The sequence below is a fragment of the Anabaena sp. 54 genome (assembly GCF_017355725.1).
Taxonomy (GTDB): domain Bacteria; phylum Cyanobacteriota; class Cyanobacteriia; order Cyanobacteriales; family Nostocaceae; genus Dolichospermum; species Dolichospermum heterosporum.
The window spans coordinates 230,686-288,356 of record NZ_JAAVWA010000004.1 but is presented as its reverse complement, the minus strand read 5'-3'; the positions used below and the strand labels follow the sequence as shown (position 1 = coordinate 288,356).

Annotated in this window: 49 protein-coding genes, 1 tRNA gene, 3 pseudogenes and 1 CRISPR repeat array (2 of these 54 only partly in view); of the genes and pseudogenes, 28 read left to right on the top strand and 25 right to left on the bottom strand. The window is 37.6% G+C overall.

The features are described from left to right. The 4 genes from HEQ36_RS07510 to HEQ36_RS07495 all read right to left on the bottom strand — a co-directional run. Nucleotides 1-1,522, bottom strand: partial view of a pentapeptide repeat-containing protein gene (locus HEQ36_RS07510; RefSeq protein ID WP_168634757.1) — the 5' portion only. Its footprint begins 767 nt before the window's first position; 1,522 of the gene's 2,289 nt are visible here — the first part of the coding sequence; the start codon lies at nucleotides 1,520-1,522; its stop codon lies beyond the left edge, outside the window. A gap of 16 nt (nucleotides 1,523-1,538) precedes the next feature. Beyond that, entirely contained in the window at nucleotides 1,539-2,531 is a 993-nt protein-coding gene (locus HEQ36_RS07505; protein WP_168634758.1) for a zinc-dependent alcohol dehydrogenase family protein, read from the bottom strand. A gap of 112 nt (nucleotides 2,532-2,643) precedes the next feature. Then, nucleotides 2,644-3,276, bottom strand: a complete 633-nt coding sequence (locus HEQ36_RS07500; RefSeq protein ID WP_168634759.1) for a biopolymer transporter ExbD — start codon at nucleotides 3,274-3,276, stop codon at nucleotides 2,644-2,646. Next, nucleotides 3,266-4,108 carry a MotA/TolQ/ExbB proton channel family protein gene (locus tag HEQ36_RS07495; RefSeq protein WP_053540508.1) on the bottom strand — a complete coding sequence of 281 codons (843 nt, stop codon included), beginning with the start codon at nucleotides 4,106-4,108 and terminating at the stop codon, nucleotides 3,266-3,268. Before HEQ36_RS07495 ends, HEQ36_RS07500 begins: the two co-directional genes overlap by 11 nt. 186 nt (nucleotides 4,109-4,294) lie before the next feature. On the opposite strand from HEQ36_RS07495, the gene HEQ36_RS07490 reads away from it, so the two are divergent. Both HEQ36_RS07490 and HEQ36_RS07485 read left to right on the top strand, forming a co-directional pair. Continuing rightward, the gene (locus HEQ36_RS07490; protein ID WP_039204729.1) at nucleotides 4,295-4,609 is read left to right on the top strand and encodes a YkvA family protein; all 315 of its coding nucleotides are present in this window, start codon (nucleotides 4,295-4,297) and stop codon (nucleotides 4,607-4,609) included. A gap of 666 nt (nucleotides 4,610-5,275) precedes the next feature. After that, nucleotides 5,276-5,941 carry an N-acetylmannosamine-6-phosphate 2-epimerase gene (locus tag HEQ36_RS07485; RefSeq protein ID WP_168634760.1) on the top strand — a complete coding sequence of 222 codons (666 nt, stop codon included), beginning with the start codon at nucleotides 5,276-5,278 and terminating at the stop codon, nucleotides 5,939-5,941. Nucleotides 5,942-6,359: 418 nt separating this feature from the next. Here HEQ36_RS07485 and modB read toward each other — a convergent pair whose 3' ends face one another. From modB to HEQ36_RS07465, 4 genes are all read right to left on the bottom strand, one after another. Continuing rightward, entirely contained in the window at nucleotides 6,360-8,156 is a 1,797-nt protein-coding gene (modB, locus tag HEQ36_RS07480) for a molybdate ABC transporter permease subunit (protein ID WP_168635621.1), read from the bottom strand. A gap of 43 nt (nucleotides 8,157-8,199) precedes the next feature. Next, on the bottom strand, nucleotides 8,200-8,994 hold the full coding sequence (gene modA / locus HEQ36_RS07475) for a molybdate ABC transporter substrate-binding protein (protein ID WP_168635620.1): 795 nt from the start codon (nucleotides 8,992-8,994) through the stop codon (nucleotides 8,200-8,202). A gap of 272 nt (nucleotides 8,995-9,266) precedes the next feature. Continuing rightward, complete coding sequence (locus tag HEQ36_RS07470; RefSeq protein WP_205748473.1) at nucleotides 9,267-10,100, bottom strand: M56 family metallopeptidase; 834 nt, start codon at nucleotides 10,098-10,100, stop codon at nucleotides 9,267-9,269. 4 nt (nucleotides 10,101-10,104) lie between these two features. Continuing rightward, nucleotides 10,105-10,524, bottom strand: coding sequence for a BlaI/MecI/CopY family transcriptional regulator (locus HEQ36_RS07465; protein ID WP_168635720.1), 420 nt, complete (start codon nucleotides 10,522-10,524; stop codon nucleotides 10,105-10,107). Nucleotides 10,525-10,870: 346 nt separating this feature from the next. Here HEQ36_RS07465 and HEQ36_RS07460 point away from each other — a divergent pair, with 346 nt between their 5' ends. The 10 genes and pseudogenes from HEQ36_RS07460 to HEQ36_RS07415 all read left to right on the top strand — a co-directional run. Further along, entirely contained in the window at nucleotides 10,871-11,992 is a 1,122-nt protein-coding gene (locus tag HEQ36_RS07460; RefSeq protein WP_168635619.1) for a sensor histidine kinase KdpD, read from the top strand. A gap of 283 nt (nucleotides 11,993-12,275) precedes the next feature. Continuing rightward, nucleotides 12,276-12,806, top strand: coding sequence for a universal stress protein (locus HEQ36_RS07455; RefSeq protein ID WP_168635618.1), 531 nt, complete (start codon nucleotides 12,276-12,278; stop codon nucleotides 12,804-12,806). A gap of 184 nt (nucleotides 12,807-12,990) precedes the next feature. Next, entirely contained in the window at nucleotides 12,991-13,503 is a 513-nt protein-coding gene (gene hoxE, locus HEQ36_RS07450; protein WP_168635617.1) for a bidirectional hydrogenase complex protein HoxE, read from the top strand. Beyond that, nucleotides 13,490-15,100, top strand: a complete 1,611-nt coding sequence (locus tag HEQ36_RS07445) for a NuoF family protein (RefSeq protein ID WP_168635616.1) — start codon at nucleotides 13,490-13,492, stop codon at nucleotides 15,098-15,100. Before hoxE ends, HEQ36_RS07445 begins: the two co-directional genes overlap by 14 nt. Nucleotides 15,101-15,174: 74 nt before the next feature. Continuing rightward, entirely contained in the window at nucleotides 15,175-15,891 is a 717-nt protein-coding gene (gene hoxU, locus HEQ36_RS07440; RefSeq protein ID WP_053540499.1) for a bidirectional hydrogenase complex protein HoxU, read from the top strand. Nucleotides 15,892-15,919: 28 nt separating this feature from the next. Further along, nucleotides 15,920-16,441 (top strand): DUF3122 domain-containing protein, encoded by a 522-nt coding sequence (locus tag HEQ36_RS07435; protein WP_053540498.1) that lies wholly within the window; start codon nucleotides 15,920-15,922, stop codon nucleotides 16,439-16,441. A gap of 12 nt (nucleotides 16,442-16,453) precedes the next feature. After that, complete coding sequence (locus HEQ36_RS07430; protein ID WP_168635615.1) at nucleotides 16,454-16,999, top strand: oxidoreductase; 546 nt, start codon at nucleotides 16,454-16,456, stop codon at nucleotides 16,997-16,999. Nucleotides 17,000-17,152: 153 nt separating this feature from the next. Continuing rightward, nucleotides 17,153-17,767, top strand: coding sequence for a CP12 domain-containing protein (locus tag HEQ36_RS07425; RefSeq protein ID WP_168635614.1), 615 nt, complete (start codon nucleotides 17,153-17,155; stop codon nucleotides 17,765-17,767). Nucleotides 17,768-17,918: 151 nt separating this feature from the next. Beyond that, nucleotides 17,919-19,367: a Ni/Fe hydrogenase subunit alpha gene (locus tag HEQ36_RS07420; RefSeq protein WP_168635613.1), complete on the top strand. Its 1,449-nt coding sequence runs from the start codon at nucleotides 17,919-17,921 to the stop codon at nucleotides 19,365-19,367. A 112-nt stretch (nucleotides 19,368-19,479) separates the two neighbouring features. Continuing rightward, a pseudogene (locus HEQ36_RS07415) lies at nucleotides 19,480-19,608 on the top strand (Uma2 family endonuclease); the annotation flags it as partial. Nucleotides 19,609-19,861: 253 nt separating this feature from the next. Here the strand turns inward: HEQ36_RS07415 and HEQ36_RS07410 are convergent. Further along, complete coding sequence (locus HEQ36_RS07410) at nucleotides 19,862-20,251, bottom strand: pentapeptide repeat-containing protein (RefSeq protein ID WP_053540495.1); 390 nt, start codon at nucleotides 20,249-20,251, stop codon at nucleotides 19,862-19,864. Nucleotides 20,252-20,627: 376 nt separating this feature from the next. Here HEQ36_RS07410 and HEQ36_RS07405 point away from each other — a divergent pair, with 376 nt between their 5' ends. From HEQ36_RS07405 to HEQ36_RS07395, 3 genes are all read left to right on the top strand, one after another. Then, nucleotides 20,628-21,068 carry a hydrogenase maturation protease gene (locus tag HEQ36_RS07405; protein ID WP_053540494.1) on the top strand — a complete coding sequence of 147 codons (441 nt, stop codon included), beginning with the start codon at nucleotides 20,628-20,630 and terminating at the stop codon, nucleotides 21,066-21,068. Between the two features lie 98 nt (nucleotides 21,069-21,166). After that, nucleotides 21,167-23,920 carry a bifunctional acetate--CoA ligase family protein/GNAT family N-acetyltransferase gene (locus HEQ36_RS07400; protein ID WP_168635612.1) on the top strand — a complete coding sequence of 918 codons (2,754 nt, stop codon included), beginning with the start codon at nucleotides 21,167-21,169 and terminating at the stop codon, nucleotides 23,918-23,920. A 117-nt stretch (nucleotides 23,921-24,037) separates the two neighbouring features. Continuing rightward, nucleotides 24,038-25,450, top strand: a complete 1,413-nt coding sequence (locus tag HEQ36_RS07395; RefSeq protein WP_168635611.1) for a glycosyltransferase family 2 protein — start codon at nucleotides 24,038-24,040, stop codon at nucleotides 25,448-25,450. 43 nt (nucleotides 25,451-25,493) lie between these two features. Here HEQ36_RS07395 and HEQ36_RS07390 read toward each other — a convergent pair whose 3' ends face one another. Then, nucleotides 25,494-25,970 carry a DUF29 domain-containing protein gene (locus HEQ36_RS07390; protein WP_168635610.1) on the bottom strand — a complete coding sequence of 159 codons (477 nt, stop codon included), beginning with the start codon at nucleotides 25,968-25,970 and terminating at the stop codon, nucleotides 25,494-25,496. A gap of 125 nt (nucleotides 25,971-26,095) precedes the next feature. On the opposite strand from HEQ36_RS07390, the gene HEQ36_RS07385 reads away from it, so the two are divergent. From HEQ36_RS07385 to HEQ36_RS07370, 4 genes are all read left to right on the top strand, one after another. Further along, on the top strand, nucleotides 26,096-26,782 hold the full coding sequence (locus HEQ36_RS07385) for a DUF4145 domain-containing protein (protein ID WP_168635609.1): 687 nt from the start codon (nucleotides 26,096-26,098) through the stop codon (nucleotides 26,780-26,782). A gap of 543 nt (nucleotides 26,783-27,325) precedes the next feature. Further along, complete coding sequence (locus HEQ36_RS07380; protein ID WP_096668460.1) at nucleotides 27,326-27,913, top strand: hypothetical protein; 588 nt, start codon at nucleotides 27,326-27,328, stop codon at nucleotides 27,911-27,913. A 123-nt stretch (nucleotides 27,914-28,036) separates the two neighbouring features. Further along, nucleotides 28,037-28,261, top strand: a complete 225-nt coding sequence (locus HEQ36_RS07375; RefSeq protein ID WP_096668462.1) for an addiction module protein — start codon at nucleotides 28,037-28,039, stop codon at nucleotides 28,259-28,261. Next, nucleotides 28,258-28,554 (top strand): type II toxin-antitoxin system RelE/ParE family toxin, encoded by a 297-nt coding sequence (locus HEQ36_RS07370; RefSeq protein WP_168635608.1) that lies wholly within the window; start codon nucleotides 28,258-28,260, stop codon nucleotides 28,552-28,554. Before HEQ36_RS07375 ends, HEQ36_RS07370 begins: the two co-directional genes overlap by 4 nt. A gap of 188 nt (nucleotides 28,555-28,742) precedes the next feature. Here the strand turns inward: HEQ36_RS07370 and HEQ36_RS07365 are convergent, their stop codons facing one another. The 7 genes from HEQ36_RS07365 to HEQ36_RS07335 form a co-directional block, all read right to left on the bottom strand. Then, nucleotides 28,743-29,627 (bottom strand): Rpn family recombination-promoting nuclease/putative transposase, encoded by an 885-nt coding sequence (locus tag HEQ36_RS07365; RefSeq protein ID WP_290707187.1) that lies wholly within the window; start codon nucleotides 29,625-29,627, stop codon nucleotides 28,743-28,745. A 125-nt stretch (nucleotides 29,628-29,752) separates the two neighbouring features. After that, nucleotides 29,753-29,989, bottom strand: a complete 237-nt coding sequence (locus HEQ36_RS07360; protein ID WP_290707185.1) for a hypothetical protein — start codon at nucleotides 29,987-29,989, stop codon at nucleotides 29,753-29,755. 125 nt (nucleotides 29,990-30,114) lie between these two features. Next, on the bottom strand, nucleotides 30,115-30,963 hold the full coding sequence (locus tag HEQ36_RS07355; RefSeq protein ID WP_290707183.1) for an Rpn family recombination-promoting nuclease/putative transposase: 849 nt from the start codon (nucleotides 30,961-30,963) through the stop codon (nucleotides 30,115-30,117). Between the two features lie 125 nt (nucleotides 30,964-31,088). After that, nucleotides 31,089-31,961, bottom strand: coding sequence for an Rpn family recombination-promoting nuclease/putative transposase (locus tag HEQ36_RS07350; protein WP_290707182.1), 873 nt, complete (start codon nucleotides 31,959-31,961; stop codon nucleotides 31,089-31,091). A gap of 119 nt (nucleotides 31,962-32,080) precedes the next feature. Beyond that, complete coding sequence (locus HEQ36_RS07345; RefSeq protein ID WP_290707181.1) at nucleotides 32,081-32,965, bottom strand: Rpn family recombination-promoting nuclease/putative transposase; 885 nt, start codon at nucleotides 32,963-32,965, stop codon at nucleotides 32,081-32,083. Nucleotides 32,966-33,090: 125 nt separating this feature from the next. Beyond that, nucleotides 33,091-33,927, bottom strand: a complete 837-nt coding sequence (locus HEQ36_RS07340; protein WP_015079796.1) for an Rpn family recombination-promoting nuclease/putative transposase — start codon at nucleotides 33,925-33,927, stop codon at nucleotides 33,091-33,093. A gap of 125 nt (nucleotides 33,928-34,052) precedes the next feature. Then, complete coding sequence (locus HEQ36_RS07335; protein ID WP_290707180.1) at nucleotides 34,053-34,898, bottom strand: Rpn family recombination-promoting nuclease/putative transposase; 846 nt, start codon at nucleotides 34,896-34,898, stop codon at nucleotides 34,053-34,055. A 347-nt stretch (nucleotides 34,899-35,245) separates the two neighbouring features. Here HEQ36_RS07335 and HEQ36_RS07330 point away from each other — a divergent pair, with 347 nt between their 5' ends. After that, nucleotides 35,246-36,340: a phosphotransacetylase family protein gene (locus HEQ36_RS07330; protein WP_168635607.1), complete on the top strand. Its 1,095-nt coding sequence runs from the start codon at nucleotides 35,246-35,248 to the stop codon at nucleotides 36,338-36,340. A gap of 630 nt (nucleotides 36,341-36,970) precedes the next feature. Here the strand turns inward: HEQ36_RS07330 and HEQ36_RS07325 are convergent. Then, a pseudogene (locus HEQ36_RS07325) lies at nucleotides 36,971-37,387 on the bottom strand (Ycf66 family protein); the annotation flags it as partial. A gap of 352 nt (nucleotides 37,388-37,739) precedes the next feature. Here HEQ36_RS07325 and gndA point away from each other — a divergent pair. The 4 genes from gndA (at nucleotide 37,740) to HEQ36_RS07305 (ending at nucleotide 42,466) form a co-directional block, all read left to right on the top strand. Continuing rightward, nucleotides 37,740-39,170: an NADP-dependent phosphogluconate dehydrogenase gene (gene gndA / locus HEQ36_RS07320; protein ID WP_053540483.1), complete on the top strand. Its 1,431-nt coding sequence runs from the start codon at nucleotides 37,740-37,742 to the stop codon at nucleotides 39,168-39,170. 212 nt (nucleotides 39,171-39,382) lie between these two features. Next, entirely contained in the window at nucleotides 39,383-40,813 is a 1,431-nt protein-coding gene (locus HEQ36_RS07315; protein WP_168635606.1) for an AAA family ATPase, read from the top strand. 3 nt (nucleotides 40,814-40,816) lie between these two features. Then, nucleotides 40,817-41,818: a DUF4435 domain-containing protein gene (locus HEQ36_RS07310; protein ID WP_168635605.1), complete on the top strand. Its 1,002-nt coding sequence runs from the start codon at nucleotides 40,817-40,819 to the stop codon at nucleotides 41,816-41,818. 102 nt (nucleotides 41,819-41,920) lie between these two features. Then, complete coding sequence (locus HEQ36_RS07305; protein ID WP_325064593.1) at nucleotides 41,921-42,466, top strand: Uma2 family endonuclease; 546 nt, start codon at nucleotides 41,921-41,923, stop codon at nucleotides 42,464-42,466. A gap of 96 nt (nucleotides 42,467-42,562) precedes the next feature. Here the strand turns inward: HEQ36_RS07305 and HEQ36_RS07300 are convergent. Beyond that, nucleotides 42,563-42,688, bottom strand: a pseudogene (locus HEQ36_RS07300) (transposase); the annotation flags it as partial. A 475-nt stretch (nucleotides 42,689-43,163) separates the two neighbouring features. On the opposite strand from HEQ36_RS07300, the gene cobN reads away from it, so the two are divergent. Together cobN and HEQ36_RS07290 are read left to right on the top strand one after the other, a co-directional pair. Next, nucleotides 43,164-46,898 (top strand): cobaltochelatase subunit CobN, encoded by a 3,735-nt coding sequence (gene cobN, locus HEQ36_RS07295; RefSeq protein WP_168635604.1) that lies wholly within the window; start codon nucleotides 43,164-43,166, stop codon nucleotides 46,896-46,898. 19 nt (nucleotides 46,899-46,917) lie between these two features. After that, nucleotides 46,918-47,895 (top strand): peptidoglycan-binding protein, encoded by a 978-nt coding sequence (locus HEQ36_RS07290; RefSeq protein ID WP_168635603.1) that lies wholly within the window; start codon nucleotides 46,918-46,920, stop codon nucleotides 47,893-47,895. A gap of 207 nt (nucleotides 47,896-48,102) precedes the next feature. On the opposite strand, the gene HEQ36_RS07285 is transcribed toward HEQ36_RS07290, so the two are convergent. From HEQ36_RS07285 to lipA, 4 genes are all read right to left on the bottom strand, one after another. Beyond that, nucleotides 48,103-48,558 carry a Fur family transcriptional regulator gene (locus HEQ36_RS07285; RefSeq protein WP_027404555.1) on the bottom strand — a complete coding sequence of 152 codons (456 nt, stop codon included), beginning with the start codon at nucleotides 48,556-48,558 and terminating at the stop codon, nucleotides 48,103-48,105. 170 nt (nucleotides 48,559-48,728) lie between these two features. Beyond that, nucleotides 48,729-49,961 carry an RNA polymerase sigma factor SigC gene (gene sigC / locus HEQ36_RS07280; protein WP_039203605.1) on the bottom strand — a complete coding sequence of 411 codons (1,233 nt, stop codon included), beginning with the start codon at nucleotides 49,959-49,961 and terminating at the stop codon, nucleotides 48,729-48,731. Nucleotides 49,962-50,509: 548 nt separating this feature from the next. Next, nucleotides 50,510-51,481, bottom strand: a complete 972-nt coding sequence (locus HEQ36_RS07275; RefSeq protein WP_053540475.1) for an NAD(P)H-dependent glycerol-3-phosphate dehydrogenase — start codon at nucleotides 51,479-51,481, stop codon at nucleotides 50,510-50,512. A 27-nt stretch (nucleotides 51,482-51,508) separates the two neighbouring features. After that, nucleotides 51,509-52,378, bottom strand: a complete 870-nt coding sequence (gene lipA / locus HEQ36_RS07270) for a lipoyl synthase (RefSeq protein WP_168635602.1) — start codon at nucleotides 52,376-52,378, stop codon at nucleotides 51,509-51,511. Between the two features lie 176 nt (nucleotides 52,379-52,554). Here lipA and HEQ36_RS07265 point away from each other — a divergent pair. Continuing rightward, nucleotides 52,555-52,628 (top strand) — tRNA-Pro (locus tag HEQ36_RS07265). Between the two features lie 337 nt (nucleotides 52,629-52,965). After that, nucleotides 52,966-53,148: a CRISPR direct-repeat array (repeat unit 37 nt; unit sequence CTTTCAACCCGCCCCACTCCGGGAGGGGTGTTGAAAC). Between the two features lie 462 nt (nucleotides 53,149-53,610). Here the strand turns inward: HEQ36_RS07265 and cas12k are convergent. Beyond that, nucleotides 53,611-55,509, bottom strand: coding sequence for a type V CRISPR-associated protein Cas12k (gene cas12k / locus HEQ36_RS07260; RefSeq protein ID WP_168635601.1), 1,899 nt, complete (start codon nucleotides 55,507-55,509; stop codon nucleotides 53,611-53,613). A 68-nt stretch (nucleotides 55,510-55,577) separates the two neighbouring features. Here cas12k and HEQ36_RS07255 point away from each other — a divergent pair, with 68 nt between their 5' ends. Then, nucleotides 55,578-56,003 (top strand): MerR family transcriptional regulator, encoded by a 426-nt coding sequence (locus HEQ36_RS07255; protein WP_168635600.1) that lies wholly within the window; start codon nucleotides 55,578-55,580, stop codon nucleotides 56,001-56,003. Between the two features lie 147 nt (nucleotides 56,004-56,150). On the opposite strand, the gene HEQ36_RS07250 is transcribed toward HEQ36_RS07255, so the two are convergent. Beyond that, nucleotides 56,151-57,671, bottom strand: the 3' portion of a protein-coding gene (locus HEQ36_RS07250) for a hypothetical protein (RefSeq protein WP_205748472.1). The gene runs 141 nt beyond the window's last position; 1,521 of the gene's 1,662 nt are visible here — the last part of the coding sequence; its start codon lies beyond the right edge, outside the window — the gene reads right to left on this strand; its stop codon occupies nucleotides 56,151-56,153.

The window sequence follows — 57,671 nt, the reverse complement described above, 5'->3', positions numbered from 1 at the left end:
CAGGTAAAACTAGTAACTCGCTAATATTCCGAAAATGTTTAATTTGACGATATTGATTAATTTCAGCCGATTGAGTTGCAGAAAAACCTAAATTTATTAACCTATTCACAGCAGCAGTATTAATATTGATAGCTACCAACTGATGACTTAATTCAATTAATCTTAACCGTTGTTTCGTATATTCCAACTGATTTGCATCACTAACCTGCTGTTGTAACCGGAAATTTTGACTTAAATTCCGCAAAATATTTTGATTACCTCGTAATCTTAGCACAATCAACTTTTTACCAATTTCGCCAACATTACCTAAAATTTTTGCTTGATTAGAATTAAAAACCAATCCAGAAACATTTAAAAATGCGGTTTCTGCAAACTTGACATCACTAAAATCAGCTTGATTGAGAATACTTGCACTCTGCAAATCTACAGATTCATTAAACTCAGATTCTCTAAAAATTAGAGCTTGTTTAAAAATAGCATCTTTCATTAATAAAGATTGATGAAAATTCACCTGATTAAAATTAACTTGATTATTAAAAATAGCACTAGAAAAATCAGCTTTTTCTTGCCAATAACTACTATTAAACCTAACTACTTGTTGAAATTTTCCTTGATTAAATTTTACATCATCACAAAATACATCACCTTGAAAATTAGCAGCATCTAGAAATTTAATATTTTGAAAGTTGGCTTTCTCAAAGAAAATGCTACCTTCAAAACTACTCAGGGCGTGAAAAATAGCCCCACTAAAACTCACAGTTCTACCAAATCTGGATTCGTCCCAATTAGTAGGTTTTAAAAAATTTGCCCCTTGAGCATTTACAGGTTGGAGAAAGAACGTATTCGGGAATTTTACTTCCCCATTAAAACGACTTCCTACCATGATTAAAGCCCCACGAAATACAGCAATACTACTAGAGTTATTGGACTGATTGTTCAACAAAGATTTACAATCTTTAGCATTAGGAAAAGCTCTTGCTAAAGATTGCAAACATATTGAACGTAAACTTTCTAACTGTTGCTGTTCTGTATGTGTGAAAATTTGGGCTATTCCTTGAGCATAAAGAGGAGTTCGTAAACCCAAATCACTGCCATAAAAATCACCTTCAATTACAGAATTACTCAAATCTAAACCCAAAGCTGTCGCCCCAGTTTTTTGTAATTCTTTTCTGAGTAATTGATAAAAATTATCCCGAAAAATAGCATTTTCTGGACGTAAATCAATCACCATTTTTTTTAAATCTACAGTTAAATTACCATCTCGTAAAATTGGTGTTTTAACTCGTTCTTGTAATAATTCCCAAGTTAAAGTGATAGGTTCATTAGGAACTGCAAAAGTAGGAATAGGAAGTAAAAATATAGCAAATATACAAACAAAACTTATGATTGCGGACTTAGATATGATGATTTTTCCTAATTCCGCAGATAATAAGTTGATTTTTTTAATCGTGTTTTTTATTTGCCAAATGTGAGAAAAATCCCATTTTTGTAAATAGCTAAAGTGACAAAATAATCTCAACAAATTCTCTACTTAATGATTAATTCAATAAAACAACCTTACCCAGGACAGAACCAGTTTCCACTAAAGCGTGTGCTTTTGCTGCTGAGGCTAAAGGGAAGGTCTGACTAACTTCGATTTTTAACTTACCTTCATCTATCCAATTAGCACATTCTTGTAAAATATCCCCATGATGTGTTAACGATTCCATATTTTCTAACAACAACGGTGTTAGCATTAGTTCTAAACCAATGCGGAGATTTCTGTTTCTAGCAACTTTCCAAACAGTGTTAGCTTTTGGTTCTAGAATAGTCACAATATCGCCATAAAGTCGCACTGCGGGAAAAGATTTTTCCAAGGTATCACCACCCACAGTATCAAAAACTAAATCTGCGCCTTCACCATTAGTCCAATCTAATACAGATGCGACAAAATCAGTTTCTTTGTAAAAAATCACCTTATCAGCACCAAGTTGAGTGACAAAATTAGCCTTTTCTCGTGAACTCACCGTAGTCGCTACTTCAGCACCTTTGAGTTTAGCCAACTGAATAGCCACATGACCAACACCACCCGCACCAGCATGAACTAATACCTTTTCTCCTGGTTCAAGTCTTCCCCGTTCATATAAAGCTTCCCAAGCAGTAATTAAAACCAGAGGTGCTGCTGCTGCTTCTGCAAAAGAAACAGATTTGGGTTTCAATGCCACACATCTTTCATCAACAATGATATATTCAGCATAATTTCCTGGACTTGCACCCAAACCACCATAGCAAAAATATACTTCATCACCAACGCCAAATTTTTGGACATCATTACCCACAGCTTCTACTATACCTGCACCATCACATCCTAAAATAGTTGGCATTTGTTCCGGGAAAAATGTCCCCCGCTGACGTAATTTAGTATCAATGGGATTAACACCGGCAGCGAAAATTTTTACTAGAATTTCTTTATTTGTTGGTATAGGTTGAGGAACTTCTTGTAGTTCTAAAACTTCTGGTTTACCTACTGCGGTCATTAATATTGCTTTCATGATTTTTCTCCTAGATACACTTATTTAAGTTTACCTAAAAATATCCCCATAACTTCCTAATTTTTCAGGAAAATATGGGGAGAAAATATCCGAAATCTCTCACAAAATGGTTTTAATTTTGAGGAGAAGAATTATTTGTTCCTGGTGTTAGAGGTGTTTGAGGTAAAGTACCAGAATTAATTCCGTTTCCAGGCGTGGGTAAGGGATTAGGGTTAATCGGTGGTAAAGACCTCAAATTTTCCGGTGAGTTAATTTCTGGGTTGGTGGGATTATTCGGTATGGGAGGAGTAGGGAAATTGGGTAAATTTGTCAATGGTTGAGATGAACCGGGGATAATTCCCAAAGATACACGATTCCCTCCTACTCTTCTCAGCAAGTCTAAGGTTTGAATTACGTCGTTATAAGTAGCTGTCCGTGACGCATTCAATACTAAAATCCCGTCTGGATTTGTTTGGATGTATTGTTTTAAACGTGATTCTAATTCCTCCTGTTTCACAGGTTCTTTTTCGATGTAAGTTAATCCAATAGCATCAATTGTTACAGGTAATATTTTACTTTTAATCTGGGAATTAGCAGCAGAATTTTCGCCTGTACTAGCTTTGGGTAAGTCAACATTAATTGCTTGTTGACGGGTAAATTGTAAAGCTGCCAATAGAAAGAATGTCAGAATACAAAAAACAACATCAATTAGGGGGATAATTTGAATCTGAAGGTCTTCACCGGGGGTCTCTAGCTTAACTTTCATCTTCTGGTTTTTCTCCAAAGTTCAAATTGGCATCATCAACCTTGTTATCGGGCAAATTTGCTGAATTGACAAGGTTTAAATCGTAATTATCAATTGGCTCATTTGGTCTATTTTCTGGGTCTTGAATAAATGTTTTTGATTCTAGCTGAGAAGATGAATCGAAATTTGTAGAGGTGCGTTTTGATAATCTGCCCGTGTTAATTATTTTAGGTTCGGGAGGATATTGACGGTAAAGCAGTTCCAATTCATTGCCGGCTTTGTTGAAAATCTTAACTTGGTTAACAACAAAACTTTGAAATAAGCGGTAGAATACTAAACTGGCGATCGCTACTATTAATCCGGCTGCTGTACTAATTAACGATTCCCCAATCCCTGTGGTGACACCGGCTGTAGATTCAGTTCCCAAATCACCAATACGAATTGCACCTAAAGAACGAATCAAACCTAAAACTGTCCCCAATAATCCTAACAGTGGTGAAAGGGCAATCACAGCTTCTAAAAGTTTTTCACCCCGACGCATTCCCGCTATTTCGTCGGCTGCTGTGGATTCTAGGGCTAATCTAAAGGTTTCTGGATCGTTTTTTTGCAAGCTTAAGGGTGCGTATAAAAACCTGCCAACGGGCTGTTTTATAGCTTGTTCAGCCATTGCTTCAGCGATTCCCCAATCCTCACCAGCAGCATCTATAACCCGATTGACTATTTCTTTTTCCTGGGCAAGAATCCGTAACCAGAACCATAGACGTTCAAAAATCACACTTAGTGATAGGACTGACAAAACTAGCAAAGGCCACATAGCAGGCCCGCCCTTCTTAAACAAATCTAAAATATCCACTGTGTAGGTTTCCTCTCTCCATTCCGAGTAGTCAAGGCATTTTCATTTTAAAGAGTTTTGCATTACTCACAAACTTTTCTGATTAATTACTAAGGAGTAACATCTTCTATACACAATATGGCGGTTATTCCCACCGGGAGTTTAGATGATTATTTGCCAAAATAAAAAAATCACTGGAGGTTAAGAATGAACTTCTCAATTCAATCCCTGTATACATGGTATCGGAACACACTACGCAATCCTAAATACCGTTGGTGGATAATTATCGGCACAGTAGCCTATTTAATTAGCCCTTTAGATATTTCTCCAGATTTTATTCCCATTATTGGTCAAATTGACGATGTTTTACTGTTGAGTTTATTCGTTTCCGAAGTTTCTTCCTTAGTTCTTGACGGTTGGAAGGCAAAAAAAGGGACTGTAGAAAATAGTACCACCAATCCGGCTAATCATGCCGCTGCCGCTGGCGAAACTGTGGATGTTGATTCTATCCCTGTTAAGTAGGGTTTGCTGAATAAGTTGTCTGTGAGGGCAGGGAACAGGGAACTCTTAACTGGGAATAGGGAACAGTTTTATACTAAACACGGGTGAGATTTAAACTTTTGCTAGATGACAAAGAACCCAGATGTGTAGGGGTAAAGCAAGAGCTTCATTGGTGTCAACTTAAGCTCAAATCCCTACCACATCTTGTTCCTAGTCTCTGACTAGGAATGCAGTTGATGAGGCTCTGCCTCTAATATTATTGAAGGCAGAGCCTTCTAGAATTCATTCCCAGTCTCTGACTGGGAATGAGATGAAACAGGATCATTTATTTTGTGGCTTACTCTAACAATTATTAACATATCTAAGTAGGTGAACACAATAAAACCAAACTGTGTAAAGAAACGTAAAATCGCCCAAACTCTCTTCACTCTTGCCTCTTGCCTCTTGCCTTTTGCCTTGCCATAACGACAATTTTCAACGCCAACCTACTTAAAAACAATGAGATAGATACCTAAATTGGGTTAAAAAATGGGATCTGGCGTTACTTTCTGTGGTACTTGAGCTTTTCTCAACTAAAACAACTCTCTATCTTGTTTTTCCGTCAGGAATATCCTTAATTTTGCCCCCATATTAACATAATCTTTAGATAGGTTTTTCCGTATTTACCCTTACAATTAAAAATAAAACATGACTAATTTACCCAAAGGATTAATTGTTTCCTGTCAAGCGCCTATAAGTTCTCCATTACATGATCCTTATATAATTTCTGCAATGGCACAAGCAGCAGTGAATAATGGGGCTGTAGCTGTAAGAATTGACACGCCCAGTCACATTCAATCCGTGCGGGAAAAAGTCCAAGTTCCGATTATTGGACTTTGGAAACAAGTAATAACTGGTTCTGATGTTTATATTACACCACAATTTCATCATGCTGTGGCTGTATCTGAAGCAGGTGCAGATATTATTGCCATAGATGCTACTACTAGATATCGCCCCGGTAATGAAAAGTTGGCAGATATTATTACTCTAATTCATCAGCAGTTAAATAAGCCAGTTATGGCAGATGTAGATACTTACGAGGCTGCACAATTAGCTGTTAATGCCGGTGCGGATATTGTGGGAACTACTCTTTTTGGCTACACAACAGCAACTCAAAACTTTTCTCCTCCTGGTTGGGAATTACTCACCCAAATCGTAGAAAATCTGGATACTTTTGTGATTTGTGAAGGTGGTGTTTCTTCCCCAGAAATGGCTAGAAAAGCTTTGGATTTAGGCGCTAATGCTGTTGTTGTTGGTGGGGCAATTACTGGAATTGATTTGTTAGTTAAAGCTTATATAGCGGTTCTTGGCTGAGTGAAAGACAATAACCCCACCCCCAACCCCTCCCCGCAAGCAAGGAGGGGGCTTATGATGTATCTTATTCAAGTGCATACCGCTAAGTAGTGAGACAGAATTAATTACACAATGTCATTGGGAATGGAACGAAGTGAAATGAAGCAATCGCAAGGGTTGTGATTGCTTCCCTTCGCTCGCAATGACTGTAAATTATTTTTGTCCAATTACTTATATCAGGGGAGTCTTGATTAAAGAATCTCAGTGTCTTTAGACCTGAGAGGTTGTTTGAAAACTTTTTCGTGTGGGATCTGACACCCGCAGATCCCCCTAAATCCCCCTTAAAAAGGGGGACTTTAAGGAATTTAGCCCCCCTTTGTAAGGGGGGTTGGGGGGATCTCGATTAATTCTGATACTTTTCAAACATCCTCTGAGAGTGTCAATCCATTAAGAGTAATTGCGAAGGTTCTAATTGCACATACCAGGGAAAAGGTTGATTTTGAATATTTTCCCATTTTTCTTTATATATTTCTCCTTGTAAGTGATAATCATGGGGATGATTACCAAAAGAATGTAGTTTGAGAAATACTGTCATGCGGTGAGGTGTTTCACTGGTACGCACTAAATAACAGGGAAAGGTGTTTACTTTTTGCGGATCTTTAGTGAAAATTAAATGATGAGCGCGAATACCAACATGAGATAATCCTGAAGGCATTTTTTCTCTGACTTGGAGAGTACAATCCCAATCAATTGCTTCTATTTGTTGAGGAGATAAAATACTAGCACGGGAAAAGTTTTTACAACCTGTAAGTTGGGCGACATTTATACTCGCAGGATGTTGAAAAATCTCATATTTAGAACCATGATGTGCTTCTTTTCCCTGTTCTAATACTAATAGATTGGGACATAGGCGATAGGCTTCTTCCATATTATGAGTAACAAATAAAGTTACTCCAGAATAATCATCCAGAATTTCTGTAACTTGTTGTTCTAATTGACTGCGAAGATGGGTATCTAAAGCGGAAAATGGTTCATCTAAAAGTAGTGCTTCTGGTTTGCTTGCTAAAGCCCTAGCTAATGCTACCCGTTGCTGTTGTCCCCCGGAAAGTTGGTGCGGATAGCGATCGCCAAATCCTTGTAATTGCATGGTTATTAACTGCTTTTCTACCTCTTTCTTAATATTTACAGATTTGGGTATGCCAAAAGCGATATTTTCCGCCACAGTAATATGTGGAAATAGGGCATAGTTTTGGAATAAAAAACCAATTCGGCGTTGATGAATGGGTAGATCAATTTTCTTTTCTGAGTCAAATAATACCCGATTATTTAAAACTATTTGTCCTTTATTTGGTGTTTCTATGCCGGCAATACAACGCAAAATCATACTTTTTCCTGCCCCAGAACCTCCCAATAATCCCAATGGTTGATTATCAGTATTTAAGGTAACTTGAAGATGAAAATTAGCTAGTCTTTTTTCAATATCTAAAAATAAGCTGTTTGAAGAATAATCTTTTAATAGAAAGGAAGATTTATTTGCTAATTCTATTTTATTTCCAGATGGTTTGGTTAATCTTGATTGATATGAAAGTTCTTGCCAAAAATTAGCTAAAATAATCCCTGAGAGGGAAATGATCATCATGGTAATTGACCAAAACCAAGCTTCATTCATTGCCCCAGCTTCCACTGCGAAATATATCGCCATTGGGATAGTTTGCGTTTGTCCAGGAATATTTCCTGCTAACATCAAAGTTGCCCCAAATTCACCTAAAGCCCGCGCAAATGCTAAGGTGGTGGCAGCAATAATCCCCGGAAATGCTAGGGGTAAACTAATGCGCCAAAAAATTGTCAATTCCTTCGCACCTAATGTTCTGGCTACGCGCAGTAAATTGGTATCAATTTGACTGAAAGCTGCTAATGCAGTTTTATACATCAATGGGAATGAAACTACTATAGCAGCGATCGCCCCACCATACCAAGTAAATATAACTGTCGTATTGAAGGGTTCTAGTAGTTTACCCACTGGACCATTTTTCCCAAAGAATATCAGCAGTAAAAACCCAACCACAGTGGGGGGTAAAATCAACGGTGCGACAAATATCCCCTCAATTAAGGATTTACCTTTACCACGATATCCCAACATCCAATAAGCAGCAAATATACCCAAAAAGAAAGTGATAAATGTTGCTAATAAAGCCGTTTTTAACGATATCCAAAGCGGTGATAAATCCTGTGGCATAGTTTTAATAAAGATGTTTGTTACTTAATTAACTCAATTATGACTAAGGCAGAATAAATCCATATTTTTTGAATACAGCTTTAGCTTGATTGCTAGATAAAAATTGGGAAAATTCTTTAGCAGTATCAACATTTTTGCTACGTTTAACAACTGCTAAGGGATAAATAATGGGAGAGTGGTATTTTTCATCGGCTGTAACTACAACTTTGACTTTATCAGAGATTTTGGCATCAGTTATATAAACTAACCCTGCATCAACATTACCAGTTTCTACAGATGCTAAAACCTGACGCACGTTATTTGCAAAAACCAATTTTGATTTAATTTCTGACCAAATTTTTAACTTTTCTAATACTTGTTGTCCATATTGTCCTGCGGGTACAGTTCTGGGTTCACCAATAGCAATTTTTTTGACTTTGGCATCTTTAAGATTGTAGAAACTAGTGATACCAACGGCATTTTTAGGGACTACCAAAACTAATTTATTTTTAGCAATGATATTCCGAGTTCCTGCCACTAAAAGTCCTTTTTGTTCTAAAGCATCTATTTGTTTTTTTGCCGCAGATATAAAAATATCCGCTGGCGCACCTTGTTCTATTTGCTGCTGTAATGCACCGGAACTACCAAAGTTATAATTTATTTTGACGTTTGTTTTACTTTGTTGGTAAAGGGGTTTAATTTCTTCTAGTGCCTCTTTTAAACTAGCAGCGGCGGATATAATTAAATTTGTATTAGGTTGTGCGAAAATCGGCGATGAAATTAGGTTGGGTAAGCCAATTGTCAGCAGCAAAGTGACTAAGGCTGTAGTAATAAAGACTAATAATTTTCTGCTTTTCATTGGTAAACAGGATGGGGGAAATTTTTAGTGCTGGTGTTAATTTGGTATACTTTCACCAAGATTACTATATTAATTACCAATTATCTTGGTAAAACTTCATTGAGAAAATAAACCTATTCCAGATGATTTATCTTAAAAATTGGACAAAAACTGTATTTAAGATTACTTTTTACAAGATTGTATGAATAAGTATCTATAATATTTACCAACTTAATTGGTAGTTGTAGCACTTGAGTTTTTTCCTCCTCTCTAGAAAATAGAGAGGAAATTATTCAAGTGTGAAATACGACTGTAATGAGAGGGAGAAAGGCGAGGAGAAAAATCCGCCAGGAGGGTAATTGTGCTGCTGATATTGGTTCAGGTGGTGTTAATAAGGCTTCAATTCTTTGTTCCAAGCGATCGCCTGTCCCCAAAGCCGCACAACAAATATCTGAGGTAATGGAGTTGTTGCTAACAACTAATAACAAGGACTCTGCTAGTATTAGAGGATCTACTTGGGATGCAGCGTAACTATCAGCCCGTAATTCTCGCAAAACTAATAATTCTTGCCATAAAGGCTCTGTATTCGGCAACCAAGCGGTACAAGAACGCATCCAGCCCAGCCAAAAGAACCAAAACGTATCCCTATACTGATAATGCCCTTGCTCGTGGGCTAAAACACTTTCTAGATGGGCTGGAGAGAGAATTTGTAGTAGTCCTTGACTAACGACTAATTCAGGTTGCCAAAAACCCATTTGTCCCGCAAATAAAGCTTGAGTTTCTAGGAGTCGGGCAGATTTACCATTTAGGGTAATTTGGGGACATTCACGGGCAGATTGAATGGCTTTCCAGCCCTGAAAAGCTAGTTTGATACCAAAGATATTAAAAAATCCCAGAAAAATTAAGGCGAGGAGATAGCTAAAAGAGTCGGTATACATTCCCCCCATTTTTCCCTGGGTCCCCATGCAGACTACAGAGGTGACTGTCATGAAGATGAGTAAGGGGGGAAAAAGGAATAAAAATAGGGTTTTCTGCCAGCGTAAATGCCAATTTCCCTGGGGAATTTCGCCAAAGAATCGCAACCACCAAGCAATGGTAACAGCGGTGACAATCATGAGTAAGTGCATAATGTTACTTTTCTCCTCTAGCTTCCCGTGCTGCTTGGATGCGTTTAGCGATCGCTTCGATTTGGTCACTAGCAGCTTGATCTAAACTATCAGCAAATGCCGCAATCACATCAGGATTTCCCACTGCTAAAAATCGCTGTAATTGATCATGTGCCTTAATTACCTCTGCTTGTTTTTTAGTCAGTAAAGGCTGCCAATAAAAGGCTTTTCCTTGTTTATTGCAAACTAACCAGCCTTTTTCCGTCAACCGACGTAGAACTGTAGTTACGGAAGTATAAGCCAATTCGCGGTTAGGATCAGCTAAAATGCGATCGTGTACATCTTTGACAGTAACAGAACTCAGTTCCCAGACGATATTGAGAATTTCTGCTTCCAATGGACCAAGAGACATTTGTTTGGGACGATAATCGGGTAAAGGAGCCATATTGATAATTGAAGATGTCATCTGGATTTTATCGCTTCCAGGTTTATTTATCGGTCACTTTTTCAGATTTAATATTATTCTTGCCTCCCTCCAATTCTTCCTCCTGACTCCTGATTGGGCGCAGGCCCTGCGCCCCTACCTCCTGACTCCTAGTAGTTCGTCAAATTTATTTTGACGGGTAATAATCGGAAAAAACTTCTGTTCTTCCCTCCCCTACCCCCCTACCTCCCCTACCCCCCTACCTCCCCTACCTCCCCTACCTCCCCCTGCTTGCCTTCACCCGTCATTTTCGGGTTGACAGACTACTAGCCCGAATGAAAAGACTTTTCCGCAAACCCTAGTTATTATGTCTTATCCCCATACGCCCTCCCCTGACAGTTCTTATATTCGTCCTGCTCGACGCGGAAAGCATAAAATATTCATTGGTATGGCTCCTGGTGTGGGAAAAACTTACAGAATGCTAGAAGAAGCACATCAACTGCAACAAGAAGGTATTGATGTTGTTATTGGCATTATCGAAACTCATGGACGCAAAGATACTGCTGTCAAAGCTATAGGATTAGAAGTAGTTCCGCAAAAAGCCAATATTCATAAAAATATCAACCTCCAAGAAATGGACACAGAGGCAATTTTAAACCGCTCTCCCCAATTGGTATTAGTTGATGAATTAGCACATACAAATATTCCTGGTTCACCTAGAGAAAAACGCTATCAAGATGTAGAATTGATTTTAGCAGCCGGCATAGATGTTTACTCTACTGTGAATATTCAACATTTAGAAAGTTTGAATGATTTAGTAGCCGGAATTACGGGTGTTGTCGTCCGAGAACGCATTCCAGATCGGTTGCTGGATGAAGCTGATGCTGTGGTTGTCATTGATGTAACTCCAGAAACTTTAGAAGAACGGTTACGGGAGGGTAAAATTTATGCTGCTAATAAAATTGAGCAATCTTTAGAAAACTTTTTTCAGCGTCGTAACCTCATTGCTTTGCGAGAATTAGCATTAAGAGAAGTTGCAGATACAGTTGAGGAAGAGGCAAATACTTCCATCTCTCCTGGGCAAATTCGCACTGTTCATGAACGGGTTTTGATATGTGTATCTACCTATCCAAATTCGATTCAATTATTACGGCGGGGGGCGCGAATTGCTAATTATATGAATGCCAAGTTATATACTGTATTCATTGCCGATCCTGAACGGTTTTTGACTAAAGAAGAAAGTTTACATATTCATACTTGTGAGAAACTATGCCGAGAATTTGGTGGTGAATTTCTTCATGTTAAAAGTAACAATGTTGCTCAAGCGATCGCCCAAGTTGCCGCAACTAATCATATCACCCAAATAGTCATCGGCGAAAGTCAACAACCCCGATGGAAAATATTTTTTAAACGCTCTTTTACACAACGCTTGCTGGAGTTAATTAGAGATCAGCACATAGATTTACATATTATCGCTACAGAGAAATAAATTTTAACATCTGTTAATCTATCTTAGATAAGATGCAATTTTTTTCTGGTTTGTATAGTGTAAATATGAAACCTTAATTGCCAAATTTTTGACCGATAAATCCAGGATATTCCAGTTAGACAAAGTGTAAAATTTAATTACGAAACTATGCCATATAAAGCTGCTACTCCCGACTTCTGCTGTACAATCGTTAGTGAATATTAAGGATACTTTTACCAAACATTAACCTAAAAAGCCGAATATACTCATTATCATTAGTTAGCAAACTAACATCGAGGTATATATGTTTAAGAAAATTTTAGTCGCAGTAGATCGCTCGGATATGAGTATAAAAGTTTTTGAACAAGCTTTATCTTTAGCCAAGATCACATCTGCGAATTTAATGTTACTGCACGTTTTATCACAGGAAGAGGAAGGTAGTCCAGAGGCACTGGTGTTCCCCAATATTGACTACTATCCTGGCTGGAATGAGCAAAGTTTTAAATTATACCAAGAGCAGTGGGAAAAATTTAAAAACGAAGGCTGGCAAATGTTACAGTCATGGAGCGCCCAAGCTAATACATCTGGTGTTAATACAGAATTTACCCAAAATACTGGTAGTCCAGGACGAATGATTTGTGAATTAGCCACTGACTGGAATGCTGACTTAATTATCATGGGAAGACGGGGACGTTCTGGACTGGCGGAATTTTTTCTCGGTAGTGTGAGTAATTATGTTTTACATCATGCACCTTGTTCAGTGCAGATTGTCCATATTCCTATGAGTTCCCAAGCGGCAAATGTTTCTTCAGCAGCTACTACAGTTAGTAAGTAATGCTAGGTGAGGCTGCATAGAATCAGATTTCCAGAATTATTAACCGCAGATGAACGCAGATAAAGACGGATAAGTTAATATACATCTCCAGAAAAGTAGAGACGTTCCATGGAACGTCTCTACAAGGGTTCTAGGATAGGCATATTTAATTTTTGGAGATGTCTAATGGATTTTGTGAAAAAATATGAAAACATCAGTTCCACCTTCTTTAACTCATCCCAGTGGAGACAAGCGTTTAAAGATGTTAGACGCAACTATTAAGCGTCATCAATATCAACAAGATGCACTTATTGAAATTCTGCATCGGGCTTCTGAATTATTTGGTTATTTAGAACTGGATTTATTGCTGTACATTTCCCATAGTCTGAAGTTGCCACGTAGTCGCGTTTATGGAGTGGCTACTTTCTATCATTTGTTTTCCCTAGCACCGAAAGGGGTTCATAATTGTGTGGTTTGTACGGGTACAGCTTGTTATGTCAAAGGCTCAACGGTGATCTTAACCCAGTTGGAAAAAGTTACGCAGATTCACGCAGGAGAAACTACCGCAAATGGTCAAATTTCTGTGATGACGGCTAGATGTTTGGGGGCTTGTGGAATTGCCCCTGCGGTAGTGTTTGATGGTGCTATTTTAGGTAATCAAACCCCGGAATCGGTTTGCGAAAAAGTGGGAGAATGGTGGCAAAATGGAACTAAATGAATTATTAGAAATTGCCCAAAAGGAGCTTTCTCAACGGAAATCTCTGCAAATTCGCTGTTGTACGGCTGCGGGTTGTCTCTCTTCTGATTCTCAAGCTGTGAAGGACAATCTGGAAGCATCTGTGAAAGCTGCGGGTTTAGAAGATACTGTGCAGGTTTCTGGTGTGGGTTGTATGCGTCTATGTTGTCAAGGACCATTGGTACAGGTGGAAAACTGGGAAAATCCGCCCGCATCAAAATTGTATCAAAAAGTTACCCCAGAAAATGCAGCAGCAATTATGGCGGGGGTAAATGGAGAAGTCACAAATTTACAGGAGGGTGATTTAAATCAGCCATTTTTTAGCCGTCAATTACCGATTGTCCTAGAAAACAGTGGTAAAATTGACCCGGAACGGATTCAAGCTTACATTGCATCTGATGGTTATCAAGCCCTTTACCAAGTGCTGCGGGAAATGAAACCCAGTCAGGTAGTGGAAACTATTACTAAAAGCGGTTTAAGGGGGCGCGGTGGTGCTGGTTATCCCACAGGTTTAAAATGGGGAACGGTAGCAAAATCAAAGGCTGAGAAGAAGTTTGTAATTTGCAATGCTGATGAAGGTGATCCCGGTGCATTCATGGATAGAAGTGTATTAGAAAGTGATCCCCATCGGGTTTTGGAAGGGATGGCGATCGCTGCCTACTCCATTGGTGCAAATCAAGGCTATATTTATGTTAGGGCAGAATATCCCATTGCTATCAAACGCCTGGAAACGGCAATTCATCAAGCCCAACACTTAGGGCTTTTGGGTTCACAAATCTTTGATTCTCCCTTTGATTTTAAAGTAGAAATTCGCATTGGTGCGGGCGCTTATGTCTGCGGTGAAGAAACGGCGTTAATGGCTTCAATTGAAGGTAAACGTGGTGTCCCCCATCCCCGTCCCCCATACCCGGCTGAGTCGGGTTTATGGGGCTATCCGACGTTAATTAATAATGTGGAAACCTTTGCCAATATTGCGCCGATTATTCGTAAAGGTGCTGATTGGTTTGCTAATATCGGCATTGGTAAAAGCAAAGGCACAAAAGTATTTGCATTAGCTGGAAAAATCCGCAATACGGGTTTAATTGAAGTCCCAATGGGAACATCTTTACAAGAAATTGTCGAGGAAATGGGAGGAGGTGTTCCCGACAATGGTATAGCTAAAGCAGTACAAACCGGCGGACCTTCAGGGGGATGTATTCCTGCGTCGGCTTTTGCTACACCTGTGGATTATGAATCTTTAACCGCCTTGGGTTCAATGATGGGTTCGGGGGGAATGATTGTCATGGATAAAACTACAAATATGGTAGATGTCGCCCGCTTTTTCATGGAATTCTGCATGGATGAATCTTGCGGTAAGTGCATTCCTTGTCGTGTGGGAACTGTGCAATTACACGGTTTATTAACAAAGATTAGTCAAGGAAAAGGTTCGCTCGCTGATTTAGATTTATTGGAGGAACTTTGCGACATGGTAAAACACACCAGTTTATGTGGTTTAGGACAGTCTGCACCAAATCCAGTTTTTAGCACTTTGCGATATTTTCGAGATGAATATTTGGAATTAGTCAGGGAAACTGTCTGAATCAGGATTTCCAGGATTAAAGGATTTTCAGGATTAAGAATTACCAATTACCCATTACCCATTACCAAATTACTATGACTGTAAAAACTTTAACAATAAATGGGGAATTGATTAGCGCTCGTGAGGATGAAACCTTACTAGAAGCAGCGCAGGAAGCTAGTATTCATATTCCTACATTATGTCATTTAGAAGGTGTGGGTGATATTGGTGCTTGTCGTTTATGTTTAGTGGAAATTGCAGGAAGTAATAAATTACAACCTGCTTGCGTGACTAAAGTTACAGAAGGAATGGAGGTGAATACAAATAGCGATCGCTTACAAAAATACCGGCGGACAATTGTAGAAATGTTATTTGCTGAAGGTAATCACATTTGTTCCATTTGTGTTGCTAATGGTAACTGTGAATTACAAGATTTAGCCATAGAAATGGGCATGGATCATCTCCGCTTAGAATATCAAAATCCTCAGCGAACTGTTGACACTTCCCATCATCTTTTTGGCATAGATCATAATCGTTGTGTGCTTTGCACTCGCTGTATTCGTGTCTGTGATGAAATTGAAGGCGCACATACTTGGGATATGGCAGGAAGAGGCTCAAAATCTCATGTAATTACTGATTTAAATCAACCTTGGGGAACTTCCCAGACCTGTACTTCCTGTGGTAAATGTGTGAATGCCTGTCCCACAGGAGCATTATTTGATAAAGGTTCAAGTGTCGGTGAAATGAAACATGATCGGGGCAAAATTGAATTTTTAGTAACTGCAAGAAATAAAAAGCAGTGGAATTTTTAGTCATTAGCATAATTTAAAATGAAATCTCATGTTACCGCATATTCAACAAATATTTAAGCGAATTCTATTAGTAGGGATATTGACAACATTTATATTCCTTGGTTTAGCAAATCTATCATCTGGAAAAGTAATTGCTGCTGTTACTCAGATAGGAAATCCTCCCGAAGAAATTATTTACCGTTCACAAGTGAAATTAGATGATCAATCAGGAAAAGTCTGGCAAGTTGTATTATTTAAACAAGTGTATTCGGATCAACCATCGAATATAAATCTTCGCCTAGTTGGTTTTCCTAGTGTTGGTGAGTTAATTCATCCCCAACCTTTAAAAATCACCTCAACAACAGGTAAAGTTTGGAATGCTGCTGATGTATTTTTAGAGGAAGCCCCAGCACCAACTGTTGGTCAATATGATTTGACAGAAATCTTACCTCAATTACCTCCAGAATCTTTAACTTTATCTATACCCCTTCCCAGTACAAACTTCATTAATATCGCAGTTCCCATTCATGTTGTCAAAGAATGGCAATCATTAATTTCCACTGAAAACTGAAAAGGTGAAAAAATGACTAAAATCAAATTAGCAACGGTGTGGTTAGGTGGATGTTCTGGTTGTCATATGTCCTTTCTCGATTTGGACGAATGGTTAATAGATTTAGCCGCACAATTAGATATAGTTTATAGTCCCTTAGCTGATATTAAAGAATATCCCGAAGGTGTAGATATCGTATTAGTTGAAGGTGCGATCGCCAATGAAGAACATTTAGAATTAATTCACAAAATTAGAAACCGGACTAAAACAATAATTTCCTTTGGTGATTGTGCTGTTACTGGTAATGTTACCGCTTTACGTAATCTTGCAGGTGGTGCTGAACCAGCCCTACAATTAGCTTATATTCAAGAAGCAGATATTAATCAACAAATTCCCAATTCCCCAGGAATTGTTCCCCCTTTACTAGATACAGTTGTCCCTGTGCATAAGGTAGTACCAGTTGATATTTATTTACCCGGTTGTCCCCCTTCAGCACATCGGATTCGTGCCGCACTTGAACCACTATTAAAAGGAGAAAAACCGGAAATTGTCGGCAGAGAAATGATTAAATTTGGTTAATTAGTAATTATAACCAAATAAATACATCCATTATAGCCCCCTCCTTGCTTGCGGGGAGGGGGTTGGGGGCGGGGTTCTTATATTTAACTCAACAGATAACCCCTATATCTTCTTTCTCCTTTCTTTCTGACTCCTATTTTTTCGAGGTGAATTATGTTAACAGCAGCAGATGTAATGACTAAAGATGTGGCAATGATTCGCAGTTCAGCAACAGTCAAAGAAGCAGTTGATTTAATGAAAGCAAGAGATTGGAGAGCATTAATTGTAGATCGTCGTCATGAACAAGATGCTTATGGAATTATCACAGAAAGCGACATTGTTTATAAGGTAATTTCCTATAGCAAAGATCCAAATAAAATCCGTGTTTATGAAATTATGACTAAACCTTGTATTGTCGTTAATCCAGAATTGGGTTTAGAATATGTAGCCAGATTATTTGCTAATCATCATCTCCGCCGTGCGCCTGTAATTAGTGGTAAATTATTAGGAATAATCTCACTTACTGATATCTTAGCCAGAAGTACTTGTTTAGAACAACCGCGCTCATTTTTATTAGAACAAGAATTACAAGATGAAATTAAAAAAGCTCGAATTGTTTGTGCAGAAAAAGGCATCAATTCCGCAGAATGTGCAGCCGCTTGGGATGTAGTAGAAGAAATTCAAGCCGAAATTGCCCACCAACTCGCTGAAAAACCTCTGAAAACTGCCTTTGAAGATTACTGTGATGAATATCCAGAATTCACAGAATCTAGGTTTTATGATTTGTAATTAATATCCGTAGGTTGGGTAGAACAAAATGTATCCCTTACGGGAGCCGTAGCATAACCCAACAAAATCTTTGATAATGTTGCGGAAATGTTGGGTTTCCTTACGTCAACCCAACCTACAATTTTATCTAATTACCAATCACCGATTAATTATGAAAACAATTGTTATTGACCCCGTTACTCGCATTGAAGGACACGCGAAAATTAGCATTTATTTAGATGATGAAGGTCAAGTAAATGATGCTAGATTTCATGTTACAGAATTTCGTGGGTTTGAAAAATTTTGTGTCGGTCGTCCGTTTCCAGAAATGCCAGGAATTACGGCGAGAATTTGCGGTATTTGTCCAGTCAGTCACTTATTAGCATCAGCCAAAACAGGGGATAAAATATTAGCCGTTACAATCCCCAAAACAGCCTCTCAATTACGCCGTTTGATGAATTTAGGGCAAATCATCCAATCTCATGCCCTCAGCTTCTTTCACCTCAGCGCACCAGACCTATTATTGGGCATGGATAGCGAACCCGAAAACCGCAATATCTTTGGTTTAATTGCCGCTGAACCGGAATTAGCCAGAGGTGGAATCCGTTTACGCCAATTTGGACAAGAAATCATTGAATTATTAGGAGGAAAAAAAATTCATCCTTCCTGGGCTGTTCCTGGTGGAGTTCGTGACCCTTTAACAACAGAAAATCGCACCCACATTCAGCAAAAAATTCCTGAAGCCAAAGCCACTGTAATTAGTGCCATAGCTTTATTTAAAACCCTATTAAAAACTTATGAAAAAGAAGCAAAAACTTTTGGTAATTTTCCTAGTTTATTTATGGGTTTAGTCAGTCCTGAAGGTTTATGGGAAACTTATGATGGACATATCCGATTTGTTGATAGTGGAGGAAACATTGTTGCTGATAATCTTGATGCTGCTAACTATCATGAATTTATTGGTGAAGCAGTCCAAGCAGATTCTTATTTAAAATCACCTTATTATCTTCCTTTAGGTTATCCTGATACCACAGATCATTGTCGTTTAGATAGTGGAATGTATCGCGTCGGACCATTAGCTAGATTAAATATCTGTAGTCAGATTGGCACACCTTTAGCAGACACAGAATTAAAAGAATTTCGTAGTTATGGAACCGGAACTGTTAAATCATCATTTTTCTATCATTATGCGCGGTTGATTGAAATTTTAGCATCAATTGAACATATAGAGATTATCCTTGATGACCCAGATATTTTATCAAATCGTCTCTGTGCTGAAGCTGGTATTAATTGCCTAGAGGCAGTTGGTGTTAGTGAAGCCCCAAGAGGGACATTATTTCATCATTATCAAGTTGATGAAAATGGTTTAATGTTAAAAGTAAATTTAATTATTGCTACTGGTCAAAATAACTTAGCCATGAATCGGACAGTTGCCCAAATTGCCCGTCATTTTATCCAAGGTGATAACATAAAAGAAGGAATGTTAAACCGAGTTGAAGCCGGAATTAGGACTTTTGATCCTTGTTTGAGTTGTTCAACTCATGCAATGGGACAAATGCCTTTATTAATAGAAGTAGTGGACACAAATGGCACTATAGTTAATCAAATTTATCATAATTAAGTATTTAGATCCCCGACTTCTCTAAGAAGTCGGGAATCTGGGGATCTGGTATTTTTATGATATAATTTAAGCTAAACTCATATTACCTAAATTTTATGACTCTTGCTACTGATATCAAGATTTACAAGGTAAATTTGGCTATCGTTACAAATCAATTATCCTCCCTAATGAGTCTGTAAAATTGCCATCTCTCCCGGAATTAATCTTAGATTTAACTAAAGTATTCCCAGGAAAAAATTAAGTTATAAAATTAAAATTTACAAAAATTGAGAAAATGTGCTATTTTAATTGTCAAGTGATAAAGTGGGGTAAATATAACAATTCAAAAGAATACTAAGTAGGTGAACATAATAAAACCAAACTGTGTAAAGAAATGTAAAATCGCCCAAACCCTCTTCACTCTTGCCTCTTGCCTTTTGCCTTGCCATAACGACAATTTTCAACGCCAACCTACTTAGTATAAGAATTAGCGGCTGATATAGCCGCACCAGTATCTATAGTTCACTCATACTTACACCTGCTGCAATAGGGTCAAAATTCTTGGGAAAATGGGTGTTATGATCACAGTCTGCCTTTTTTAAATGCGTCCCTTCTAAATTAGCTTGACGCAAATTCGCGGAAAATAACATTGCTCCGCGTAAATCTGCATTTTGTAAATTAGCTTCACTTAAATCAGCAAAACTCAAATCACATCCTCGCAGATTTGCACCCCCAAGGTTGGCTCTACTCAAATCAGCATAGCTGAAATCAGAGCCTTTTAAATCCAAACTTTGTAAATTAGCATCATCTAATTCTGCTCTTTCAAAGTCTCTTTTTCCCATCGTATATTCTTCTACAATCCTAGCAGCACTATTAATTGGTTGTTGAAAATTCACTTCAGGCATAAAACAGCCTCACAATTTATCTAAAAAGTTTAATGGTTTAATGGAAACCATCCAGATTCATAATATTATAACAAATAAGTCAGAAAATAAATGTCCTGTTCACATAAGTTTGTTTTGAGAATTTTTGTGTTTTCTCATAATGTACTCAAATTTTGCTCTTAAGTAGGTGAACACAATAAAACCAATCTATGTAAAGAAAAGTAAAATCGCCCAAACCCTCTTCACTCTTGCCTCTTGCCTTTTGCCTCTTGCCTTGCCATAACGACGATTTTCAATGCTAACCTACTTAGTCTCATATTCAAAATTAAGCTGAAACTGTATGGAGCAAAATTTCCAGAATAGTTAACCGCAGATAAACACAGATAAATTAAAAATAATGAAAGCTACAATAGTGATTGGTTATGGAAATGAATTACTCAGTGATGATGCTATTGGTCCTAGAGTAGCAAATCTCATCAATCTCTGGCATCTATCTCATGTCCAATCTTTAGCAGTTCACCAACTCACTCCAGAATTAGCAGCAAATTTGGCAAATGTCAATTTAGCAATTTTTGTAGATGCTAGTTTGAATTCAGAATTGCAAAATGTGCAAGTAGAATCTATACTACCTACTGAATCTAGGATGATCATAGGACATAGCATTAAGCCTACATATCTTTTAGCCTTAACAAAATCCCTCTATGGTTATAGTCCACCAGCTTGGTTAATAACAGTACCAGGGGTTAACTTTGAATTAGGAGATAGTCTTTCACCAATAGCAGAACAAGGAATTAGTATAGCTTTAACAAAAATCATTAACATTATTAATAAAGGATAAAAAATTCCATTTCTCTTCCTCTCTGCGACTCTGCGTGAAACAAATTCATACCTTCATTCAGCAAAATCCAAAATAATCACAAATTCATAGGAGTATGTATGGAAACATCTAACCAAAGAATTAGCAATAAAGTTTATGATATCGTTAATCCCCTAGATGCGATATTTATTCCCAAAACTGTAGCCGTAATTGGTGCTACTGAAAAACCCGGAAGTGTAGGACGAACTTTGCTTTGGAACTTAATCACTAATCCCTTTGGAGGAACAGTTTTTCCGATTAATCCTCACCGTCATAGCGTATTAGGAATTAAAGCTTATCCGACTATTTTTGATGTTCCCGAAAAAATAGATTTAGCCGTTATCGTTACACCAGCACAAACTGTACCCCAAATTATATCTGATTGCGTTAATGCTGAAATCAAAGGAGCAATCATTATTTCCGCTGGTTTTAAAGAATCTGGAGAAAAAGGTATCGCTTTAGAACAGGAAATTATCCAACAAGCACAAAGAGGAAAAATTAGAATTATCGGTCCTAATTGTTTAGGAGTAATGAATCCAATTTCTGGTTTAAATGCTACCTTTGCCAGTAAAATGGCGCGTCCAGGAAATGTTGGTTTTATTAGTCAAAGTGGAGCTTTATGTACAGCAATTCTAGACTGGAGTTTTCAAGAAAATGTGGGTTTTAGTGCCTTTATTTCCATTGGTTCAATGTTAGATATTAGTTGGGGAGATTTAATTTATTATCTTGGTGATGACCCCCAGACTAAAAGTATTGTAATTTATATGGAATCCATTGGGAATGCGCGTTCCTTCCTATCAGCAGCGCGAGAAGTGGCTTTAACAAAACCGATAATTGTGATTAAAGCTGGTCGGACACCAGCCGCAGCTAAAGCAGCCGCTTCTCACACAGGATCATTAGCAGGAAGTGATGCTGTTTTAGATGCAGCTTTTCGCCGTTGTGGGGTGTTACGAGTCAATAGTATTTCTGATTTATTTGATATGTCGGAAGTATTAGCAAAACAACCCCGTCCCCAAGGTCCCCGGCTAACAATTTTAACTAATGCTGGCGGTCCGGGAGTATTAGCAACAGATACATTAATTGAAAGTGGAGGAGAATTAGCAGCAATTTCTCCAGAAATAATGACTTCCTTAAATGACATTTTACCACCGCAATGGAGTCATAATAATCCTATTGATATTTTAGGGGATGCTGACCCCCAACGTTATACAAAAGCCTTAGAAATTGCGGCACAAGATCCCAATAGTGATGGTTTATTAGTGATTTTAACACCCCAATCAATGACAGATCCTACCCAAACAGCGGCACAACTAAAACCCTACGCACAAATGTCAAATAAACCAATTTTAGCTAGTTGGATGGGTGGTGCAGATATAGCCGAGGGAGAACAAATTCTTAACAATCAAGGTATTCCCACTTATGCTTATCCTGATACAGCAGCGCGAGTATTTAGTTATATGTGGAAGTCGAGTTATAACCTGCGCGGTATTTATGAAACTCCAGTTTTACCGACATTAACTTGTGATGTGAATACTCGCAATTGTGCTAAAGTGGAAAATATTATTCAAGCTGCAAAAACAGCAGGAAGAACAATTCTCACGGAATTTGAATCTAAGGAAATTTTAGCCGCTTACGGTATCCCTGTGGTGGCTGGTTGCATTGCGGAAACTGTGGATAAAGCGGTTGAATGTGCAGAAAATCTGGGTTATCCGGTAGTTTTAAAACTTTATTCTCAGACAATTACCCATAAAACTGATGTGGGTGGTGTGCAATTAAATTTGCAAAATGCAGAATCGGTAAAATGTGCTTTTCAAAATATTCAAAAATCCGTAAAAGAGAAAGCCAAAGCGGAAGATTTTTTGGGTGTAACTGTACAACCAATGATCAAAACTGATGGCTATGAATTGATTATTGGTAGTAGTTTAGATCCCCAATTTGGACCAGTATTATTATTTGGTGCTGGGGGACAATTGGTGGAAGTGTTTCAAGATAGTTCTATTGCCCTGCCGCCTCTTAATACTACCCTAGCACGACGGATGATGGAACAAACCAAAATTTATAAAGCTTTGCAAGGAGTCAGAGGAAGGAAAAGTATTGATATTGCTGCTCTTGAACAATTAATGGTAGAATTTAGTCAATTAGTTGTGGAACAACCTGGGATTAAAGAAATTGATATTAATCCGTTGTTGGCTATTCCTCCCACTCCTATACATCCTGGAGGATTAATTGCCTTAGATGCGCGGATAGTTTTACATTCTGCTGATGTGGAAAAACATCAATTACCAAAATTAGCTATTCGTCCCTATCCTAGTCAATATATTAGTAATTGGAAATTGAACAATGGTACACCAATTACTATTCGTCCTATTCGTCCCGAAGACGAACCATTAATGGTAGAATTTCACAAAACCCTATCAGAAGAGAGTGTTTATTTTCGCTATTTCCACATGATTAAATTGAGTCAACGCATTACCCATGAACGACTCACCCGAATATGCTTTATTGACTATGATCGAGAAATGGCTTTAGTTGCAGAATACCAAAATCCCGAAACAGAAAAGCGGGAAATATTAGCAGTAGGAAGATTAAGTAAATTACATGGTAGTAATGCGGCAGAATTTGCGATGCTAGTTAGCGACAAATTTCAATATCAAGGCTTAGGGACAGAATTACTCCGCAGATTGCTAGAAGTTGGTAAAAACGAGAAAAGTTGCTGTATCTATGCTGATATTTTAGCTGACAATTCAGGTATGCAGCGAGTATGTGAAAAACTTGGGTTCCAAATCACAAATACAAGTGATACAACAGTATTAAGGGCAGAAATTAAACTTTAAATGGGGGTTGCTGAAAAAATTTTTCAGCAAGTTATAATTAGGTGGACAGGAATCTGTTACAGTATTAATCTGTAAATAAAAGCTACATAGCATAGATGTTTTTGAATTATGTAACCTATGCCGGCGAATTCCTGTCCTGAAAATGATGCTTATAACGGAAACTCTGATCCCCTTGACTCTATCTTTACTGACCTATCAGTAGATGAGGAATCAGAAGTAAGGACGGATTCCGCGTCTCTACCACCAGGCCGATTTAAAGGACGTAGAGGCAAAGCTGCTCTAGTTTTAACTATAGTCTGGAGTGGTACTATTACCTTGCATTTAGTTTCCTGGGGTTCGATATTTGTCCTCGGACTGACAACAATGCTAGGTATTCATGCTTTGGGGATTATTTTTGCCAAACCCCGTCACCATTCCCAAGAGATAGAGGGGGATTTGCCTTTTGTCTCTGTGTTAGTGGCTGCTAAAAATGAGGAAGCGGTAATTGGCAGATTAGTTAAAAATCTGTGTAATCTGGAATACGGTAATGGTCAATATGAAGTCTGGATTATTGATGATAATAGTACAGACAATACACCCCAATTACTCGCCCAACTCAAGCAGGAATATCAACAACTCAATGTATTTAGGCGTGATTCTGACGCTATTGGCGGCAAATCGGGGGCATTAAATCAAGTATTACCACTGACAAAGGGAGACATTATTGCTGTATTTGATGCTGATGCCCAAGTTACACCGGATTTGCTATTACAAATAGTTCCTTTATTTCAAAAAGAACAGGTAGGGGCGGTACAAATGCGTAAAGCGATCGCCAATGCTAAGGAAAATTTTTGGACTCAGGGACAAATGGCGGAAATGTTGTTGGATATTTGGTTTCAACAACAGCGCACTGCTATTGGTGGGATTGGTGAACTCCGCGGAAATGGTCAATTTGTCCGTCGTCAAGCTTTGGCTAGTTGCGGTGGTTGGAATGAGGAAACTATCACTGATGATCTGGATTTAACTATCCGGTTACATCTAGACAAATGGGATATTGAATGCGTTTTTTATCCTCCGGTGCAAGAAGAAGCGGTCACCAATGCTACAGCCCTTTGGCATCAACGTAACCGATGGGCAGAAGGTGGTTATCAACGTTATTTAGACTACTGGGATCTGATTCTCAAAAACCGCATGGGGACAAGGAAAACCTGGGATTTGTTGATCTTTATGGTGACAATGTATATCTTACCGACAGCAGCAATACCAGATATTTTCATGGCGATCGCTCGTCATCGTCCCCCCGTATTAAGTCCTGTAACTGGCTTATCTTTGGGAATGTCAGTAGTAGGAATGTTTGCTGGTTTAAAGCACGTCCGTTCCGATCAACAATTTAAACCATCTACCTATTTAATGGTACTTTTCCAAACCCTTCGCGGCAGTTTATATATGTTGCATTGGTTAGTAGTTATGGGTAGCACGACGGCGCGAATGTCTTTCCGACCAAAACGCCTCAAATGGGTAAAAACTGTCCACACAGGTGTTGAGAAATAAGGAAATAAAAACCATAAAGTTTGAAGGGTGAAGGATGAATTTTTTATCCTTCATTTTTTTGTATTGGCAACCAATCATCTAAAATTTGTTCTAATGAACCAATGGGGATAATGGGGAATATATCAATAGGAAGTTGAGAACGATCTGATGCTTCTAATCTAGCATCTTGATAACATTCATCAAATATTTCTAAAATGTAAGGTTTTAAACTTGGACTATCTTTAAGTTCATCTTTTATCTCTCTGCGAAATGTTCTAATTTCCCCTAGCCAATGTCCTTGATTACGTTCTCTTTCACTATCCCAATATTTGAGTTTTAGTAGATGGACAAACAGCTTAATTAATAAATTTGTAATTGTTCGTTTTTGAGTTCTACTTATAGTTTCTAATTCTTCTAATAAGTTCTCTAAATCAACAGCAGAAAATTGTCCTGTGCGAAGTTGGTTAATGGTTGTTCTTATCCACAGGTAATAATCTTGATCGTATAAGGTTTGAGTTGTTGGTTGTGTTGATGTAACCATATACTGGCGAAGATTTTACTATTTATTTTATTTTAGCTTAATTTAGTGATTACTGTTATTAATTGAGTTGCCGGTTTTACAAACTTGTTTTATGCTGAAAATAAGAGTTTATAAAATCAGCTTATATGTCAAATTTATCCAATTATGCCAACAGCAAAGCAAAAGCTCGTTGCAATAACTGTCGTGGAGAGGTAAATCATGATATTCTTCATGAGATTAAAGTACCAGATGGAGAAGTATATTATTCCTCAGAGTTTTGGGAAACAAAGAGATACGCAGTGCTACGTTGCTGTGGATGTGAAAACGTTATCTTTAGATTAGAAGAAGATTCTGCTGATCACGGATGGCCTACATACTACTACTATCCACCATATATTCATCGGCAGCAGCCAATTTGGTTGAATAAATATAGTAGAAATGATGATCTGCAAGATATTCGTAGTCTTATGAAAGAAATTTATGCAGCACTCCATGCTAATTGCATAAAACTTGCAACTATGGGTATTAGAGCTTTAATTGAGCATATAATGATTAAAAAAGTTGGAGACAATAAAACATTTACAAAAAATCTGGATGAGTTCGCAAACCAAGGATATATCTCAAATGAGCAAAAGAAGATTATTACAGCAGTTATAGAAGCAGGAAATGCTACTATTCATCGTTCATATTCTCCATCTTTAAAAGAATTAGAAAACTGTATGGATATTGCAGAAAATCTCATTGAAACTATTTTTATCCATTCAAATCAAGCTAAAACTTTCTCTGAGAAGATACCACCCCGTCCATCCAAATCAAATGATGTCAAAAGTTAATGAGTTCGTTATCTTTATTACTCTTAAATGATAAGACAAAATTAATTACACAAAATTGGGGCTGAAACTCCTGTTTGACAAAGAAGTTTATGGTTAGCTGTTGATGTGTTTTCCTTACCTCACAATGGTTTGAGGCTTATTTCCTCTTCAAAAATGTTTAAGTCTCGTTCAATAAATCATAAAATTCTGTTTCAGTGATTTGAAATTTCCCACCCAATGTAAGCCGATCCCAAAATCAATACTATTGCCAAAGCCCTGAAACCCTATTGATATCGTCACGATTTTATTGGGTTTCAGACATATTTTGGAAAATTGGCAATAGTATTGCAAAATAGTATCTAGACTTCAGCCTCTGTCTTAGTGTATACTAACTACAGCACTTTGCGTAACAATTAGGTACAAGAATTTAGGACATACAATTACATCAAATGGAAAATGAGCTATGGACTGTACTAGATAGACACGCAAAGTGCTTTAATTTAATTCTACTCTTAGAATAGAAGTAAAAATAGTAAATAGTTAAGTGATTTTTTTAAGGTTTTTATGCAAAAGCGTAAGTTTTTTATAGCTTCAACTTTAATACTCTGTGGGACAGTAATTTTTGCTGCTTTTCACCCAATTGAAGTGTCAGCAAATAACTGTGATAATGAGCGTTGGTATTTCAAGAGGTCTTGTGAGCAAGACAATTTTGTCCGTCGAACAAATGAATATGTTACGTACTTTAACACAAATCAGGACAATTTTATTGTCTGTGATTATTATTCTAAAGGAGTAGCTGTTAAAATAAAAGTTAAACTACCCAATCAAACTTGCTATAATGCATCTTCTTACTGGTTAGAGCGTCAAAGATTAAAAGTCAATAATCGCTTAAGTATACCAGGCTTTTTTCAATCAATTTGGGGAGATTTATTAAATTTGATTGGCAATATTGCTAATACTTTCAATGAATTATTCTCAATTATTTATTTCTTTAATAGACCAGCTAATTTAGTTGATTTGTTTGGAGCTATATTCAATCTTGGAGTTTCGATTATTATCTTCGTTGTAACTCTTATTATTCTAGTTACTTCGTTATCTTTGCTGTATTATGTATTATTGTATGCAAAAGGATGTTTTAAAAAACAAGAATAAAGTTATGTATAGTATTAACATTGAATTTGATCTATCTTAACCTTATGCACAAGAATACTATATAGCGATCGCTTATCCTAGAAAATAGATAAATACCTTATCTTCCTATTGAGGTCAGTTAACATGGATATCAGTGTAACTTTAAATGAAATCAAAGCCCTGAGTATTGCAGATAGAATTCGGATTGTACAAGATATTTTAGAAAGTATCGCAGCAGAACAGGCTTATCCCGATTTAACAACAGCACAAAAACGAGAACTTGATCGTCGGATTAGTGATTATGAAGCAAATCCAGATAATGTCATGACATGGGAGGAAATTAAATCGTCAATTAGAGGACAACAATGAATTATGTCCTAGTTTTTCGTCCAGAAGTTCGTGAAGAACTGGATGAGGCGTATAACTGGTATCAAAGTCAGCAAACAGGACTTGGTGACGAGTTTTTAGACTGCGTGGATAATATGCTAAATCGGATTTGTCAAATGCCAGAATCCTATGCAGTTGTGTATCTTGATGTTCGACGAACAGTGGTGCGACGTTTTCCCTACGCTATATACTACCGAATTGTGTCAAGTCGTGTGATTGTGACAGCAATTTTTCACAGTCGAAGAGATCCAAAATCATGGCAAACGCGAACCTAAAAAACAGAAGTTAATCGTAACAACCTAATTATTAATTAACAGAGTGCGATTACTAGGTCGCGCTTCGCTATCGCACCCTCAAATTAACTCAAAGCTGAGAGCGATAGCGAAGCGCTCCGTAGGAATCGCCTTCCGTGGGGTTAAAGTCGGTAATGCGATCGCCAAGTCTATCAATTGGCATGATTCACTCAAATTCTTTTAATAGTTTCATAAGATAAACCAGTTGATTCTGCAATAATTTCTATGGCTATATTTTGCTCTTTCAAAGCTTTAGCAACTTTCTCAATACCTTTCTCAATACCTTTCTCAATACCTTTCTCAATACCTTTCTCAATACCTTTCTCAATACCAGCTTTCTCACCTTCTTCAAAGGCTGTATCAAATACATTTTTCACTTCTAAATACTGGACTAAACTCTTCTTATATTGTTCATACTGCTCCACATTTAAGTGAGATATTTCCGCTATTTCAAACCCTTTCTGAAATATTGGTTCATTTAATATCACGGGTATATGATTAAAACTTTCTAAGTTCTTCAAAAAATACAGCCATTTATCAAAATGCGTTATTAATTCATTTTCTTGTTTATTAAATAATGGCATTTGTAAAAATTTAAAGTTTAACTTATCAAAGAAAATATCACCATCTTGATCTTTTAGACATACATCGCGCCTAAATTTAGATGTTGTATTTTCGTCATACTCAAAATCTAAAATGGCGATAAAATAGACAGGTAGTAAAAAGAAATTCCAATCACCTTTTTCCGATTGTTCACGAATGGGGAATGTGGAATAAAATAAGGCTCTATCTTTGAAATGCTTGATTTTTGCTTTTTGCATTTCCACAATAAACTTATCACCAGTTTTACTTTCGCAGTAAATATCAAATATGGCTTTACGTTCTGCTATGGTATCAGCTAGATTTTCTGGATTTTTAAAGGTTAATTGTTGAATTTGATGATGTATTGGTAGAAGTTGGTTGAGAAAATCCATGAGTAGATCTTTACTGCCTTCTTCTCCGAACAGTTTCTTAAAACCGAAATCTGTATAAGGATTAAAGTATTTTGCGGACATAACTACTCCTCCAAGATTATTTTAATGAAATACTCGCTGAATAACTATGTATTTAGAAAACTCTGTCTAATATTTCCTGTATAGCACAAAAAATGGGCGCAAGTCTATCAATTGGTATAATTCGCTCAAATTCTTTTAATAGCTTCATAAGATAAACCAGTTGATTCTGCAATAATTTCTATAGCTATATTTTGCTCTTTCAATGCTTTGGCAACCTTCTCAATGCCCTTCTCAATACCGACCTTTTCACCTTCCTCAAAGGCTGTATCAAATACATTTTTTACTTCTAGATACTGCACTAAACTCTTCTTATATTGTTCATAGCCAAAATCTGTATAAGGATTAAAGTATTTTGCGGACATAACTACTCCTTCAAGATTATTTTAATGAAATACTCGCTGAATAACTATGTATTTAGAAAACTCTGTCTAATATTTCCTGTATAGCACAAAAAATGGGCGCAAGTCTATCAATTGTTATAATTCGCTCAAATTCTTTGAATAGCCTCGTATGATAAGCCAGTTGATTCTGCAATAATTTCTATAGCTATATTTTGCTCTTTCAATGCTTTGGCAACCTTCTCAATACCCTTCTCAATGCCCTTTTCAATGCCGACCTTCTCACCTTCTTCAAAGGCTGTATCAAATACATTTTTCACTTCTAAATACTGGACTAAACTCTTCTTATATTGTTCATACTGCTCCACATTTAAGTGAGATATTTCCGCTATTTCAAACCCTTTCTGAAATATTGGTTCATTTAATATCACGGGTATATGATTAAAACTTTCTAAGTTCTTCAAAAAATACAGCCATTTATCAAAATGCGTTATTAATTCATTTTCTTGTTTATTAAATAATGGCATTTGTAAAAATTTAAAGTTTAACTTATCAAAGAAAATATCACCATCTTGATCTTTTAGACATACATCGCGCCTAAATTTAGATGTTGTATTTTCGTCATACTCAAAATCTAAAATGGCGATAAAATAGACAGGTAGTAAAAAGAAATTCCAATCACCTTTTTCCGATTGTTCACGAATGGGGAATGTGGAATAAAATAAGGCTCTATCTTTGAAATGCTTGATTTTTGCTTTTTGCATTTCCACAATAAACTTATCACCAGTTTTACTTTCGCAGTAAATATCAAATATGGCTTTACGTTCTGCTATGGTATCAGCTAGATTTTCTGGATTTTTAAAGGTTAATTGTTGAATTTGATGATGTATTGGTAGAAGTTGGTTGAGAAAATCCATGAGTAGATCTTTACTGCCTTCTTCTCCGAACAGTTTCTTAAAACCGAAATCTGTATAAGGATTAAAGTATTTTGCGGACATAACTACTCCTTCAAGATTATTTTAATGAAATACTCGCTGAATAACTATGTATTTAGAAAACTCTGTCTAATATTTCCTGTATAGCACAAAAAATGGGCGCAAGTCTATCAATTGTTATAATTCGCTCAAATTCTTTTAATAGCTTCATAAGATAAACCAGTTGATTCTGCAATAATTTCTATAGCTATATTTTTCTCTTTCAATGCTTTGGCAACCTTCTCAATACCCTTCTCAATGCCCTTCTCAATGCCCTTCTCAATGCCCTTCTCAATACCGGACTTCTCACCTTCTTCAAAGGCTGTATCAAATACATTTTTTACTTCTAAATACTGCACTAAACTCTTCTTATATTGTTCATACTGCTCCACATTTAAGTGAGATATTTCCGCTATTTCAAACCCTTTCTGAAATATTGGTTCATTTAATATCACGGGTATATGATTAAAACTTTCTAAGTTCTTCAAAAAATACAGCCATTTATCAAAATGCGTTATTAATTCATTTTCTTGTTTATTAAATAATGGCATTTGTAAAAATTTAAAGTTTAACTTATCAAAGAAAATATCACCATCTTGATCTTTTAGACATACATCGCGCCTAAATTTAGATGTTGTATTTTCGTCATACTCAAAATCTAAAATGGCGATAAAATAGACAGGTAGTAAAAAGAAATTCCAATCACCTTTTTCCGATTGTTCACGAATGGGGAATGTGGAATAAAATAAGGCTCTATCTTTGAAATGCTTGATTTTTGCTTTTTGCATTTCCACAATAAACTTATCACCAGTTTTACTTTCGCAGTAAATATCAAATATGGCTTTACGTTCTGCTATGGTATCAGCTAGATTTTCTGGATTTTTAAAGGTTAATTGTTGAATTTGATGATGTATTGGTAGAAGTTGGTTGAGAAAATCAATGAGTAGATCTTTACTGCCTTCCTCACCGAACAGTTTCTTAAAACCGAAATCTGTATAAGGATTAAAGTATTTTGCGGACATAACTACTCCTCCAAGATTATTTTAATGAAATACTCGCTGAATAACTTTAGAAAACTCTGTCTAATATTTCCTGTATAGCACAAAAAATGGGCGTAAGTCTATCAATTGGCATGATTAACTCAAATTCTTTGAATAGCTTCGTATGATAAACCAGTTGATTCTGCAATAATTTCTATGGCTATATTTTGCTCTTTCAAAGCTTTAGCAACTTTCTCAATACCTTTCTCAATACCTTTCTCAATACCTTTCTCAATACCTTTCTCAATACCTTTCTCAATACCGGACTTTTCACCTTCTTCAAAGGCTGTATCAAATACATTCTTCACTTCTAAATACTGCACTAAACTCTTCTTATATTGTTCATACTGCTCCACATTTAAGTGAGATATTTCCGCTATTTCAAACCCTTTCTGAAATATTGGTTCATTTAATATCACGGGTATATGATTAAAACTTTCTAAGTTCTTCAAAAAATACAGCCATTTATCAAAATGCGTTATTAATTCATTTTCTTGTTTATTAAATAATGGCATTTGTAAAAATTTAAAGTTTAATTTATCAAAGAAAATATCACCATCTTGATCTTTTAGACATACATCGCGCCTAAATTTAGATGTTGTATTTTCATCATACTCGAAATCTAAAATGGCGATAAAATAGACAGGTAGTAAAAAGAAATTCCAATCACCTTTTTCTGATTGTTCACGAATGGGAAATGTGGAATAGAATAAGGCTCTATCTTTGAAATGCTTGATTTTTGCTTTTTGCATTTCCACAATAAACTTATCACCAGTTTTACTTTCGCAGTAAATATCAAATATGGCTTTACGTTCTGCTATGGTATCAGCTAGATTTTCTGGATTTTTAAAGGTTAATTGTTGAATTTGATGATGTATTGGTAGAAGTTGGTTGAGAAAATCCATGAGTAGATCTTTACTGCCTTCTTCTCCGAACAGTTTCTTAAAACCGAAATCTGTATAAGGATTAAAGTATTTTGCGGACATAACTACTCCTCCAAGATTATTTTAATGAAATACTCGCTGAATAACTATGTATTTAGAAAACTCTGTCTAATATTTCCTGTATAGCACAAAAAATGGGCGCAAGTCTATCAATTGGTATAATTCGCTCAAATTCTTTTAATAGCTTCATAAGATAAACCAGTTGATTCTGCAATAATTTCTATAGCTATATTTTGCTCTTTCAATGCTTTGGCAACCTTCTCAATTCCTTTCTCAATACCAGCCTTCTCACCTTCTTCAAAGGCTGTATCAAATACATTTTTCACTTCTAAATACTGCACTAAACTCTTCTTATATTGTTCATACTGCTCCACATTTAAGTGAGATATTTCCGCTATTTCAAACCCTTTCTGAAATATTGGTTCATTTAATATCACGGGTATATGATTAAAACTTTCTAAGTTCTTCAAAAAATACAGCCATTTATCAAAATGCGTTATTAATTCATTTTCTTGTTTATTAAATAATGGCATTTGTAAAAATTTAAAGTTTAATTTATCAAAGAAAATATCACCATCTTGATCTTTTAGACATACATCGCGCCTAAATTTAGATGTTGTATTTTCATCATACTCGAAATCTAAAATGGCGATAAAATAGACAGGTAGTAAAAAGAAATTCCAATCACCTTTTTCTGATTGTTCACGAATGGGAAATGTGGAATAGAATAAGGCTCTATCTTTGAAATGCTTGATTTTTGCTTTTTGCATTTCCACAATAAACTTATCACCAGTTTTACTTTCGCAGTAAATATCAAATATGGCTTTACGTTCTGCTATGGTATCAGCTAGATTTTCTGGATTTTTAAAGGTTAATTGTTGAATTTGATGATGTATTGGTAGAAGTTGGTTGAGAAAATCCATGAGTAGATCTTTACTGCCTTCTTCTCCGAACAGTTTCTTAAAACCGAAATCTGTATAAGGATTAAAGTATTTTGCGGACATAACTACTCCTCCAAGATTATTTTAATGAAATACTCGCTGAATAACTATGTATTTAGAAAACTCTGTCTAATATTTCCTGTATAGCACAAAAAATGGGCGCAAGTCTATCAATTGGTATAATTCGCTCAAATTCTTTTAATAGCTTCATAAGATAAACCAGTTGATTCTGCAATAATTTCTATAGCTATATTTTGCTCTTTCAATGCTTTGGCAACCTTCTCAATTCCTTTCTCAATACCAGCCTTCTCACCTTCTTCAAAGGCTGTATCAAATACATTTTTCACTTCTAAATACTGCACTAAACTCTTCTTATATTGTTCATACTGCTCCACATTTAAGTGAGATATTTCCGCTATTTCAAACCCTTTCTGAAATATTGGTTCATTTAATATCACGGGTATATGATTAAAACTTTCTAAGTTCTTCAAAAAATACAGCCATTTATCAAAATGCGTTATTAATTCATTTTCTTGTTTATTAAATAATGGCATTTGTAAAAATTTAAAGTTTAATTTATCAAAGAAAATATCACCATCTTGATCTTTTAGACATACATCGCGCCTAAATTTAGATGTTGTATTTTCATCATACTCGAAATCTAAAATGGCGATAAAATAGACAGGTAGTAAAAAGAAATTCCAATCACCTTTTTCTGATTGTTCACGAATGGGAAATGTGGAATAGAATAAGGCTCTATCTTTGAAATGCTTGATTTTTGCTTTTTGCATTTCCACAATAAACTTATCACCAGTTTTACTTTCGCAGTAAATATCAAATATGGCTTTACGTTCTGCTATGGTATCAGCTAGATTTTCTGGATTTTTAAAGGTTAATTGTTGAATTTGATGATGTATTGGTAGAAGTTGGTTGAGAAAATCAATGAGTAGATCTTTACTGCCTTCCTCACCGAACAGTTTCTTAAAACCGAAATCTGTATAAGGATTAAAGGGATTAAAGTATTTTGCAGCCATAACTATTTAGAAAATTCTGTTTAATATTTCCTGTATAGCACAAAAAAGGTTAAAATCGGTAATGCGATCGCGTGTTGTTCTTCGGTGGTGATTAGGCAAATTGCTTACAGCAGCACTTGACAAATACAAGCGAGTTTAAGACTGATGAGGCTATCACAATTAGGATTACTTTATTAATTGGGACTATCAAAATCGCTACAATAGCTACCACAGCTAGATTTATTCCCATTTAATTTTGAAAATTCAGGCAATTAGGATTACTAAAGCTATTTACCTTCCGCCTATTGCACTAAAATTAGTAGACACCTAGCTGAGTTGTACAAACTTTTGAAATTAGGAGTGCATACGTGCCAACACTTGCTAAATACTTGCTGGTTGGATCAGTTGAAGCTTACAGTGGCAAATCTGCAACAGTTTTAGGTTTGTCTCATCAGCTAAAACAAAAAGGTTTGGACATTGCTTATGGCAAACCTTTGGGTAATTTTGTCAAGACATCTGCGGGAACAGTAGTTGAAGAAGATGTCCAGTTCATTACTCATAACCTTAACCTGCCAGACAACCGCATTGCTCCCACTTTATTATCTTTGGATGAAATTACCGTCCAGAAACGCTTACAGGGAGAAGATACAACTAACTATCAAGAGTTACTAGTACAAAAGTATTCACAAATACCAAAGAGTAATTTGGTAATCTTAGAAGGGCCTGCTAACTTATCAGAAGGAAATTTATTTGGATTGTCCTTACTAGAATTAGCAGAAAAATTAGATGCTCCTGTACTGTTAATTAGCCGTTATCAATCACTAACTTCTGTTGAGGCCTTATTATTTGCTAAACAGCAATTAGGCAAACGGTTAATGGGTGTGGTAATTAATGAAGTACCTCACGAAAAATTAGAGTTAGTTAACACACTCTTACGCCCATTCTTGGAAAAACAGGATATTCCTATACTGGCAACATTACCCAAAAGCGATATCCTCCGCAGTGTCAGCGTTGGGGAATTAGTCAAGCAGTTAAACGCGGAAGTTCTTTGTCGGAGCGATCGCCTAGATTTATTAGTCGAAAGTCTAGCAATTGGGGCGATGAATGTCAATTCCGCCGTCAAATACTTCCGCAAATGCCAGAATATGGCAGTAGTGACAGGAGGCGATCGCGTTGAAATTCAACAAGCAGCCTTAGAAACATCTACTCAATGCCTCATCCTGACTGGACAACTACCACCCCCTGCCTTTATCCTCAACCGCGCTGAAGAGTTAGAAATCCCGATTTTATCCGTGGATTTAGACACTCTCACCACAGTAGAGATAATTGATCGCACCTTTGGTCAAGTTCGTGTTCATGAACCAATTAAAATAGAGTGCATTCGCTCTCTTATGTCTGAGCATTTTGATATTGACCGTTTATTATCCCAATTGGGACTTAATCCAGCGGCAGCAGTATCATAAACTACCCAGATTCCTTTGATTTATTAGAATCAGCAGCGTAAATCCTCTTAATTACTCCTCGACTGGTTTATTTAGTGGGATTTGTTCTGGCAATGCTTCCCCAACTGATTTAACTTCCTCAATGGTCATATCAGACTTTTCGGCTGCTTCTGCGGCTAATAACTCTGATGTCACTGGATTTGGGGAACTTATTTCTGGTGCATCTGCCGTTTCGCTAGTTTCTTCTATGGCAATAACCACCTCAGTTTGAATTATCTCGACCACAGCTTCAGTTGACCCTGCTGTAGGAGTTTCGGAAATTACAACCTCAGTTTGAATGATCTCGACTACAGTTTCCGTTTCTTCTGTTATGGATGACTCTGAAATTACAACTTCAGTTTGAGTTATTTCCACCACAGTTTCCGGTTCCGGTGCTGTTGACGGAATTACCTGTTCTTCCTCAATCACAGGGGGTGGAGTTGGTGATATTTCCACCATTTCCAAAATAGGAGATTGAGCAAAAGTCTCCGCTGATAAACTTTCAGTTGTAATTGCTGGGGTAGCAGTTACCGACTCATCTGGTAATACTGACGGTGGCGTTGCTTCAGTTGGAGTTGTTTGCAAAATCTCCTCAGCAGTTTTGATCACTGGCTTTTTGTTCACAGTCTGCTGTATCTTCGCTTTAGCACCACCAAATACACCAGCAACGAAGCTTGATAACTGTCCAAATTTCTCTTTCACAGAAAACTTTGACATTTGCGATTGGAAACTAATCTTAATTAGCTCAGGACTGGGGAGAGGAGTTTGTTGTCCTGCGGGAGCAAGTTGTCGCCGTAATGAAAGGGTTTGTGCCACAAACCATACCAACATTGCCACACTAGCTACATGACCTAGTAATAGCCCCCCAGTAATTCGAGATGCAAAAATCCATAACACTAAAGCGTAGAATAGCCCAACACCACTCCAGATAAAATCATTCTTGCGATGGATTTCTGGAAAAAAGAAGGCTGATAAATAAATGGCGAGACTGCCAAAACCGATTACCAACGCTAGAAAATAAGCCAGCATTTTTTAATCCTCCTTACTATTTAATTCGAGAAAGGGAACAGGGGGTAGGGGAAGTAGGGGGAGTAGGGGGAGTAGGGGGAGTAGGGGGAGTAGGGGGAGTAGGGGAGAAATTTCTTCCTTCTGAACTCCTGAACTCCTGCTATATGTATTTTAATTTTGCAAAATTTGGGACTAAATTGTGGACTTCAATACAAATTAAAATTAATTCATTGATGTGAGTGATGATTTCTTAAATTTTAGAAAAACTCTTAATATCTTCTTTAGGAGTGAAGCCAAAATCTCGGACTACCCTTAAAGAGAAAGGATCTGCAAGAGAAAGAGCCAAACCCAAACAAAAGATTTAAACTGAACTATGACACTACAAAGCTTTGGTGTGATTGGATTAGCAGTTATGGGCGAAAACATCGCACTTAACGTAGAAAGAAATGGCTTCCCAATTGCAGTTTACAACCGCTCTCGTGAAAAAACCGATGCCTTCATGGCGCACCGCGCCCAAGGACGGAACGTTAGAGCCGCTTTTAGCCTCGAACAATTTGTCGCCTCATTGGAACGTCCCCGCAAAATTTTGGTGATGGTACAAGCTGGTAAACCTGTTGATGCGGTAATTCAACAGCTTAAGCCTTTACTACAAGAAGGTGATATCATTATTGACGGTGGTAACTCTTGGTTTGAAGACACCGATAGACGCACTCAAGAATTAGAACCCATCGGTTTACGCTACATCGGTATGGGTGTTAGTGGTGGTGAAGAAGGCGCGTTGAATGGTCCTTCTCTCATGCCCGGTGGGACAAGAAGCTCTTATGAGTACCTATCTCCCATTTTCAACAAAATTGCGGCTCAAGTTGATGATGGTCCCTGTGTAACCTACATTGGTCCTGGTGGTTCTGGACACTATGTAAAAATGGTTCATAACGGTATTGAGTACGGTGATATGCAGTTAATTGCAGAAGCCTACGATTTGCTGAAAAATGTGGCTGGTTTAAGTGCAGCGCAACTCCATGAAGTCTTTGCTCAATGGAATACAACTGACGAACTCAATTCATTTTTGATTGAGATTACCGCGAATATTTTCCCCTACGTAGATCCTGATACCAAGATTCCCCTCGTTGATTTGATTGTTGACGCAGCCGGTCAAAAGGGAACTGGTCGTTGGACTGTACAAACTGCTTTAGAATTGGGTGTAGCTATTCCGACAATTACAGCGGCTGTAAACGCTCGAATTCTCTCTTCAATTCGAGATGAACGGATTGCTGCTTCTAAGGTCATCACCGGACCAAATGCTAAGTATGGTGGTGATATTGCCGCTTTTGTGAACATGGTGCGTGATGCTCTTTATTGTTCCAAAATCTGTTCTTATGCTCAAGGTATGGCGCTGTTATCTACAGCTTCTAAAACCTACAATTGGGAATTAAATCTGGGCGAAATGGCGCGGATTTGGAAAGGTGGTTGTATTATTCGGGCTGGCTTCTTGAATAAGATTAAGAAAGCATTTGACGAAAATCCAGCTTTACCTAACTTATTGTTAGCACCTGAATTTAAGCAAACAATTCTGGATAGACAAGCTGCTTGGCGTGAAGTAATTGTGACTGCGGCTAAGTTGGGTATTCCTGTACCTGCTTTTAGTGCTTCTTTAGATTACTTCGATAGTTACCGCCGCGATCGCTTGCCACAAAACTTAACTCAAGCACAACGCGACTATTTCGGCGCTCATACCTACAAACGGACTGACAAAGAAGGATCTTTCCACACTGAGTGGGTTCCCATTGCTGAAGCTCAGAAGTAAGATACTTTTGGTTAAGCTTTTAAGTTAATTCTTGCCATTTATTGCCGCAAGATTGCCTGTAGGGGCGGGGTTTTCCCGCCCTTAATTGTAAGATTGAGATGCTATTGACTTTAGTTCAAAAGTTATGCTACAGTCACTGAAGAAATATCATGCCAATAATAATAATATTGTCAGTAAAAATAAAAAAATAATCTCATAAATATAAAAAAGCTATGTATATACGAAAAATTGAAATTAAGAATTTGTGGGGAAATGATTTTTTATGGACACTCAATGAAGACGTAAATGTTTTGATTGGTAAAAATGGTTCAGGGAAATCAACAATACTACGAATGCTTCATGAAGCAGTATTGCCTGTTGAAGATAGCAAACTGAATTTTAGGTTATTTGACCCCATTGATGAAATAATTATTGAGTTAGAAAATGATATTGTCGTCAGAGTTAATAGTGAAAATAGAAGTATAACGGCAAATAAAGAAATTACTAATTATAAACTGAATATAAACTTTATTAATACTTTCGACGTTGTTGAAACCAGATTAAACCCAGATACCACATTACTTGACTACCAACTTAATAAATTAAAATACGAGTTTGTTACTTATCAAAGAGATTTATCTAATCAAGTAGAAGAAGCATTTAAAATAGATGATAAAACAACAAGAAGAAATAAATTAGATAAAATTGAATCTATCTATGAAACTAAAAATGTATTCACTAAGATATTAACTGAACTATTTAGTGATACAGAAAAAAAGTTTGATGAAAAGGAATTTAATTTTTTAAAGGAAGGAATACAAACACCAATATTACCAGAAAATCTGTCATCTGGGGAAAAACAGATGTTGATTATCTTATTAACAACATTACTTCAAGACGGGAAAGATTATATATTATTAATGGACGAGCCGGAAATATCGCTGCATATTGATTGGCAAAGGAGTTTAATCGCAAATATAAGAGAGATAAATCCAAATTGTCAAATTATTCTTACCACTCATTCACCGACTGTTTGGTATCAAGGTTGGATTGAAGAAGTTACGCACATAGAAGATATTCAGTCAACTTCAGATTTAGTAACAGAAAGTACAATTCTCAAAGAAAAAACTGATCAATTAGGAGAGCGTGTAGAAGAAATAAAAGATATTTTTAGTGGCTTTTCAGGGAACAATTTACGTAAACTTTATCAATTTAATCGCAAAATTAATGAATATACTTTATTTACAAAAGATGAATGCCTTCAATTGTTGGAATTTCTAAAAGAAAACAAGATTTATCCTGATGTCATCACATTTACTACTCTTGTTTCCAAACTCACTAATTATCAAGATGCTAAAGATATTTTCGATTTAATGGCAGCAGAAACTTATAGTAAATTATCTCATGTCAAGCCTAATGATATAACTCTTAATACTTTGATCAAAAAAGTCAGTGGAGTTGAAGAAGGTATTGAACTTATTCAAAATATAAATGAAAACATGGAATTGCGTCCTGATATTATCACTTTTAGCACGTTGCTTGGGAAGGCAAGAAATATGGATGAGATTACATTTCTTGAAGATGCACGAACTTACTATGGAATTAAAGCAAATGATATATATTTAAATAAATTGGCTTTTAAGGGGTTTCAGGGAGGACGATAACTAATGAAAGATAATAAATATAAAATTGCTGCTGAAACAATGGAAGCAGATGCGAAAGCCCTGAAGTGTGATATTTGTGTATTGGTTGAGGATTTTCATGATGAAGAATTGTGGAGACTTATTATTGAAAATGTTAAACCGAATTTAAGAAATAGAATTTATTTTCCATATCCCAATAAGAAAGGAACACGCGGAAAAGATACTTTGAGAAATTTTAGAGGGTTCGTTAATAAAAAATTTATTATTTGTATTGATAGTGATTGTGAATATTTGTATGATCAAGATGTATGGTATATCGCTGACTATATTTACCATACAGTTGTTTATAGTAAAGAAAATTTTCAGTGCAATTATTTTTCATTAAATGAAATATGCAAAAGTTTAACCACCAAAAACTATAATTTTAAGAGTTTACTTGAAAATATTTCCCGAAGAGTTTCCCCTATATTTTACATTTGGCTGTATTTCAAAGAAATCAAATGTAATGATTTTGATTATCTTATAAATAACGAAGCATTTGAAACAATTTTGAATTTTCAAGATAGTCAATTCGATAATATTGGGGATGAAAATATTTTATTTCAAAATATTGAAGATAGAGTGAACGATACATTACAAAAGTTAAAAGAAGTAATAGATGATGGTTGGTATGACTCAATTCTTTTAGATGGTATTCCTGATATACAAAATCGGTTAACAGAACAATACTCAATACGTCCAGAAGATATTTTGTCATTTTGCTGTGGACATGGTGTACTAGACCAATTTGTTGAAACTTTTATGAGAAAACTCATTACAATATTAAAGAATTTAAAAATAGAAGAAGTAAAACAGGCTTTAAGTGAAGACAAAGACATTAATAACACAATTAATCGTATCGAAAATCTTGCAAGACGAGACATTAAGACTATGTTAAACACTAGTTTAATATATCTCCTTCTTGATGCGGCCGAAAATCAACATATCCAACAAATCAAAGACAAACTAGCTAGAGAACTGAATTAGTGCGATAGCGAAGCACTCCGCAGGAATCGCTTTTTGGAACTAAAATATCTAATATATTCCCTAGTTTTATCCATCTCAATTAAAATCCAAATAGAGGTGACAATGGTTTTACAATTAGTCAGACACCAATTTACAGTTAAGCAATTTCACCAAATGGCTGAATCTGGTATTTTGTCAGAAAATGATAGATTAGAATTAATTCGGGGGGAAATGATTGATATATCACCTATTGGAAGAAGACACGCTGGTTGTGTCAATAGATTAGTTAATTTGCTGATTCAGCTTCTCGGAAAGCAAATAGTGCTTGCACCTCAAAATCCTGTAGAATTAGATGAAACTTCTGAACCCCAGCCAGATATAGCATTATTAAAACCATTAAAACCACGTCCAGATTTTTATAGAAATTCACACCCCCAACCAGAAGATATATTTTTGTTAATAGAAGTTGCTGATACAACGGTAAAATATGATCGGGAAGTGAAAATTCCTTTATATGCAGAAGCAAATATTCCTGAAGTTTGGTTATTAGATGTTAATCAAGAGGTTGTAGAAGTATATCGAAATCCTCTCCAGGGAGTTCCAGGGAGTTTATCAAGATGTACAGAAGTTAGTCAAAAACCAAATTTTATCAATTTTAGCTTTTCCTGATGTGCATATTAATGTGACTGAGGTATTTTAATAATCATCTTTATTTGTAGTCTATTAATATGCGGATCACCATTTTTTTCGGCTCTTGCGCTACTTTTATGGAGAATTAATACTAAAGTGCCAGTTTAATAAACTGCGTAATCTGAAATTGCTAAAGTTGCGAAAGCCATATCCAAGTCGTTTAATAAGTTTGAGTTTATTATTCATAAGAATACCCGGTAAGTGGGAAACTCAGTGGCTTCGCTCCCTGAGAGGGAAACGACACGAGTCGCTTGTATCTCAGGTCTAAAGACACTGAGCTTTACGCTTACCGGATGCTCTTGTAAGAGTTTGACATTTAAGAGATTAGTATTAGGGAACACCAAAAAATAAATTACCCAATTTTGTGGGATGGCCATCCTGCCCGTCCTTGATGGTTAGCGGGCAAGATGCCCGCACCACAAAAATTTTTGGGTATTTTTTTAATTGGAAGTCCCTTAAGTAACAAATAAAAAAGCGAGAATCGCGGATTATATGGATTACGCTGATTACACAGATTTTTTTCATTTGCTAAGATAACCAAAATCTGTGTAATTCTTTAATCCGTAGAATCCGCGATTCTCACCTTCTCTGAAAATATGTTGATACCAAGGAGACTTCTAGTCAGCCAAAACTTTTAAAACATCCTCTAAAAATTTCCATCATTAAATTACCAATTATGCACAGAATCAGCGCCACACCAGGTGGATTAAATCAGTCTGAAGGTTTATTTTTCCTCGAACAAACTCCCGCCCCTTTCGTATTGATTACAGCAGCAGATACTGATATTCAAACCCTAGCGGCTGTAGTTCCTAAATTACCTAGTCAATTCCCCGAAATCAGGGTAGCCAACTTATTACAACTACAGCAACAAATAAGTATAGATGCTTATAGTGAACAAGTTTTAGAATCCGCCCAAGTTATTGTGCTTCGTCTCATAGGAGGAAGTTCATACTGGGCTTATGGTTTAGAAGTCGTACAAGAAATTGTACAACGTAATGGCACAACTCTAATTGTCATGCCAGGAGATGACGGACTTGATTTTGATTTAATTTCCAAATCTACGGTTTCTCAAGAAATCGTCCAGAAGATTTGGCAATACTTTCAAGAAGGTGGTACAGAAAATTTCCTCAATGCCTTGCAATTTATTGCTGATACATCCTTATCAACAGCGTTTAATCCCCCACAACCACAACCTGTTCCCCGCGTAGGATTGTACGAAATAAGTCAGGATGTAGGGGCGCAGGGCTTGCGCCCAGTCAGGAGTCAGCCTAAAGTGGGGATTTTGTTTTATCGCGCCCATTATTTAGCAGGAAACACTAAAGTTATTGATGCTTTATGTAATGATTTGATAGAGAAAAATTTACAGCCTGTACCAGTTTTTGTTTCTTCATTGCGCGAACCTGGTGTTAGTAGTCAATTATGTGAATTATTAGCAGCAAAAGATGATCATTCTGTTAGCTTGTTGATGAATACCACCAGTTTTTCCCTAGCAAGTTTAGAAACAGAAACACCACAAACCGAACTTTGGGAAAAATTAAATGTCCCGGTTTTGCAAGTAATTCTTTGTGCTAGTTCCGTTGAACAATGGGAATCAGAATCACAAGGTTTAACACCCCGTGATATTGCCATAAATGTGGCACTACCAGAAGTAGATGGGCGAATTATTAGTCGGGCTGTGTCTTTCAAAACCTTACAAACTCGGAATAATAAACTAGAAACCGATGTCGTAGTTTATGAACCCGTGAGCGATCGCATTCAATTCGTCGCCCAACTGGCTGCAAACTGGGTAAGATTGCGGGTAAAACCGCCCCAAGAACGCCGCATAGCCATAATTTTAGCAAATTACCCCAACACCAACGGACGGCTCGCCAACGGCGTAGGACTGGACACTCCTGCTAGTTGTGTAGAAATTCTCAAAGCCTTAAAGTTAGCTGGTTATGAATTAGGAACTATTCCCGAAACTGGAGACGAATTAATTCAAATTCTCACATCTAGCGTTACCAATGATCCAGAAGGGAAAGACTGGAAACCCATCAACCAAAGTTTATCAGCAGCAGAATATCAAAAATATTTTTCTACCCTACCAATAAATATCCAAAAACAAATTATTGCCCGTTGGGGGCAACCTATTTTAGACGCAATCCCAAATTGGGCGGTTTCTGGAATTCAATTTGGTAATGTTTTTGTTGGTATTCAACCATCACGAGGTTACGATCTTGATCCTAGTTTAAATTATCATGCCCCCGATTTAGAACCAACCCATAATTATTTAGCCTTTTATAATTGGGTACGAGAATCTTTTCAAGCAGATGCCATAGTTCATGTAGGAAAACATGGCAACTTAGAATGGCTACCAGGAAAAAGTGTCGCCTTATCTAATACTTGTTATCCAGAAATTGCCCTGGGACCAATGCCCCATTTATATCCATTTATTGTTAATGATCCCGGAGAAGGTTCACAGGCAAAAAGACGCGCCCAAGCCGTAATCATTGATCACCTCACACCACCAATGACAAGGGCAGAATTATATGGACCATTGCAACAAGTAGAAAACCTAATTGATGAATATTACGAAGCCGAAAGTTTAGATCCTTCCAGATTACCAACAATACGCGATCGCATTCAAGAACTCGTCATCAAAGAAAACCTGTACAAAGACTTAGGAATCACCAACCCCGAAGACATCGCCAACTTTGAAACCCTGATTTTAAACTCCCTAGACGGTTACTTGTGCGAACTCAAAGAAGCCCAAATCCGCGACGGCTTACACATATTCGGTCAATGTCCCCAAGGAACCCAACTACGAGACCTAATAGTAGCGATCGCCCGTATCCCCAACCGCCATTCTATCGGCATTACCCGCGCCATAGCCAAACAGTGGCAAATAGACATAGATCCCCTCACCGACAACCTCTCAGCCCCCCTCTCTGCGCCTCTGCGCCTCTGCGAGAGACTTAAATCCTGCCATATCATCGGCGATGTCGTCGAACTCCTAGAAATAGAAGCCGCCCATTTAGTAGAAGAAGTTATCTCTGGGCGCAGACCCTGCGCCCCTACGGATTGGATCAGCGACAAACTCCTCCCAGCCCTACAAAAAACCAACCAAGAAACCACAAATCTCCTACGGGGACTTGACGGAAAATACGTTCCCAGCGGGGCTTCCGGCGCACCCACCCGCGGACGACCCGAAGTTCTACCCACAGGTAAAAACTTTTACGCCGTTGACATTCGCGCCATACCCACAGAAACCGCCTGGGACATTGGCAGAAAAGCCGCTGAAACCCTGATTGAAACCTACACCCAAGAACATGGAGAATACCCCCAAACCCTGGGTTTATCAGTGTGGGGAACAGCCACCATGCGGACTGGTGGTGATGATATAGCCGAAGCCTTAGCTTTACTTGGTGTGCAACCCGTGTGGGATGGTGCAGCAAGACGAGTAGTAGATTTTGAAATTTTACCCTTGGCGATTATCGGTCGTCCCCGTGTGGATGTCACTCTAAGAATTTCCGGGTTTTTCCGGGATGCTTTCCCCAATTTAATCGCTTTATTTGATCAAGCAGTGAAAGCCGTTTCAGCTTTAGATGAACCACCAGACCAAAATCCCTTAGCAGATACAGTTCGTCAAGAAACAGCACAATGGACTCAAGAAGGTTTATCTTTAGAAGTAGCCCAAGAGCGATCGCAATATCGCGTTTTTGGTTCTCAACCAGGGGCTTATGGTGCAGGACTCCAGGGACTAATAGCCTCCCAAAACTGGGAAAATGATCAGGATTTAGCCCAAGCTTACACAAATTGGAGTGCTTACGCCTATTCTTCTAGTGAGGGAACAGGGAACAAAAATGCAGAAGCCTTTGAACAACGCTTAAAGCAAATGCAAATCGTCCTCCACAATCAAGACAACCGAGAACACGATTTACTCGATTCCGACGATTATTATCAATTTCAGGGTGGTTTAACCGCAGCCGTGCGTTCTCTTCAAGGTAAAAATCCCCAAACCTACTTTGGCGACAATTCCAACACATCTCAACCCAAAATCCGCCAACTTAGTGCCGAAATTGCCAGGGTTTATCGTTCCCGCGTCGTTAATCCTAAATGGATAGCTGGAGTCATGCGTCATGGATATAAAGGTGCATTTGAAATGGCTGCAACCGTAGATTTTCTCTTCGCTTACGATGCTACCGCCCAATGTGTCGAAGATTATATGTATCAAGGTGTTGTAGAAGCTTATTTAGAAGACGCTACCGTTTGTGAATTTATTCATGACAAGAATCCCTGGGCATTACGCGATATTGCGGAAAGATTACTAGAAGCCAACCAACGCGGCTTATGGCAGGATGTGAATATACAAACCCTCGAAAACCTCCGCAATTTGGTGCATCAAGCGGAAGCAACTATCGAAGAAAAATAATTTCATTTAGGAACCGGATATGGAAAATCTTGCGTATTTACATTTAGCTTTTGCCAATCAAGACGAAGAAACCACTGAGTTAATATCCCTCAGTTCTTTATTCAAAACAACAGCCGCACCAAATTGGCAACTCTTTTCTAGTAGTGCGTGGAAATACATGATTCCCCTGGCTCTAACTATATCTATTTTGAATAGTGTTAGTAGTGTTTTCGCCTTAGAAAAAAATGATAACGCTGCTACCGTAAACAGTCTCCAACAAAATGAAATATCTCAAATTAAAACCGCCAATAATCGAGTTATCAGTACAGCCCCGATAACCCCCACTATCTCAAATAATATTATTTCCGTGAATAAGAAGCGCAAAGACCCCAATCTCCTCAGCAAAGGTGATGAAGGTGCGGATGTCAAAGTTTTACAAGAACGCTTGAAAATCGCTGGTTTTTATTATGGTAATTCCACAGGCATTTTTGGTCCAATTACTCACGAAGCGGTAAAACGATTCCAAAAAGCTTATCAACTCACAGTTGATGGTGTTGTCGGTAAATCCACACTAGCCAAATTACCAGATGTTACCGATGAAAATCAAACAACTACTTCTCAAAAATTAGATCACCCAGATATACTTAGTTTAGGCGATCGCGGTGAAGCCGTCAGAATTCTCCAAGCACAATTAATCACCGCCGGATTTCTCCAAAATCAGCCCAATGGTTACTATGGTTCTAACACAGTTGATGCCGTAAAACGCTTTCAAAAACAACACAAACTAGAAATCAATGGACTGGCTGGACAAACTACCCGTTCTAAGTTACACAGTTTAGTTAAAAACTCTGCCAAAAGTGATTTCACCACTCTAGAAATCCAAAGACGACTACAGGAAAAAGGTTTCTATAAAGGTCAAATCAACGGCATGATGGCATCTGATACCAAAAAAGCAATTAGTCGCGCTCAAGAATTTTATGGTATCAGTCTCAAAGATATTAAAAGCGGAAGTTTTTAATCCCCCGCTTTCTCCAAATCATCAGATTCCCCACAACTTGATTCATCCTCCAAATTTTGGGCTAGTACCGCAGAATGGAAGTCAAAAGTCAAAAGTCAAAATTAAGACTGCATAGGCTTTTTGGCTTTTGGAAATGGTTGGTTTATTTACGCCGTGCTGTACTAGTAATTGGTAATTACTCTTACCTTTTGCCTCTTGCCTTAGTTATTAAATTGGCATCAGCGCTCTTTGACACTTAGGACACACGGCATGGATTGTCATTTGACAATCTAATAAATGAAACCCCTCTTTTTGCGCTGTTTTTCCGCCAATCTTTAAAACTGAGTCATTCTTAAACTCAATAGTCGAATTACAGCGAACACAAATGAGGTGATGATGGTGATGGGGATAAGGCTGATTAATTTCATAATGTTTATGCCCTTCACCCAATTCCAACTCCCGTAAAATCCCCATTCTCGCCATTAACTTTAAAGTGCGATAAATAGTTGATAAACTAATCCCTTCACCATCAGTTTCTAAACGATGATATAGGTCCTCTGCACTTAAATGTTCACCTTGCGGGAGTTCCTGAAAAATATGTAGAATTGTTTCGCGCTGTGGAGTTAAACGCCAGCCACGGTCGTTTAACTCTGCTTTAAGTGAACCAGTTGTGTAGACAGTCATACTAAATTTTCTCAACAAAGCTCATTAATTGAGAATATAACAAATATTTGGCTTGATTTGCAACAATCATTGCTTATTGAGAATATTTGCCTCTTGCCTCTTGCCTCTTGCCTCTTGCCTCTTGCCTCTTGCCTCTTGCCTCTTGCCTCTTACCTCTTGCCTCTTACCTTCTAACTTAACGACTCTAGATAGTCGCGGACTAGGTTACGACGTTTAGGTTGGCGAAGTTTTTGTAAAGCCTTGGATTCAATTTGTCTGACCCTTTCCCGTGATAAATCAAGGGCGCGACCGATTTCTGCTAAAGAGTAGGCATGACCATCGGACAAGCCAAAGCGCATCGAAATAACATCCCGTTCTCGACTGGTTAAATCATCAAGAAGATTATGCAAATCCTTATGTAAAGATTCTCGCATCAACATCTCCTCTGGCGTAATCGTATCAGTCTCCAGTAATTCTCCTAATTCAGTATCTTTATCCTTCCCTACCTTCGTTTCCAAAGACACAGACCGAGGAACTCTCAATAGCACTTCCCGGACTTGGATAGCTGTCATATCCAACTCAATGGCTAGGTCTTCTAAAGTCGGAGTGCGACCTTTTTCTTGGGCAATTTTCCGTTGCGCCTTTTTAATTTTGTTGAGCTTTTCGGTAATATGGACAGGTAGGCGAATAGTGCGGCTAGAAGTAGCGATCGCCCTGGTAATACCCTGACGAATCCACCAGTAAGCATAGGTACTAAAACGATAACCCTTTGTAGGATCAAACTTCTCAACTGCTCGTTCTAAACCTAAAGTCCCTTCTTGCACCAAATCTAACAATTCCAAACCCCGATTTTGGTACTTTTTGGCAACAGATACCACCAAACGCAAATTCGCCTTAATCATGTGGGATTTGGCTTGTAGTCCTTGAGTTTGAACTTGTTCTAGTTCTTCAACTGTTAAATTAGCAATTTCCGCCCAGCGTCTTTTCCCATTGGCTAAAGTCGGCTTAAGATCAGGTAAATTTATCCCCGCAGTAGTCGCCCACCGTTCCAAAGAAGGGCGGTGTCCTAGTTCTGATGTCAACCGCTCCTGTACCTCCATTAACCGGGCATAAGGGGCAATTACAGCGTCTCCCTCAGTGGCAGCAGCACCAAGCAATAACCGCATCCGTAAATATCGCTGTACTTTTTGGGCTTCAGCAACTTCCTCATCTCGTCCTAATAAGCGGACTCGACCAATTTCTTGCAGATAGAGGCGTACCAAGTCTGTGCTACGTCGGCTAGTTTGCGCGGCTAAGGCTAAGTCTGACTCAACAGCAGCCATATCTAAATCTGGCAAATCATCATTATTGATTTCAATATCCAAGGGTGAACTAGGATTTTGCCCTTCCTGGGCGGCATTTTTATAAAAAGATGTTGCTGGCATGATGTCTCAAATGGCTCCAGTTAACAATAGATTACGGTCAGCTAAAATTACGGTCAGCTAATCAACTGTTGCTATTCCGTAATTTCGTCATGAAATAACATAGTTTGGGCTTCAATGTACAATTCTTTGCAAAACTTTGTACTAGTCCAAAGATGTCGAAGAGAAGAAAACTTAATTTATCAGCTTTTGGACTGTTTTAACTGGATAGTTATTTTCACCACAGTGTACTAGGTTAGAAAAATACATTCTTAATGAGTTGTTCGTTACTAGTAGTTGTGTAATTGAATAAATAGCTCTGCAAATCTTCAGTCAGAGTTTCCATTAGGAGTTACCTAGTCAATATTACCATGTTTAAAGATATTGACGGTTATTTTTTTAACTGTTTATTAACATACATTTAGTTGTGATGATGTTTATAAACTACATAGTCATATTTACATCACTCAAAAAGTAATTTCCTGACAATTTGATAAATTTCTTCCAGGGATTTTGCGGTAATCGTTTAATTTCAATTGCACACCTTACACTATCAGCATTTCTCCCCCTATTTACCATATTTGTTCTGTAGGAAAATTATCAAATTCGGGCTTGATGTCTCGTAACATCAGTTTATCTAATGCAAGTCTTGGTGTAACTTCTCCTTCCAGCAGTTGGTAAACTTGCTCGGTAATGGGAATAGCAATGCCTTGTTGTTGGGCGATTTCCATTAATACCCGACAAGTGTTCACACCTTCGGCTGTGCCTGGAAGATTTGCCATAACTCCTGGCAACGTTTTTCCATTGGCTAATTGATAACCAACTTGATAATTGCGACTTAACGGGCTGTTGCAGGTTGCTAATAAGTCCCCTAGACCGGATAATCCATAAAATGTTTCCGTTTTTGCGCCTAAAGTCTGACCTATTCGTACCATTTCGGTTAAGCCACGAGTGACTAAGGCAGCTTTGGCATTCGTTCCTAAGTGTAACCCATCACATACACCTGCGGCGATCGCTATCACATTTTTCAGTGTTCCCCCTAATTCTACGCCCACAGGGTCAGGGTTAGTATAGACACGAAAGCGACTGGAGGAAAATACCAATTGGACTGTTTGGGCAGCATTAGTATTTTTACTCGCTACTACCGTTGCTGCTGGTAATTCCTGGGCAATTTCCTGAGACAAATTCGGACCTGATAAAACCACAACAGGAGAATTAGGAAAAGCTGCTTGCCAAATTTGCGACGGTGTAGACGTAGTATGTGGTTCTAGTCCCTTAGTTGCAGTCACAAAGATTGTTTGTGAAGATAAGGGACAAGACTGCACCATAGAAGCCACATCTCTCACCCCTTTCATGGAAATAGCCGACAAGATAACTTGAGCATTTTTATCCTCTAATACTTTTTCTAGAGGTTGCGAGTCAGAACGTGACCATAAATGCACCTGATTACCATTAATTGCTGCTAATTTAGCCAAGGCTGTACCCCAAGCACCCCCACCAAGAATAACGACAGATTTTAAATTTTGGATTTTGGAATTGGTCATTAGGGTAAAATAACAACTGACAACTGACTATCTGGGATAACGTTTCATTAATTCTCTGACTTGCTCTGCATGATAGGAGCTTCTTGTCAATGGTGAAGAAACAACTTGTAAAAATCCTAGTTCTTCGCCAAAAGTTTGCCATGCTGCAAATTGTTCTGGTGTTACGAAGTTAGATACTTGTAAGTGTTTTTGACTGGGTTGGAGATATTGCCCAATTGTCAAAATATCACAATCTACTTTTCGTAGGTCTTCCATAACTTGGCGAATTTCCGCATCTGTTTCACCTAAGCCGACCATGATACCAGATTTAGTGTAAGTGCTGGGAGAAATTTGGCGAGAACGTTGTAATAATTCCATTGTCCGCTCATAATCTCCCTGGGGACGCACACGGCGATACAAGCGAGGAATGGTTTCTGTATTGTGGTTAATTACTTCTGGTTTCCCTTGCAGAATTATTTCTAAAGCTTGCCAATTACCGCATAAATCGGGAATTAATACTTCAATAGTAGTATGAGGCGAAACTTCATGAATAGCATTAATACAGTGAACAAACTGAGATGCACCACCATCTGGTAAATCATCTCGGTTGACGGAAGTAATCACGACGTGATTAAGCTGCATCCGTTCCACTGCTTTCGCTAGTCTTGTGGGTTCGGTGGGATCTAATGCTTGGGGTTTCTTTTCAAAGTCAATATCACAATAAGGACAAGCCCTGGTGCAAGCTGGACCCATAATCAAAAATGTGGCAGTACCCGCGTTAAAGCATTCCCCAATATTGGGACAGGAAGCCTCTTCGCAAACAGTATTCAGGGCTAAATCCCGTAAAATCTCCTTAACGTTACCAACACGCTCCCATTGAGGTGCTTTCACTCTCAACCAGTATGGTTTTACAGTCACAGTCTACTTTTACCATTTTAGTTATACAAATCTTATGGTAGCAAGCAAAGACCTTTGTAGAAGAGAAAAAGTTTGTTATTTTGTACTGATTGTGGTACTGTAGAGTTAGATTGCCATTTTTTTGGAAAATTGCTCTACTTGGGATCTCCCCAAGACCGTATTTTCCGCTTTTGTGGCGGGATGTGGCGCAGCTTGGTAGCGCACTTCGTTCGGGACGAAGGGGCCGCTGGTTCGAATCCAGTCATCCCGATTGTTGTTGTCACTTGCCAGATTATTTGACCGCGTTGACAAATTGGTGTCCGTCTTGCCAAATTACTGTCCGCGTTGCCAAATTACCTAATCATCATCGTGTATTGGCATTGGAAGCTGTTACAATAATAGCTTTTATTTATTGGTATTGCTTCAGTTAGAGACTTCCAAGAAATAAATTATCCTAAGAAACGAACCACAGAGGCACAGAGTACACAGAGAGAGAATTTCTGCATCAGTTTTGGGACATTTTTTTATTTGGAAGTCTCTTACGGAAAATCCCGAACGAAGTGCGCCTTTCAACCCACCTAAAATGTTTTATATGCCTGCATAAAGGTCTTTCAACCCGCCCCACTCCGGGAGGGGTGTTGAAACGGAATAGTCCTGTTCATATTCTTTCCAATCTGCGGACTTTCAACCCGCCCCACTCCGGGAGGGGTGTTGAAACCGGGAATAATCGTCCACCGCTGGACAATTACGAAGCTTTCAACCCGCCCCACTCCGGGAGGGGTGTTGAAACTCCGCCCGACCAAACCCTTATCTGAAGACACTTCCAAAAGCAATTTTGGCGGATGTCCTAAATTTGCTCTTAATTTCCCTTTTAAGGGAGGATTATCAAAGCATCTCAACATCTGGAATACAGACTAGACAAGGGATTTGGACTTTTGGCAGAACCCCAGGGTTTTTGACCTCGCTTATGGTTCGCCAAAAATAAATAATTAAGGTGGATTCCTCCTTGCTCGGAGGTGATTCAGTAGCCACCACTGCGGTAAACCCGCACCTCTATTACTGGGGGCGCACCTTATTCCTGTTCACGAGGAACAGCAGCATCAAGGTGGGCAGCTACCAGGGTCAGAAAGCACGACTGTCTCACAACAGTCAACCTAACCCGCATTTATCGCAGGACAGAGGTTTATCAAAAACATGAACTGCGGCGCTATTGTTATTTCCTATTCTATTATCAAGGTTCGGTATTTTGTCAATCAGGCTTTTCGGGATTGATAGGCACTTATCGCTAATTCTTTGGCTTTCTCCTGTGGACTCGCTCGAATTGGTTGTTTTCCCTCCTCTATAGCGATTCCTGCTTTATTTGCCTGACTTTGAATATTGGCAATTAATCTACCGTAGCTCCATTGATGGACACTAACTCGGTATTGTTTGGCATATTTTTTTTGAACTTCTATTATATCTGATTTTTGTTCTGCTTTAGATTGAATTTCACTCTGAATTTGCTCTCGCATATCTCCCAACTTTGGGATAACAATACTGCCAGCTTTATATGTTTGGGCAAGTGCAATAATTTCTTTTGCTAGTAATCTATCTATATACTCTCCTAACTCTGAATCGCCAAATTGATTTGGTGCTGACATCCTTTGAGCGATATGGCGTTGGTGGCATAATAGGTGTTTTTGTTGTTGTTGTCTATTGAGTAGTTTGTAATTTTCACCAAGTAGTTGTTTAATGTTGCGATATGTCAAAACTTTTCCAGTTGTACCATCTACAACTGCAATTGTGGCAGGGTTTTCCAAACCTAAACTCACACCAACTAAAATATGAGATTGTCCTTTATATAAAGGTTGACTTGGACGAGGGAAGGGGTTATTAATTCTGGCTAGAGAGGAATTTTTGCGTTTGAGATGTGCCTGTTGTTTATCATTTAGATCACCTTTGGCTTTTGTCTGGGTGATGGTTTTGGCAATTTCTTCGGCTTTTTCTTCTTTGACTAAGTTTGTTCCTTCTTCTGTCCACAGACGAGTATATACAGAACAATAAAGGGTTAAATGGTTAACATCCCAGGGTTCTCCTTTGTCTTCTTCTTCCTGCCAAGAGATACGACCACTACGCAGAGTAAATAAGGCACTAGAATGTTGATTTTTACTATCTTTCTTAATTTGTTGATCTTCTAGGAAGCGTTGAAACCAGTGCAGTTGGCGAGAATCACAATAAATTTGAAATGTATGCTCACTTAAACCATTAAATTTTACACAGATACGTCCAAACTGATTTTTCAACCAAGTCATATCTTCGTTGGTTTCATAAGCGACTGGAAACGGCACTTGACTGGATTTTCTTAACAGAATGTTTTGCCAGAATTTCGCCTCTGTTTCATTTTCAGGGACGGTCTGAGTGGCATTAAAAAGAGTTTCTAATCTTATGGTGTCGGTTAAATCTCGTCCTTTGGGAATTCGAGCGGCTAATTTTTCTGTGAGACGTTGAATTTGGATTTCTACTTTGTGGCGACGTTGAGCGAATTTATCGGTGTTTTCTGCTTTATTGCTAATTTTACAGCCATTTTTGAGTAAATAACTAATAGCACAACGAGTTAAATTATCTTCTGTATTACTGTAAGCGTCGAATAAGTTTTTTGATAAATTGCGATCGCTATCTGAATTTGGAGATTTTTTCCCTTTTTTACTTTTCGCTGGTTGAGTTTCAGTAGGATTTTTTGGGGCAAATTGAGCCAAAATTTCGGCAGATTTAGTCTGAAGTATATCCAAGGAGACTCCACTGGCTTCTACTAATTCAGCATCACTATTGAGCATTTCTAACCAGCGCAGTTTGCCGTCTAGTTGGGACTGAAACCGCTTCATTAAGGCAAACCAGGATTTATAAATATAGTTTACTGATGCTGTGGCACTAGTGTAAAACCTTGCAGGTTGCCCGATGAAGCGCGGATCTGTTTTCAATGGTTCACACAGTTCTTTGACTATACCTGTGGGGTGTTTACCTTTTTGTCGCCAGGTTTCAAATTCTGGGTGTTTACCAATTTGACTCAGTAGTTCGTTAATCAGTGGGGTGTTTTTCTCTGCCATCAATTGCCATAGCTGTTGACGGGTAGTTTCACTGGCTACTAAACGACACTGAATAGTGATTTGGCTCATATTTAATAAACATATTTGTTTAATACTAACATATTTGTATTGTAGCAGCTTTCTGTAAAATGTTTTTTATGCAAGAAACATTTTTCACAAGTAAGGAAGCGGCTCAAATTACGGGTTGTACTCTCCGCCAGATCCAGTATTGGCGAGAGAAGGGGATTGTTGTGCCTGTGATTGGTGATACGGGTACGGGACGCAGTATTTATTACTCCAGGTCTAATTTGGTGGAACTGGCTGCTTTGGTATATTGGCTGTCTACGGGGATAAGTTTTGATATTGCCTGTGAAACGCTGAAACAACTGAAGGAACAAGAACCGGAGTTGTTTATTTCTGGTCAGGGGAGGCGGTTTATGTTGTTGTTATCACAGGATGATTCGCTTTCTTTGGTAGAATTTGACAGGCAAAGAGCGATCGCATCCCTGGATGAAGGTAAGGCTGTGATTCCTGTATGGTTAGATGTTATTTATCAGCAGTTATCAAGCAAGTTAATAGGATAGCGATTCCTACGGAGCGCTTCGCTATCGCATCCCTAGATGAAGGTAAATCTGTGATTCCCGTGTGGTTAGATGTTATTTATCAGGGGTTAGCAAGCAAGTTAGTGGGTTGGGGTGAGTTCCATGTACGACATATTCAAAAAACCAAGTCTAAAACCAATTTTCTTTGTGTGCGATTTCTCCTACTTTAACTACTTTTGATGCAACAAGATTTCTACATTTAGCCTCAGCAGTAGCAACTATAAAGCCTGGATAATGTTCTGGTTGTTTGGCAATTTCTTTTGCGATATCATCAGATAGACTCTCTATTGATACTGTGCGAATAAATCTTTGATAAGCATAACGTTCAGATACAACACCTTTCAAATAACTTTTTGATATGATATTCAAAGCAACTTGCCAGCTTATTTTTTCTTCACCAAGTAATCGAATTGCCACACCTTGCCAATATTGGAGAACATCAAGGTCATTTCCATCATATTGATTTAAATACTTTGAATACAAATCACTGGGATTATTTGCACGAATACCTAATAAAGTTACTGTTCTGGCATTTAAATTCTCTGGAAGAAACTGAACATTAAATCTAATTAAACGATTGCTAGATTGCTGTGTTACAGATACAGATTCTTCTGTAGATTTATATAAACGTCCCCAGTCATCAACAGATAATTGTTCTATAAATATATCAATTGTTATAGCAAGTTGTTCTAATGTTTTCTGACTACCCCAAGTTATTAAAAGTAAAACAGAAAACATTTGGTCTATTACATTAGAGGTTTGCTCAAATAGCTTTTGCCAGTAGGATACTTGACCCGCTCTTAATCTAGCATAGCGCGACCTTCTACACAAAGAAACCGAGGGATCAAAAAGGTCAGTAAAATCTTTACAAGTTTCACTTTTAGACTTAATTCCACTAGCAATATTAGCAAGATGGAAAAAAGTCCACCGTTCTCCAAACAATGAACGAGCTTTTTCTACTATATTATCCCAATGTGTTATTCCAGTCGTCCATTCAGAAATACTATTTTGTGATTCTTTCTCTACAGTATTAAAAATTTCATTGCACTTATCTACATTAGAAAAATTTGTAGTAAATTTAATATTTTGCTTATCAAGAGAAGAAATACGTATGACTCTATTATTAGAATAAATCATTCTGTTGTCCTGCCATATATTAGACAATGACAGTGGATAATACGGAACATTAAAAGCTATGGCATATCTCTTTACATCTAAGATACAACTTAAAAGTTCTAAAATATATTTTGGCTGCGACTGAATATCAATAGTAAAGCAACCATCTAAAATTAATTCTAAAGCAATATTGAAATATGTTTCTGTACTTTCCAAATAATCATATCGTCTTGCTTTACAAATAAGTTCCATACGTAATGGATGATTAATATCATCAGCAAGAACTGTACTTATGTCGCTTACCGATAACCTTGATATTGATAAGCTGCCAAAGTACAATCCATATTCAAGCCAGCGTGTTCGATTATCATTTCTTTGAGCAAGAACAGCTCCAAACCATAATTTATCAATTTCCTCTGAAGATGTATTTGCTCTAATTAAATCAATCACATCCAAAGCATAGTCTTTAGGTGGATTATCTCCTAAAATTGCAAAGCAACGGGTAATCAATTCATCTTGACCACAATCTTTTGG

Coding starts and splice junctions, on each gene's coding strand:
- HEQ36_RS07505 (WP_168634758.1), bottom strand. CDS start 2,531: ATGAAAGCAATATTAATGACCGCAGTAGGTAAACCAGAAGTTTTAGAA.
- HEQ36_RS07500 (WP_168634759.1), bottom strand. CDS start 3,276: ATGAAAGTTAAGCTAGAGACCCCCGGTGAAGACCTTCAGATTCAAATT.
- HEQ36_RS07490 (WP_039204729.1), top strand. CDS start 4,295: ATGAACTTCTCAATTCAATCCCTGTATACATGGTATCGGAACACACTA.
- HEQ36_RS07485 (WP_168634760.1), top strand. CDS start 5,276: ATGACTAATTTACCCAAAGGATTAATTGTTTCCTGTCAAGCGCCTATA.
- modB (WP_168635621.1), bottom strand. CDS start 8,156: ATGCCACAGGATTTATCACCGCTTTGGATATCGTTAAAAACGGCTTTA.
- modA (WP_168635620.1), bottom strand. CDS start 8,994: ATGAAAAGCAGAAAATTATTAGTCTTTATTACTACAGCCTTAGTCACT.
- HEQ36_RS07470 (WP_205748473.1), bottom strand. CDS start 10,100: ATGCACTTACTCATGATTGTCACCGCTGTTACCATTGCTTGGTGGTTG.
- HEQ36_RS07465 (WP_168635720.1), bottom strand. CDS start 10,524: ATGGCTCCTTTACCCGATTATCGTCCCAAACAAATGTCTCTTGGTCCA.
- HEQ36_RS07460 (WP_168635619.1), top strand. CDS start 10,871: ATGTCTTATCCCCATACGCCCTCCCCTGACAGTTCTTATATTCGTCCT.
- HEQ36_RS07455 (WP_168635618.1), top strand. CDS start 12,276: ATGTTTAAGAAAATTTTAGTCGCAGTAGATCGCTCGGATATGAGTATA.
- hoxE (WP_168635617.1), top strand. CDS start 12,991: ATGAAAACATCAGTTCCACCTTCTTTAACTCATCCCAGTGGAGACAAG.
- HEQ36_RS07445 (WP_168635616.1), top strand. CDS start 13,490: ATGGAACTAAATGAATTATTAGAAATTGCCCAAAAGGAGCTTTCTCAA.
- hoxU (WP_053540499.1), top strand. CDS start 15,175: ATGACTGTAAAAACTTTAACAATAAATGGGGAATTGATTAGCGCTCGT.
- HEQ36_RS07435 (WP_053540498.1), top strand. CDS start 15,920: ATGTTACCGCATATTCAACAAATATTTAAGCGAATTCTATTAGTAGGG.
- HEQ36_RS07430 (WP_168635615.1), top strand. CDS start 16,454: ATGACTAAAATCAAATTAGCAACGGTGTGGTTAGGTGGATGTTCTGGT.
- HEQ36_RS07425 (WP_168635614.1), top strand. CDS start 17,153: ATGTTAACAGCAGCAGATGTAATGACTAAAGATGTGGCAATGATTCGC.
- HEQ36_RS07420 (WP_168635613.1), top strand. CDS start 17,919: ATGAAAACAATTGTTATTGACCCCGTTACTCGCATTGAAGGACACGCG.
- HEQ36_RS07410 (WP_053540495.1), bottom strand. CDS start 20,251: ATGCCTGAAGTGAATTTTCAACAACCAATTAATAGTGCTGCTAGGATT.
- HEQ36_RS07405 (WP_053540494.1), top strand. CDS start 20,628: ATGAAAGCTACAATAGTGATTGGTTATGGAAATGAATTACTCAGTGAT.
- HEQ36_RS07400 (WP_168635612.1), top strand. CDS start 21,167: ATGGAAACATCTAACCAAAGAATTAGCAATAAAGTTTATGATATCGTT.
- HEQ36_RS07395 (WP_168635611.1), top strand. CDS start 24,038: ATGCCGGCGAATTCCTGTCCTGAAAATGATGCTTATAACGGAAACTCT.
- HEQ36_RS07390 (WP_168635610.1), bottom strand. CDS start 25,970: ATGGTTACATCAACACAACCAACAACTCAAACCTTATACGATCAAGAT.
- HEQ36_RS07385 (WP_168635609.1), top strand. CDS start 26,096: ATGTCAAATTTATCCAATTATGCCAACAGCAAAGCAAAAGCTCGTTGC.
- HEQ36_RS07380 (WP_096668460.1), top strand. CDS start 27,326: ATGCAAAAGCGTAAGTTTTTTATAGCTTCAACTTTAATACTCTGTGGG.
- HEQ36_RS07375 (WP_096668462.1), top strand. CDS start 28,037: ATGGATATCAGTGTAACTTTAAATGAAATCAAAGCCCTGAGTATTGCA.
- HEQ36_RS07370 (WP_168635608.1), top strand. CDS start 28,258: ATGAATTATGTCCTAGTTTTTCGTCCAGAAGTTCGTGAAGAACTGGAT.
- HEQ36_RS07365 (WP_290707187.1), bottom strand. CDS start 29,627: ATGTCCGCAAAATACTTTAATCCTTATACAGATTTCGGTTTTAAGAAA.
- HEQ36_RS07360 (WP_290707185.1), bottom strand. CDS start 29,989: ATGTCCGCAAAATACTTTAATCCTTATACAGATTTTGGCTATGAACAA.
- HEQ36_RS07355 (WP_290707183.1), bottom strand. CDS start 30,963: ATGTCCGCAAAATACTTTAATCCTTATACAGATTTCGGTTTTAAGAAA.
- HEQ36_RS07350 (WP_290707182.1), bottom strand. CDS start 31,961: ATGTCCGCAAAATACTTTAATCCTTATACAGATTTCGGTTTTAAGAAA.
- HEQ36_RS07345 (WP_290707181.1), bottom strand. CDS start 32,965: ATGTCCGCAAAATACTTTAATCCTTATACAGATTTCGGTTTTAAGAAA.
- HEQ36_RS07340 (WP_015079796.1), bottom strand. CDS start 33,927: ATGTCCGCAAAATACTTTAATCCTTATACAGATTTCGGTTTTAAGAAA.
- HEQ36_RS07335 (WP_290707180.1), bottom strand. CDS start 34,898: ATGGCTGCAAAATACTTTAATCCCTTTAATCCTTATACAGATTTCGGT.
- gndA (WP_053540483.1), top strand. CDS start 37,740: ATGACACTACAAAGCTTTGGTGTGATTGGATTAGCAGTTATGGGCGAA.
- HEQ36_RS07315 (WP_168635606.1), top strand. CDS start 39,383: ATGTATATACGAAAAATTGAAATTAAGAATTTGTGGGGAAATGATTTT.
- HEQ36_RS07310 (WP_168635605.1), top strand. CDS start 40,817: ATGAAAGATAATAAATATAAAATTGCTGCTGAAACAATGGAAGCAGAT.
- HEQ36_RS07305 (WP_325064593.1), top strand. CDS start 41,921: ATGGTTTTACAATTAGTCAGACACCAATTTACAGTTAAGCAATTTCAC.
- cobN (WP_168635604.1), top strand. CDS start 43,164: ATGCACAGAATCAGCGCCACACCAGGTGGATTAAATCAGTCTGAAGGT.
- HEQ36_RS07290 (WP_168635603.1), top strand. CDS start 46,918: ATGGAAAATCTTGCGTATTTACATTTAGCTTTTGCCAATCAAGACGAA.
- HEQ36_RS07285 (WP_027404555.1), bottom strand. CDS start 48,558: ATGACTGTCTACACAACTGGTTCACTTAAAGCAGAGTTAAACGACCGT.
- sigC (WP_039203605.1), bottom strand. CDS start 49,961: ATGCCAGCAACATCTTTTTATAAAAATGCCGCCCAGGAAGGGCAAAAT.
- HEQ36_RS07275 (WP_053540475.1), bottom strand. CDS start 51,481: ATGACCAATTCCAAAATCCAAAATTTAAAATCTGTCGTTATTCTTGGT.
- cas12k (WP_168635601.1), bottom strand. CDS start 55,509: ATGAGCCAAATCACTATTCAGTGTCGTTTAGTAGCCAGTGAAACTACC.
- HEQ36_RS07255 (WP_168635600.1), top strand. CDS start 55,578: ATGCAAGAAACATTTTTCACAAGTAAGGAAGCGGCTCAAATTACGGGT.